Consider the following 57,671-nt stretch of genomic DNA (forward strand, 5'->3'; position numbering starts at 1 on the left):
CGCCATGTAGATCAGCGGCTCGCCGGAACGCCAGGAATGCGGGTAGGAGTGCTCGATCGTCTCGTGACGCAGTACCCTACCCTTCTCCTTGAGGTCACGGATGATGTTCTTATTAGCATCAAACACCAACTGCCCCTCATAGTCAGGCACCAGTGAAGTAAACTTTCCGTCCATGTCCACCGGGATCACCACATCAATGCCGTACTTCTGGCAGGTGATCATATCGTCCTCACCAAAGGCCGGGGCTTGGTGGACAATACCGGTGCCATCTTCGGTGGTCACGTAGTCCGCGTTCAAAATTTTAAAGGCGCCTGGTTGGTCGCTGAAATAATCAAAGATCGGCTTGTAGGTCAGGCCCTCCAGCTCCGAACCGGAGTGTGTGGACAGCACCTCGTAGTCATCGAAATAGCCACTGACCAGGTTCTCCGCCAGAAGGTAGCGCTCATCGCCCACTTTGATGTGTGCATAAATGGTGTCTGGATGCACAGCCAGAGCCAAGTTGGATGGAAGCGTCCACGGCGTCGTCGTCCACGCGAGAGCATTCGCGCCTTCAAGTTCGCCGGAGGTGATCGGCATGGTCACCGTCAACGCCGGATCCTGGCGCATCTTGTAGGAGTCATCCAACCGGGTTTCCTGGTTTGATAGCGGCGTGTGCTCCGCCCATGAGTACGGAAGCACGCGGAAACCCTGGTAGATCAGGCCCTTGTCGTACAGGGTTTTAAACGCCCACATGACGGACTCCATGAAGCCCAAGTCCATCGTCTTGTAGCCATTATCAAAATCAACCCAGCGTGCCTGGCGAGTCACATAGTCTTTCCACTCCTCCGTGTATTGCAACACTGAGGTGGCACAGTACTCGTTGAACTTTTCCAGGCCCATGGCCTCAATCTCGCCCTTGTCTTTGATGCCAAGCTGCTTCTCGGCTTCAAGTTCGGCGGGCAGGCCGTGGCAGTCCCACCCAAACACGCGGGCAACCTTCTTGCCCTGCATTGTCTGATAGCGCGGGATAATGTCTTTGACGTACCCCGTTAACAAGTGTCCGTAGTGCGGCAGGCCGTTGGCAAAGGGAGGACCGTCATAGAAGACGTATTCTGGGTCGCCGTTGAGGGATGCCTGGAAAGTCTGGTCCTGCTTCCAATAGCCAAGAACCTGCTGTTCCATGTCGGGAAAACGGGTGGATCCACCAGTGAGATCGACACGTGGGTATACAGCCATAACGCTCCTTCAGTAGTCACTGCAGGGACGCAATGGCTGCGCGGTACCACCCTGCTTGAGCGTTATAGCCCCACTTCATTTGTGATCGGTTCTACTGAGCACGTGGCTGTTCTTCCGAAACGCTCCCCGGTGATTGCCGGATCGTAGCGCGAGTGCTGTTATTTTAGTCTGCGCTTACGCGCATAGTCAATCCCCCATAACGCAAGACCCGCGATCGCATCGAGCACCAGTAAATACGACCAGATGTCAGAGTGTGACTGCACGGTCAATACCAGTAGCACGAAGCCAATTAAGGCCAATGCGATCGCGGCAACAAGCATAAGGGTTAGCTGTTAGCCTCAACACCACCGTGTGGTGCTGCGGATCCGCGGGTGGACAGATCTTCCAGCTGGCTCTCAAGGTAGGTCTTCAGGCGAGTGCGGTACTCACGTTCGAAGGTACGGAGCTCAGCAATGCGACCTTCCAGGGCGGTCTGCTGCTTCTTCACGGTAGCCATGATTTCGGTGTGCTTACGCTCAGCGTCAGCCTGCAGGGCGTTGGCCTTGTCGTTAGCCTGGCGCAACTGGGCGTCGGAACGCGCGCTGGCGTCAGCGATCATGGCGTTGGACTTCTGCTCAGCCTGAGCGATCATAGTGGAGGAACGCTGAGTAGCCTCAGACACCAGCTGGTCAGCGGTGGAGCGGGCGTCAGCCAAGGTTGCCTCAGACTCACGCTTTGCAGCAGCAAGGGTGGCCTGAGCGCTGGAGTTCGCCTCGGTGATGGTCTTCTCAGCGGCGGCACGAGCCTCATCCAGCATGGTCTGTGACTCGGTGCGAGCATCGTTGGTCAGACGGTCAGCCATCTCCTGCGCCAAACCGAGCACACGGGCGGCCTGCATGTGGGTTTCAGCAGTGGCAATCCCGTCCACATCAGCGACGGAGGAGCTGCTGTGGCGCTGAACTGCGGCAGCCTCCTCGCGGGCGGCCTGAGCCTGAGCCTGAGCTAGCTGCAGCTCATCTTGAGCCTTAGCGGTCTCTGCTCTGGCCTGAGCAAGCTTCTTTTCGTATTCGGCACGGAGCTCTTCCTCCACCTCACGGCGGATAGCGGCAGTATCAACGCTTGCAGCACTCGACCGACCGGATGTAGCACCGGAACCAGCCTGCGCCAGCTCATTATTGAGCTCCTCCACCTGCTGGCGGAGATCCTCGTTCTCGTCGAGCAACTGGCCAAGAGTGTCTTCAACAAGGTCGAGGAATTGATCGACCTCGTCCTCGTTATAGCCACGCTTACCAATCGGCGGCTTAGCAAAAGCGACATTATGCACGTCAGCTGGAGTCAGCGGCATGGACGGTTCCCTTCACGTGTTGTTAGCCCCATGTTGGGACTGGCCGTAGGACTTCCCCACGACCTTGTCTTGCTCAATTCTAATGCTTGATACCCCAATAGTGTAACGAGGATGTAAAGATTTTGCTTTCCACCCTGCTTACGACGGTGTTCTTGGGGAAAATTTGACTGCCTTCGGTCAGATCAAATAACGCAGAATCATCTGTACTATCATGATCGCGAAGAACAAGACGAGCACCGATAAATCTAGCGCCACTCCGCCCATCCGGATGGGCGGGATCAACCTCCGCAAGGCTTTAATTGGGGGATCAGTGACCACGAACAGGGGTTCTGCGATAACAGCAAACCACCGCGGTGGTCGGAAATTCCTGGAGAATGATTGAATCATTTCGATGACGATCCTCACCAAAAGGATCCATTTGAAAATCTCCAATAGGAGATCAAGGACGTTCAGAGCGATACTCACCGAACCGACCCTAGCCGAAAGTTCCCCCCTCATATTGGTGGAGCACCACCCCACCCCCAATCAGGGGGAAGGTAGGGTCTAGCGTAGGTTGGCTGCGCGCTCCAGCTCCATCTGAGAAACGTGGGCGTTCTCCGGGATGACAGCAAACACACGCGGGGCAACCTTCTCCATTTTGCCGCGCAGACCGAAGCACACACCAGCAGCAAAGTCCACGATTCGCTTCGCGTCAGCACTCTGCACTTCTGTGATATCAAACACAACTACGTCGCCATCACGGAATGGTTCACCGATACGGGACGCTTCGGTGTATGAGCGAAGGGAGACGCGAACCACGGCCGCCTCATAAACCCGCGGCGGCGCCTGGTATTCCGGCTGGTAGTCGTACGGCATCGTGTGGCGGTCAGCGTAGCTGGGTGCCGGAGCGGCCGAGTATGCGGCCTCGTCGGCGTAGTAGGCGTCATGGTCATCCTCCTCGTAGGAGACGAGACCGAAGAACTCTTTGACCTTTTGGACACTAGACATGGTGCATTCCTCTTTACGTGTTGCTGACCTGGAAACGTGCTTTTTACCGTAGTGGGAAAAGTGACACTTGTTCGGTTACGACACGCGCAATATTTGATTGTTAATTAAACCCTCACGACATATTAGTTAATTACACAGAAACAAATCATTGGTCTTTGCCAAGTAAATGTGATAACCAAATCACGCCAGCCTGACGCCCAGTTTTACCTTCTCTTCTATAAGAAAAATAGTGCTCATTTTTAATGGTGCAATGAGGATTCACATCAATATTTTTTACCCCCCGAGAAAGCAATTGTCGTACAAGTCCAGCACGGATGTCAATTCCCCAGGTACCCTGCTCCGTACGCGTCCGCGACCCCGGAACCGCCGCCTCGAAGTCATCGGCCATTTCCTTGGGAACTTCATACCTTTTCCCCGATGCCGCGGCGCCCAGCAACACGTGCGTGGTCTCGGGTTTCGAGCCCAGACTTTCCATTGTGTCAAGGGTGCGGAGAAGGATGTCATTGCGCGCGCCAAGACGGCCCGCATGAACAGCCGCAATGACTCCTGCGCGGTCGTCAGAGAGCAGTAGAGGCACGCAGTCGGCTGTGAGTACAGCCAAGGCTAAACCGCGCTGTGTGGTCACCACAGCGTCCGTTGCGGGCGCAATCTGTGGGGCGTCCACCACAGTCACTGTGTTGGTGTGAAGTTGCTCCATCCACACAAAATCCGACACGCCGATTATCGACGCCAAGCGCGCACGGTTCGCTGCCACCGCCTGCGGATCATCGCCCACATGATCTCCCAGGTTGAAGGAATCGAAGGGCGCAGCAGAAACCCCGCCTGTTCGAGTGGTAAAAACCTTGTGAACTGGGCGGGGTTTAAGTGTCATGCCATGTAATTTTACATAAAGTCTGGCACGTCTAATTCATCGTCATCGTCGAAGCGTGGCTTCGCTGGAGGTTCCGTAAACATACCTGGGGTGCGACGCTGTGGCGGCTCATAACGCGGCTCGTAGCTTGGCGGACGCTGCTGCTGTTCAAACAGACCGCTGCTACTCGCAGGCTCGGGAACCGGAGTCGGCGTGGGTGCTGGCTCCGGCTCCGGTGAGGGAACAGAGGACAGCGAGGGACGGCGGACGTCGTTAGTGTCCTGCTTGATGTTGTCAAAGCCGGCGGCGATCACGGTCACCCGGACTTCATCACCGAGGTTGTCATCGATGATGGCACCAAAGATGAGGTTAACGTCTTCATCGGCGCGCTGCTCCACCATGTCTGCGGCAGCATTGACCTCGTGCAGACCCAGGTCCGAGCCACCGGCGAAGGAGAGCAGAACCCCCTTGGCGCCTTCCATCGTGGATTCCAGCAACGGGGAGTTAATAGCCTGTTCAGCGGCAATGAGAGCACGATTTTCGCCCCGTGCTTTGCCAATGCCCATCAAAGCGGAACCGGCATCAAACATGACGGAGCGCACGTCGGCAAAGTCCACGTTGATCATGCCGGGAATGGTGATGATGTCCGTAATGCCCTGCACACCGTTGAGCAGCACTTCATCGGCAGAGCGGAACGCTTCCATCATGGAGAGGTTTTCGTCCCCAATCTGGAGCAGGCGATCGTTCGGGATCACGATCAGCGTGTCGCACACCTCGGACAGTGCCTGAATACCCTCTTCCGCCTGCTTGGTACGGCGTCGACCCTCGAATTTGAAGGGTTTGGTCACCACACCCACCGTCAAGGCGCCCATTTTCTTGGCTATGCTGGCCACCACAGGTGCCGCGCCGGTGCCAGTGCCGCCGCCCTCACCAGCGGTGACAAACACCATGTCCGCGCCTTTGAGGGTTTCTTCGATTTCGGCCTTGTGGTCCTCAGCGGATGCGCGACCGACTTCTGGGTTAGCTCCGGCCCCTAGACCGCGGGTCGCTTCGCGTCCGATGTCAAGCTTCACGTCCGCGTCGGAGAACATCAGAGCCTGCGAGTCTGTGTTCACGGCGATGAACTCGACGCCCTTCAGTCCTTCTTCGATCATGCGATTAACGGCGTTAACGCCACCGCCGCCAACACCAACAACCTTGATGACGGCGAGGTAGTTATTAGGAGAAGTCATAGGGGTCAGGCTCGCCTTTCATGTAAATCTGTGCGGTTACTGTTTCCATATTCCGTTATTTTTGGTTGATTGTTCGTATTTTTCCGGCGGCGTGTCGGTCCCTCAACCACTACTTTAGGGTTGTTGACGTGCGAAATTACCGTGTGGTGACAAGCCCCGGCGCGCTCACGTTCCAGTACGCTCCTTCACGCTGCAGGACGGTTTTTGTGGCCACTGCTTTGTCGTGATTATTTTCGGGAGCGCCCCAATATATTTCGCGATCATCATGTGTTATGAGTGAAAATTCATATTGGGACGGAGCTTTGATCCGCGCCACGGCTGCCCGACTCGTGTCATCGAGAGATTTCAGCACGGAGATTGCGTCAGCGAAGAGCTTCTGGTCGTCCTCGTTGGTCTCGGTGATCTCCACGGTGCCTTCCGGCGGCGCGTCGATGATAAACGGTTTGCCTTTTTCGTCAATGAGATGTTCGCCATCGTCGCGCTTCACGTAGAGCGCGGCGGTGCGTTCCTGAACTTCCACATCAACGGTGTTGGGAAATTCCCTGTTCACCGTCGCCTTATCCACCCACGGGAGTTGTGCGACGCTGTGTGCGGCAGACGGGGCGTCGATACGCATAAGGTTGGCACCGATGGAAATGTGGGTGGCGGACTGGATGTCCTCCGCGCTGGTGTTGTGCTGCCCGCGGATGCTGAAGTTCTGCACCTTGAAGATGGGCATGAAGTACGCCACCGCCCCGACGAGGGCGGCGATGCCCACGACGACGGTGGCGATGATCGCGATGCGTCTAGCTGACATGGTTGAGGATCTCATCGGCCAACATGGTCACATTTCCGGCACCCATGGTGAGCACAATATCACCGGGTTGCACAATGTCCGCGACGGCAGCGGGCGCGGCGGAAAAATCAACAACGTAGGTGGTCGGGATGGTCATGGCGTTGGTGATTAGTCGGGAAGTCACACCGTCGACGGGTTGCTCGCGCGCGCCGAAAATATCCAACACAATGGCCTCGTCGGCAAGGGACAGCGCTGCCGCAAATTCTTCGGCGAATTCGGCGGTGCGGGAGTACAGGTGCGGCTGGAACACCACCACGACCCGGCCGCGCCCCTCAGCTTCGATCTTCTGCCGGGCGGCGCGCAGGACCGCCTCGACTTCCGTGGGGTGGTGCGCATAGTCATCGAACACGCGAATGTCGTTCACAGTGCCTCGATGCTCAAAACGACGCCGCACACCAGTAAACCCACTTAAACCTTCGGCAAGCTTCTCGACGTCCCCTCCGGCCAGGTGTCCGGCTAGCAGCGCCGCTGCACCGTTGAGCACCATGTGTTCCCCTGGCACGAGCACATCTGCTTGGACGATGGTGCCGTCCACGTTGAATGTTGCGCGACTGCCAAAGCGCTCAGCGGCAATGTCGATGACCTTTGCCCTATTGGGAATGGTCGCGTGGTCCCTGGTGCCGTAACCGACCACACGGATGTTTCGTTGCGCCGCACGTTCACCGAGAGCTGTGGCGTGCTCATCGTCGAGGCAGACGATGAGGGTGTCGCCAACTAGGTCGGCGAAATCATCGAACACCTTGAAGTATGCGTCGGCGTTTTTGAAGAAGTCCAGGTGGTCCGGCTCGATGTTGGTGACCACGGCAATGTCGGGGCTGTAGCGCAGCAGGGAGGCATCCGATTCATCGGCTTCCGCCACAAAGCACTGTCCTGTGCCGTGGTGCGCGTTGGTTCCGGCCTTGTTGAGTTGACCGCCGATGGCAAAGCTGGGGTCCATACCCGCCGCCTGCATGGCCACAACGGTCATGGAGGTGGTGGAGGTTTTTCCGTGGGTACCGGCAAGAAGGACTTGTGTGCGGTCCGCCATGAGGTCGGCAAGCAGGTCGGAGCGCCGCACGATGGGAATCCCATGTGCTTTCGCGGCGATCAGTTCCGGGTTATCCTGCGGGATTGCGGCGAAGGAAATAACCACCACGTCGGGCAGTTCGCCAGATAGTTCCAGGTTCTCAGCTGCGTGTCCGATGGCAATGTGCGCGCCCATGGAGCGTAGCGCCAGGACAGCCCTGGAGTCTTTCATGTCTGAGCCGCTGACTATATCACCACGAGACAACAAAATCCGGGCCACGCCGGACATACCGGACCCACCGATACCAACCAAATGGACTCTCACTTGGAACCTTCCTTCACAATTCGGGCGGCGATGTCTTCCGCAGCCCGCCCCAGGCTGCTGCGCTTTGTGGCGTCAACCATGGAAGAATAAATCTCTTGATCATCAATGATGGCACGAATCTGAGTGGCAAGCGCCTCCCCCGTGAGTTCCTTGTCATTAATGAGGGTGGCACCACCTGCGGAAATAACCGGCTTTGCGTTGAGCGCCTGCTCCCCGTTTCCGTGCGGCAGGGGAATGTAGATGGCGGGTTTTCCGGCGGCTGTCACCTCGGCCACTGTCATGGCCCCGGCGCGGCACACCACCACGTCAGCCACGGCGTAGGCCAGGTCCATGCGATCTATGTAGGGCACAGCCACGTAGCCGTCGAAGATTTCCGGCGAGATGTTTTTCTTGCCAAAAGCGTGCAGGACTTGGATACCGGCCTTGGTGAGTTCGGGGACGGCGATGGCCACGGCGTCGTTAATGGACATGGCACCTTGGGAACCGCCCGTGACCAGCACCGTGGGCTTGTTGGGGTCCAGCCCCCACAAGTCGCAGGCTTCGGCCTTGCGCTTTTCTTGCGGTGCGTCGGGGGCAAGGCTGGCACGAATGGGCACGCCCACCACGTCGCCTTTCATGCCGGAATTGCTCACGGCGTTCAGACCAATTCCGCCAAGGAATACACCCAACTTGTTGGCCATGCCTGCGCGCGCGTTGGCTTCGTGCACAAAAAATGGGATGCCCAGTGAGCGCGCGGCCAGGTAGGCCGGTGCGGACACATATCCGCCGAAACCGATCACAGCATCTGCGTGCACGCGCTTCAAGATTTTTCGGGTGTTCATCACGGCTTTGATCACGCGGAATGGCAGCAGCGCCAAGTCTGCGTTGGGTTTCCTGGGTACCGGTACCGGGTTGATCAGGGCGAGTTCGTAGCCGCGTTCGGGGATCAAGTCTTTTTCCAGCCCCTTGGTGGTGCCCAGTGCCACCACCTGGGCACCATGCCCGTCGCGGAGGGCATCGGCCACAGCCAATGCTGGTTCGATGTGGCCGGCTGTTCCGCCACCCGCCACCACAATGGAAAGTTCGGTCACGTATTAGCTCCTTCGGCGGTAGTAACGGTCTTCGGCTGGGCCCACTCGCCGCGGCGGTTCTTGTCGTTGCGGGCGCGGCGGACGCGCGGGACGACGCTGCGTCACTGGCTGTCGTTGCTGGCGGCCACGTCGCGGCGGGCGGGCGGTCAGGGGTTCCGGCAAGCGCAGAAGGCGGTCAATGCTCAAGCGACCGTAGGACTGCATCGCGGAAATGGCCTCCGGCTCATGGCGCGCGCAGTTGGCCAACAGCCCCATCGAGGCCAAGGTAATTACCGCAGAGGTACCGCCAGAGGAAATCATGGGCAGCTGGATACCAGTCACAGGTGCCAAGCCGATCACGTAGGCGACGTTGATGAACGCCTGCACCACCACACCAGTAGTCAGCGTCGCCGCCATGAGGGAAATGAACTGGTCAGAATTTCGGCGTGCCGCACGCAGCCCAAAGTAGCCGAGCATGCCAAACAGCAGGATCAGCATGGCCCCGCCCCACAGACCAAGCTCCTCCCCCACGACGGCGAAAATGAAGTCGTTGGTCGCTTCAGGCAGATAGAACCATTTTGCCCTGGACTGGCCCACGCCCACGCCGGTTGCGCCACCGTCGGCGAGGGAAAGGAAGCCCTGATAGGACTGGAACGCGGTGTCGCGCGTGTCGTCGAAATGCCCAAGCAGCGCATCTATGTACACAGTGATACGGCTGGAACGGAAGCCGCCCGAGAACGCCACACCAACCAAACCAAGCACACCCACCACGGCGCTCACCACAAGGTAACCGATAGGAATACCACTAAAGAACAACACCAGGGCAATCACCGACGCAATGGTGAGTCCCATGCCCAGGTCCCCCTGGAGGATAATCAACCCAAACATGGCGATACCCACCCCAGTAAAGCGCACAAACTTGTTTTCCCGCCATGGCGCGGTGGTCTTTTGGTCAGCTAGGTAGGCGGCTCCCCACACCGCGATGGCCACTTTGGCCAACTCCGAAGGCTGAATGCTGATCGGCCCCACACCAATCCAGGACTGCGCACCCCATTGCTCCTTACCGGTACCAATCCCTGGGATGAGCACGAGAATCAGCAAGGCAAACGCCGCCACCAGCAGCCACGACGACCAGCGGCGGATCGACTGCGGCCGAACCCGAAGGCCCATCCACATGGCGATAAAGCCCACCACCACCATCACACCCTGGCGCACCACACGTGACCAGGGCGAATCATCCTGCAGTGCCGACACCGCCATGGAACTGGAAAACACCATGACAATGCCCAGGCCGCTGAGGATGAACACCACGCCAAGAATCACCACGTAGTCCAGCAGCGGGCGCGAACGCAGGTCCAGCGCCCAGGGTTTCACACGATTGGCAAGAGTCGTCATAGCTGTTCCTTCGCATAATGGGCGAAAAGATTGCCGCGCTGGCTCATTCCGCTATACATGTCCAGCGATGCCGCCGCTGGGGCCAGCACCACCGTGTCACCAGGTTCGGCTATCGACGCCGCGTAACCCATCAGCTCCTGCATAGCCACCTCTGGGTCGGTGGAATCGGTCACCATGGTGGGCACAGAGTACTTCTCAAGCTCACGCTGAAGAATGTGCCTATCTACTCCCAGCAGCAGCGCCGCTTTCATCCGAGACGCGTGATTCGCCACCAACTGCGTAATGTCCGCACCTTTGAGCTGGCCACCCGCCACCCAAATGATCGAGTCACACCCAGACAACGCGGCCTCTGCGGCATGGGGGTTGGTGGCTTTGGAATTATCTACAAAGGACACTCCCCCGGCGCGGTGCACCACCTGGCCGCGATGCCCCGACACCTCGAAGGTGGCAAGGGCTTTCGCGATCGTATGTGGCTCAATGCCCTGCGACCTCGCCATGGCAGTTGCGGCCAAGGCGTCCAGCTGACCCGCCGGTCCTGCGGGGGAAATACCCTCTGCGGACGCGATGACCACATTGTCGCCAAAAGCATTGTCCACGATCATGCCATCCACGATGCCAACCTGCCCGCGCGCCGGGGCGCTCAGCGTAAAGCCAATGGCATCGTAGCCGGCGAGGTTCGGGTCGTCGATACCCACCACCGCGACATCGCCAAGCAGCACTTTGGCCTTGTCAGCACGGTAGTTGTCAAAACTCCCGTGCCAGTCAATGTGGTCGTCGGCCAGGTTGAGAAGGCAGCCAGCGGCCGGGCGGATGGTGCTGGACCAGTGGAGTTGGAAGCTGGAAAGCTCCACCACCAGAATGTCATTGCCGCTGGTCAGTGCATCGCTCACGGCGACGCCAATGTTGCCCACAGGGACAGTGTTCATCATGGCGGCGAGCATGGCAGTGGTGGTGGTTTTTCCGTTGGTTCCAGTCACCGCCAGCCAGGTGCGAGGTGGACCGAACACGCCGCTGCGATCGAGCCGCCAGCACAGTTCCACGTCGCCGATGACGGGGATGCCTTGGTTCGCGGCGTCGACAAGCAGAGGGGTGGTGGGCCGCCAGCCGGGTGAGGTAACAACACAGCTGTAGCGGCTAAGGTCCACGTCGGTGACGCTGGTGTTGTCCGCGCCGGTGATTTCGCTGACGCGAAGCCGGGCGGTTTCATCGTCGTCGGCAACGGTGACGCTAGCACCGAGGTCTACGAGCATACGGGCGCTTCCGGCACCGGAGATTCCGGCACCGGCGACGAGGACGTTGCCGTGAAGTTCGGTGGGCAGCTGTGGAGAAGTCATTTACACCCCTGTGGTCAGTAGCCATTCGCTGTAGAACAAGGCCATGCCGGTGATGCAGGCCATGGCGGAGATGAGCCAGAAACGCACCACCACGGTGGTTTCAGCCCAGCCGCCGTTTTCAAAGTGGTGATGGAAGGGGGCCATGCGGAAAAAGCGGGTGCCGCGCGTGCGGAACACAAACACCTGGATCACCACAGAGGCCGCCTCGATAACAAACAGCGCGGCGATGATGATCATGAGCAGTTCGGTCCGGGAAGCCACGGAAATGCCAGCCACTAGGCCGCCGAGTGCAAGAGAGCCGGTGTCTCCCATGAAGATTTTCGCGGGTGCCGCGTTCCACCACAGGAACCCGAGACATCCACCCAGGCCGGCCGCAGCCAGGATGGCCAGGTCGAGGGGGTCGCGTACTGAGTAGCAGCCCGGCTCAACGTTGACCTCACAGGAATTGCGGAACTGCCAGAACGTGATGGTGGTGTACGCACCCATAACCATGGCGGTACTGCCAGCGGCGAGTCCGTCGAGGCCGTCGGTGAGGTTCACGGCGTTGGACCAGGCGCTGATCAAAATGTAGATGAACAGCATGAACAGGATAAACCCAAACACACCAGCCCCCAGCGAAATGTCCACGGTGGGGATGTCGCGAATGTACGACAGGTGCGTGGACCCTGGGGTGAGTTTGTACTCGTCTTTAAACTGCAGCACAAGGAAGCCGAACACCAAGGCGACGGCAGCCTGGCCGATGAGCTTGGCTTTCTTGTTCAGGCCAAGGTTCCGGGATTGGGCGAGTTTGATGTAATCGTCGGCGAATCCCAGCCCGCCCAGCGCGAGGGTGAGTCCCAGAACCAGAATGCCGGAGACAGTGAACCCCCCTTTGCCGTTGATGGTGCCCACGATGTTGGTGGCCACGTAGGCGACAATAATACCCGCGAGGATGGCAATGCCGCCCATGGTCGGGGTTCCGCGTTTACGCAGATGGGAGCGGGGCCCGTCTTCCCGAATTTCCTGTCCGAGCCCTTCGGCGCTGAATCGCCGGATGAGAAGCGGTGTCAAAAAGATCGCGACAAGGAAGCTGATCGCGCCGCTAATGATGATCTGGGTCATTCGCTTCTCCTAAGTTGCATGAGGCCCTCAGCTACTCGCCATAAAGAATCAGAATACGATGCCTTCACCAACACTGCATCGCCAGGTGCAAGCTCCGCCTGAACCAAGTCCACTGCCTGTTGCACATCTGATGCCACTAGGGTGTGTACACCGTGTTCTCTAGCGCTGTTGGCCAGCGCCTCAACCTGCGCCGAGGTTCCCACCGCAACCAGCGTATCGACGCCCCGTTCCGCCAGGTACTCTCCCAGCTTGCGGTGTTCTGCGTCTGCGTCCTCGCCCAGTTCGTTCATCTGGCCGAGCACTGCCCACGTCTTCTTACTTGTGGCGTCGATCAGCGCGGACACGCCTGCACGCATGGAGTCGGGGTTGGCGTTGTAGGCATCGTCAATGATCACCACGTCGCCGCAGCGTTGCACGTCCATGCGATGCGCCGACGCTGCCGTGTACTCGCTGAGCGCCTGTGCCACGTCGGCGACGCTCAAGCCGCATTCCACACCCACCGCTGCGGCGGCGAGGGCGTTGGCAACCTGATGCTCGCCGAACACCTGAAGGTTCACGGGTGCCTGGCCGTGTGGAGTGTGCAGCACAAAGCTTGCCTGCGACAATTCGCCAAGCTGAATGTCCGTGGCGTAGTAGTCGGCTTCCATGGTGGTGGAAAAGCGCACCACTTTCGCGCTGGTTGGCATGTTGGTGACCAGCCGATCGTCGGCGTTGAGCACGGCAACACCTGTGCTGGGCAGCGCTGCGACTAACTCACCTTTAGCCTGAGCGATCACCTCCCGACTACCGAACTCCCCGAGGTGCGCCGTGCCAACGTTGAGCACCACCCCGATGGTGGGTGGGGCGATCTGCGCCAGGTGGGCCACATGCCCAAGGCCGCGTGCAGAAAGCTCCGCCACCAAGTAGTCGGTTGTCTTGTCGCAACGCAGCGCGGTGTAGGGGTGCCCCAGTTCATTATTGAAGGATCCCGGGGGCGCCACCGTACTCCCTAGGCGTTGCACCACGCTGGCGATGAGATCCTTCGTGGAGGTTTTACCAGCGGACCCCGTCACACCAATGACCGTGACATCCGCGTGGTCGATGTTGTAGCGAGCCAACTTTGAGAGCGCTTCCAGTACCGATGCGTTATCGCCACTAGGGTCGTGAGCGTAGGCATCGGCGTTGGACTGTGGATTATCGATGTGCGGCACCACCACCGACGGCGCATCCACGGGGCGCGCCGCCAGCACCGGCCCGTCAACACTAGTGGCAAAGTCATGCCCATCCACCCGCGCCCCGCGCAACGCCACGAACAAGGTGTGCGGCGTGACCTTGCGGGAATCAAACTCCACCGAGTCCACACGAATGTGCGGATCACCATTCAGTTGACCGCCAACAATCTCCGCGACCTCCGCCAGAGTGAGCGTGATCATGAGTGCTCCCCTTTCAGCGCGGTGAGAAGTTCCTCCCGGTCATCAAAATGGTGTGTCACACCATTGACCAGCTGCCCTGTTTCATGCCCCTTACCGGCAATAACAATAGCATCACCCGGCCCAGCCCACGACACAGCAGCGCGAATCGCTTCGGCGCGATCACCAATCACACGCACCTCGGCAGGAAGGTCTACTGTGCCTGCGACGATTGCATTTCGGATCAGTTCAGGGTCCTCGGAACGGGGGTTGTCGTCGGTAATAATTACCAGGTCCGCGCGCTCGGCGGCAGCGGTACCCATGAGCGGGCGCTTCTCGGCATCGCGGTCTCCGCCCGCGCCCAACACCACGCCGATACGGCCGGTGGCCTGCTGTCGCAGGGTGTCCAGCACCGCAGCCACCGCAGCAGGCTTGTGCGCATAGTCCACGACCGCCAGGAAATCCTGCCCGGCATCGATTTTTTCCATACGACCCGGTACCTGAATGGTGGACATGCCTTGAGCGACAACCTGCGGATCGCTCCCAGCTGCAGACGCCGCAGCCAGCGCCAGCGCCGCATTCGCCACGTTGAACGCACCCGGAACAGGCAGGTGAACGGGAATGGGAGCGCCGTCGATAAGCACCTCAAAGCGCTGGCTGCCGTCCGGTTCCACCACAATATTGTGTGTAGTCACCGCAGCCGGCTCCGAACCGGTGGACACCGTCAGCGTATCGACGCCCGCCACCTCAGCCATCCTGCGGCCCCACGCATCGTCCACACACACCACGGAATGCTCCGGTCCCGGACGGAAAAACGCGGCCTTAGCCTCGAAATACTCCTCCATAGAGTGGTGAAAATCCAGGTGATCCTGGGACAAATTAGTAAAAGCCCCCACTGTGAAATGTGTGCCCGCCACTCGGCCCAGCGCAATTGCGTGGCTGGAGACCTCCATCACCACATGCGTGACCCCCTCGTCCCGCATCTGGGCAAACAGTTCCTGAAGCTTCGGGGCCTCCGGCGTAGTCAGTTTCGTGGGAACAGCCACACCATCAATGCGAGTACCCGTAGTACCGATCAGCCCCACCTTATGCCCTTCGGCCATCAGACCAGCCTCCAGAAGGTAACTGGTGGTCGTCTTACCGGAGGTTCCCGTAATACCGATCATGGTCAACTGCTGCGACGGATCCCCAAACACCCGGGCAGATACTTTCCCCAACACCGAACGCACATGCGGAACTACCAGGATTGGGCGAGTCTCCCCCGCCTTCTGCAGGATCTCCACACCTGCCTCGTCCGTGAGAATCGCGGCGGCCTCCGTATCTGCGGCAAAGGTCGCACCATGAACGCGCGTCCCTGGTACCGCCGCGAACAACGCCCCCGGGGCGAGTTCCTGGGCCACCAACCCAATAGCCTCCACTGTAACGTCCTGACCTTGGTAAATAGTCCCTCCTGACAGAGAGGCTAACTCTCCCAACGACGGCGCACTCACCACAAGGTCTCCTTCTTAAAAGTTCTGATTGAAAACATTCTATAACCGCCACCACACTCAGTTAGCCTGCAGTACCAGCTGCCCAGGCAACTCGGGTGAAAGCGGCACGTTATCGCGATTAAGCAACCATGCAGCAATATCGTGGAACAACGGGGCGGCCGACTGTCCACCCTCACCATGCACGCCACGCTCCGGAGCGTCCAACATCAGGCCCACCACAAAACGCGGATTATCCACCGGGGCAAGCCCCGCAAACGTGATCCAATATTTGGAATTGGAATAGCAGTTACACGCCGGGTCCACCTGCTGGGCGGTACCCGTCTTACCGGCAACCTGGTAACCATCCACCGCAGCGGCAGCACCCGTACCCTGCTGAACCCCGGCAGAATCGCTCTGCACCACAGACTGGAACATGCCGGCCACTGTTTGCGCGGTCTGAGGACTGACCACCCGGGTCCGTTTCGCCTCCGGCACTTCCTGCTCCACACCATTCGCATCAGTAATCTTTTTGACGATGCGCGGCTCAATGCGCTCACCATCATTCGCAATAGCCTGGTAAATCCCCGCCATTTGCAACAATGTCACAGACATACCCTGCCCAATAGGCAGGTTAGCAAAGGTGCCACCGGACCACTGGGATCGGGCGGGCAGCAGACCTTCCGATTCGCTGGGCAACTCAATACCGGTCGCCTGACCCACACCGAACTTCTCCAGCATATCGGCGAAACGATCTTCACCCACGCGCTGCGCCAGCATCAGCGTCCCCACGTTGGAGGACTTACCAAACACACCCGTTGTGGTGTATCCGACGGTGCCGTGCTCCCACGCATCCTTGACCGTCACCCCGGACATGTTGATGCTGCCCGGAACCTGCAGTACTTCATCCGGCTTGGTCACGCCGTCTTCAATAGCCGCCGCAGCGGTAATCACCTTGGCTACCGAGCCGGGCTCAAACGGCGAGGTCACGGACGGGTTATCAAAGTTTTTTCCCTTATCCAGCTGGCTTGTGATGTCACCGTTGGGATCGATGGTGCCGGTGTTGGCCATCGCCAACACCTCGCCCGTCTTCGCATCCAGCACCACCGCCGACGCCCCCTTAGCCTTCGACTGTGTCTTCGCCTGCTCCAGTTGCTGCTGGACGTAGGTCTGCAGATCCAGATCCAGGGTCAACTCCACATTCGCGCCGTTGATCACGGCAACCTCGTCACGCTGGGTTCCAGGAATGGCCTGGCCACGGGCGGACACATCTAATGTTCGCTTGCCATCCACCCCGGCGAGCATCGCGTCCGAGGATGCTTCAAGGCCGAACTGCCCCTCCCCATCCATGCTGATCTTGCCAATCACATTCTCCCCGATGGCACCGTTGGGATACTGACGAATATCCTGATGGTCCGCAGCCACCCCCTCAAACTTCTTGGTAACATCTGCGGCCACGTCGGGGTCGACATTGCGCACCAACACCTCATAGTTTGTGTCGGCGCGCAGTTTCTCCATAATCTCCTTGGAGTTCACTTTGCTGGGTTGATTTCCTGAGTTTTTCACCATTTTCGGAATTTCCTCAGAAATTTCCTTCAGCACCTCATCCACCGTGCCGTACTCGTCTGGCTTCATCTCGTGGCGGGCCTGAATCTCGTCCCGCAATACCTTCGGGGACACAGTCAACGACCTCGCCTGCATCGTGAACGCTAACTGATTACCAGACTTATCGGTGATCTCACCACGACGAGCCGGATCCGTAAACACACGCGTCCTCTGCTGTTGGGCAGCGACCGACAAATCAGGCCCCCAGACCAGCTGCACCCACGCCAACCGGGCGATCAACACCACCAACACAAGCAAGGCGATATTGCTGGCGATCTTCAAACGATGCGCCACCACCTGGGCTTGGGTACGTCTTTTTGGTTGTGGCTGTGTGCGATACGACGAAGCGCGGGACAAAGTATCTTGTCCCGCTCTTCTACGATCACGCTGGGGGCGTGAACTCACTGTGTGTCACCTACCTGCCTGTGGGTTCCGAACCGTCGGCGCGTACGGAGTCACCGCCGGAAGCTGGGCCGGAACCTGCACGTCGTTATTAGGAATAGCTTCCAAGTTGCCCGACACTTCACGCGTCTCTGACGGGTTGCTGGATGCCGGGTTCGACGACCGTGTTGAACGACCATTCACATCAACAATAGGCCGTGTTGCCCCCGGGTCCGCTACTCGCTGTTCTTCTATCGCGCCATTCGGCTGCACAACAAGCACACCAGGCTGCTCAGCCACCACAAAACCATTCTCGGAAGCCTGGCGAGCAACCTCGGCTGCCGACTTCGCATCCTCCACATCACGACGCAGCGTCTCTAGCTGGTTCGCCAATTGCGTGTCCTGCGACCGCAACTGCTGCAAACGGAATGTCTGCTCGGTGGACGTGCCTGATAGCACCATCATTCCCACCACGCCGCACACCAACAGCGCAACAATCAGCGACGCAAAACGAATGACACCCGGACGTGCCTTTGGCGCTACAACACGACGACCGCGTACAGACACAACCTGCTTTGACCCAGGTGTGTGCTGGAACCGACGCCGCTGCGGAATGCTTCTCGACGGCGTGAGCGTCGTCGTCCTCTTCCGCACCGGACGGTCGAGCAATGCAGTATTGCCACGGGTACCACTCGTTATTGTCATTGCATTACCTTCCTATTCGTTCCATTGCCCGAACCCGTACCGGGGCTGCCCGGGGGTTATCTTCCACTTCCTGCGCAGTTGCCTTCTCAGCACCGCGCGTTACCAGCCGGAACTTAGGGGCCGTGCCCGGCAGCTCCATCGGCAACCCGGGCGGAGATTGCGACTTTGTCATCTCCGCCAACTGTCGCTTCACAATCTTGTCCTCCAGCGACTGATAGCTCATGAACACCACTCGCCCACCAACAGTGAGTTCGTCAGCAATCATGGGAATCACCCGCTCTAGGGAATCCAGTTCGGCGTTCACCTCAACCCGCAGCGCCTGAAACGTGCGTTTAGCAGGATGACCACCGTGGCGTCGAGTAGCGGCCGGAATGGTCGCATACAGCAACTCCACAAGGCGAGCAGACGTTGTGAACGGTTCTTTCTCCCGCTCGCGCAGCACAGCTGACGCAATCTTGCCCGCGAAACGCTCATCTCCGTAGGTTTTCAGTACCCGCGCAAGGTCACCGTGCGAGTAGGTGTTCAACACCTCCGCAGCAGTGATTCCCTGTGAAGGATCCATACGCATATCCAGCGGAGCATCAGTTTTATACGCAAAACCTCGTTCCGTCTGATCCAATTGCATCGACGACACACCCAAATCAAACAACGCTCCTGATACCCCGTAGGTCCGAGCCCGCTCAAACGGCTCCCCCTCACCAGTTTCAATTGCCGTGCCTAGGCCATCAAAACGAGTGTGGTAAAAACCAAAACGCTCGCCGTAAGTGGCGAGTCGTTCCTGAGCTCCTTCAGCGGCTAATCGGTCCCTATCCAGGCCAATTACGCACGCCTTTGGAAAAGATCTCAAGAAAAACTCAGCATGCCCTCCGGCACCTAATGTGCCGTCAACAATGACTGCCTTGTCGCCCATTTCGCGAACAGGGTCTGCAATCAACTCAGTAACACGATCACGCAAAACTGGAACATGCCCGTGCATCTAGGTTGATCACCTCCTCATTCACAAAACAAACTGCCGGGGTGTGCGTAGGGCCCTGCCCGGGGTCATTGATCTGATGTTGGGGAAGTACACCAGAGCAACTCCGCCAAGCAGAGTCCGTACACACACTCCAACCTGCTACAGCAGACCACCCAAAACGTCGTCTTCAGCAGCAGAGAAGGCGGCTTCAGTTTCAGCCTGGTACGTTGCCCAAGCTTCGGCGTCCCAGATTTCCAGAAAATCCACTGAACCGATTACTACACATTCTTTGGTAAGACCCGCGTACTGGCGATGCGCCGCCGACAACGTAATTCGCCCATGTCCGTCTGGACGCTGCTCATCAGCACTGGCCGCCAAGTTACGAATAAACGCTCGCGCCTCGGGGTTCGTGCGAGAAACAGCGGCTGCTTTACGTGCCCGTGCCGCAAACTCCTCACGCGGATAAACCGCAAGACTGTGATCCTGCCCCTTGGTGATCATCAACCCGCCAGCCAGTTCCTCGCGGAATTTCGCCGGGAGAGTCAACCGCCCTTTGTCATCAAGCTTTGGAGTGTAGGTACCAAGAAACATGCTCGGCCCTACCTTTCCTCACTAACTCACTAGGGGCGCTCACCTTGAGGCTTGAAGCCACATAGTTGCGGGCCGATTGAAGCTCAACCGCCCCACCACTGCACCCCACCCTACCCCACTTTGCCCCACCAGCAACACTCAGCACACCATTTAGCAGATTTGACACACCTTTTGACGCTGGTCATACACTATTTTCCCGAGTGGGAGAAATTTTGAAAACAGCCAAAAATTTACCCCCAGCCGCCACTCTAAGTAACAATTTCCCCATCAATATGATTTGCCCTCAAATCCCCCAAAGCACAACATCTACACCCGCGAGCTGGGGATTTGCTGACCAAAATTGGCTGAGCGCCGCCTTAGGTGGGGCAAAGTGGGAGATGTGGGTGGGGAGAAGTGGGAACACAATGAATGCTCAGAAACAGCACAACCCCGACACGAAAAAAGCGGCCCCCGTGGGGGCCGCAGACGGTAGTATGGAATGTTCTAATGTTCGTCGAAGCGACGGCGGAAATTATCCTCCATCCGACTAGCAACACTGCTATTGCTGTCAGCAGGAGTCTGCCTTAGAAAGCGCTGTCGCCTCTCTATGGATTGACGACGTGCCCCACCCTGCAACATCCACATCGCCGCACCAAACATCAACAGGAATCCGACCACACTAATAGTGACAAACCATAAGTTTTGTTGACTTAAGGCAACTCCACCGACCAACAACACCAACCCAAGCATAAAAAGGGCAATGCCGCGGATAGTCAGTCCACCAGTCCGCGATTCTCCAGCAAACGCGCCAGCGTTTTTGACAGCGGCACTAAATTTTGGATCATCAGCCAAAAGGGACTGCTCAATCTCGCGAAGCATCCGCTGTTCCTGCTCTGAAAGAGCCACTGTTCCTCCCATTAATGCTCAGGCAATAGCTTTCTTATGGTGGCAACGTCTAGCGTAGCGCCAAAGTTCCCACCTAATCTACCTAGTGATTACGCCTCGCGCCGAGATCAACCATTTGCTGCCCCCGCTCCATTGCTTTCATACAACTATGCAACCTCAGAAACCCAGCCAGCCTCCGCATCTACTGAATCAAGAAAACCCCGCACACGCTGGACAAACTCACGCACTATAACCGGATCAACCTCGACTTCCATACCGCTAGACACCCGCGAGCGAAGCTTAGAAAAAGCCTTAAAATCAGCCGCCTGTTCCACCCCCGTTTCATCAACCAAAGCTAATTGATCCCACGCCCCGTGCGGTTTGCGCTTACGCTGAGCCACTGCACTGACCGCAATACGCGCACCCGCCGTCCGCAGCGCAGCCTGATATGCAAGTTCCAGCGCGGAGGCTTCGTCGCCCGCACGAAGCGCAACCTGGGACTGCGTGAGCAACACGTGCGCCTTCCCCAAAAACTCCGCACGCTTAGCTTCCCCGCGTCCGCCAAACCGTGTTGTTGCGGAAATAACCGTGGCCATCATCATCTCCTTTCTCCATCTTCCGATCGTGGCCTCACTATAAAATCCCCACCAGACACCACCTCTTCAATTTTCGATCATATGTTCGATAATTATGGCTATGCGCTGCGCTGAGCACCCCTTCCCCTCTCTCTTCTTCAGCGGCAAGACACAATTCATGATGAGATGGAGTAGTGCCTGTAACTATTCACACGCTGTCCCCCACCGAGTTCCTTGATCACTGCCCTCAACTCGTTGATGTGTACATCACTGCCATGGACTACCACCCCAAAGTAAGGGCTGTACGGAACACCGCGTGGCGCAACGCAGTGATGTTCCCGGAGTTTCGCGCGGTCTACGCACTGGATGGATCCAGGATCGTTGGGGTGGCGTATGGGCACTTAGGCCGGGCACAACAGTGGTGGCACAGCCAGATTCGACAGGCAGTCCGCAACAGCGATCCCCGCTCAGTGGCGCTCAACGATTATTTTGAGGTCGCCGAAGTCCACGTTCTCCCCGATTATCAGGGACGCGGTGTCGGCCGAGCCCTACTCACAGAGTTGCTGGCAGGCGTGAATTCCCCCTACGCCATCCTCTCTACCCCAGAAGTCGCCGGGGAAAATAACCGCGCGTTCGGCCTGTACCGTTCCTTTGGGTTTATGGATATTCTGCGCAATTTTCTCTTCCGCGGGGATGAACGCCCCTTCGCGGTTCTCTACCTCCGGCTGGAAAAATCCACAACAGAAAAGTCCCCAGAGTATTAACGAATTGCATCCTGCCCAGCATCGGTTCCCCATGCTGGTGCCATACCCAAATTATGAAGGACTTCTTGGGTAGCGCGAGCAAAGTTAAGGGTCATAAAATGCAGGTCCGGAGCCCCTTCCTCGATGAGGCGTTCGGCCATGGCTGTGGTGACCTCGATACCCACTTTGCGGATCTCATCGCGGTTTTTCTCTTCGTCCCCAGCCGCAGCTCGTTCCAGGCGTTCCTCCAATGCCGACGGCAGCGCCGCGCCAGAAAGTTCGACTTGGCGGCGCACAGACCTCAGACTCGTGATCGGCATCAGACCGGGGATCACAGGTTTGGTGCCGTGTTCGGGATCCGCCGCAGCGAGCCGGTCCCGCAACCGCAGGTAATGGTCCACATCAAAGAACATTTGCGTGATGGAGTACTGCGCCCCGGCGCGCAATTTCGCCAGGGTATAGTACGTGTCGTCTTCAAGGGTGCGGGCGCGGTGGTGCCCTTCGGGAAAAGATGCAATGCCAATGTCAAAGTGCTGGCATTCAGGCATGGCATGCACAAGGTCGATGAGTTCGTTGGCGTAGGAGTACCCGCCATTGGTGGTGCACCACTCGCCGAGGGGGTCCCCTGGCGGGTCGCCCCGCAAAGCGAGAAGGTTGGTCAACCCGAGTTCGGAGTATTCCCGCAGGATGGCGCGAAGTTCGTCTTCAGTATGGTCCACAAGGGTAAGGTGGACGAGCGTGGTAAGGGGCTGTTTGGCCAGTCGCCGGGCGACACGGCTGGTGCGTTCGCGAGTGGATCCTCCGGCGCCGTAGGTGACGGAGACGAAACAGGCACCGAGGTCATGGAATGTTGTAGCGGCGGCCCAGAGGCGTGCTTCCGCGGCGTCGTCACGCGGTGGCATGAATTCGACGGAGAAAGGCACCTGACCGGGACTGCGCAGGGAAATGGCGCGGGAGATAGGGACTTGAAGGTTTGCGGGAATGTTATGGGGGTGCATGCCTGGGTATCTTATTCTTTGAGTAGGCGTAGTGAGTAGAAGGGGTTGTTGGGTTGAGTGCACGCATGGTGACGTTGGATGAGGTCCCAGAAGCGGTTCAGGCCGTATTAGTGGAGTTTTTTGCCCGACAGCGCAACCACCTGGCCGGTATACAACCGGAAGCTGTGGACGTGTTGGAACAGTTTGTGTTGGGTGGTGGGAAGCGGCTGCGACCGTTGTTTGCCTGGGCAGGTTATACGGGCGTGGGTGGTTCGGAGGATCCGCAGGCGGTGTTGCGTGCGGTGAGTTCCTTGGAGTTGATCCAGGCGTGTGCCCTTCTTCACGACGACATTATTGACTCCTCGGATACGCGGCGCGGACGTCCGACGGCACATCGCACGGTGGAGACACGCCACAGGGAACGTGGCTGGTCCGGGGATTCGGCGCATTTTGGCAGGTCTGTTGCTATTTTGTTGGGTGATTTTGCCCTGGCATGGGCGGACGATCTGGTGCATTCATCGGGTTTGTCGGCGGCGGCCTTGCAGCGGGTTCAGGAGCCGTGGCGGGCGATGCGCTCGGAGGTTATTGCTGGTCAACTGCTGGATGTGTCTCTGGAGGCGTCAGGTAGCGAGCGTCTGGAGGATGCGGAGCGGGTGAACCGTTTTAAAACCGCCGCTTACACCATTGAACGCCCGCTGCATATTGGGGCCGCGCTTGCCGACGCCCCGCAGCCCGTGGTGGATGCCTATCGCAAGTTCGGCGCGGATATTGGCGTGGCCTTCCAGCTGCGTGATGATGTTTTAGGAGTATTCGGCGATCCTGCGGTGACGGGGAAACCCGCTGGTGATGATCTGCGCGAAGGCAAGCGCACGGTGCTTGTCGCCTCAGCATTGGCGCTTGCCGACGCCCATAATCCGACCGCTGCTGAAGCCTTACGGCGTGGCATAGGTACAGTAAAAACACCCGAGGAAATTGCGGCCCTCACCGACATTATTTCTGCTACTGGTGCGCGGCAAGTAGTGGAGGACCGCATTGCGGAGCTCACCGCATCTGGTTTGGCTCATTTGGAGGAGGCACAGATCAACCCCGATGTTGCCGAAGCATTGCGAGGGCTTGCGATCAAGGCGACTACCCGCACCATGTGACACGACAGGCAAGATGATGATGAAGGTTTTCCGCACACCACTGTGGCTCGGCGTGATAGGCGCAACGGTGCTCGCCATTGGCTCTTATGGTGGTGGCGCGGTGCGGTATCGCGGCGGTGTGTTGGATGCACTGGGCTGGTCTTTTTTGGCATTTGGCCACGGCGCAGGTATGTTCAACGCGCTGTTTGGTGTGGGGATTGTGCTGATCGTGGTCACGTGGGCACAGCTGGGTAGAAGTCTGTTCTCCACACCTGACGCAGTCACGGCTGATTCCATTCAGCGTTGCGTGTGGGCGTGGATCATTCCGCTGATTTTCGCGGCACCGATGCTCTCACGCGACGTGTACTCGTACCTAATGCAGGGCGCGATGCAACGCGACGGTTTTGACCCCTATTCAGAGGGCGTGTCAGTCAACCCGGGGCCGATGATGCTGGAGGTCAGCCACGATTGGCGCAATACCACCACCCCATACGGCCCGCTGCACTTGGGCATTGGCAACGTGATCACCACCATTGTGGGCGATAACGTGACATTGGGCGTGGTGCTGTACAAGCTGGTATCCATTGCCGGTTTCGCATTGATCATGTGGTCGGTTCCAGCGATTGCGCGGCTCCTCGGTGGCAATCCCGCCTTGGCGATGTGGCTGGGTGTGGCCAACCCGGTGATGTATCTGCACCTGATCGGTGGCATGCACAACGAGTCACTGATGGTGGGGTTAGTGTGCGCTGGCCTGCTATTGGCGCTGCGCCGCAGGTACGTGGTGGGCGTGGCGCTGATTGGTGTGGCTGTGGCATTGAAGGCAACAGCGATTATTGCCATGCCCTTTGTGGTGTGGATGCTGATGCGTTTCATCGCGGCTAAGTGGGACGGGCGTCGATACCCACTGGCGTTTGTGCTGGCCGGGCTGTGGGTGGCTGTGGAGACGATGGTGGCCATCACAGTGGTGACGATTCTCTCGGGGTCTTCCTGGGGCTGGGTGTCGCAGCTCAGTGGCAATTCCAAGGTGATTAACCCCCTCGCGTTCCCATCATTGCTGGCCAGCGTAGCCACGCCGTTTGCCATCTACATCAACGACGACATCACCTTCAACCAGGTGCTGGGCTGGTGCCGCGTGATCTGTCAGGTGCTCATGCTGGCGGGGCTGGTCGTGGTGTGGTGGCGGTATCGCCGCACCGATCAGGACGCTATCAAAGGCACCACGGCGGCCTATGGCGTGGCGGTGGTGTTCAACACGGTGACCTTGCCGTGGTACTACACCAGCCTGTTGTCGCTGATCGGCACATTCCAGCCGTCGAGAAGGCTGGTGGTGTGGACCACGGGGCTATCGATCCTGGTGGCACTCATGTTCACCGGAAGCGGAAACCACAAGTTTTACGATATTCCCTGGGTAGCAGCGGCGGTTTTGGCCTCGTACCTGCTCACCCGGTACATTTTCGGCCGCCACAACATCCCCACTCAAGGGAGTGCTGCTAAAACCCCAGAGCCTGCGCCCGCCGCATAACCTCGCGGGCAAGGTGCCCGTGGAGCGCGTCGATGGGACGGCCCGGCAGGGACTCATCTTCGGTAAACAGGTAGCGCAGAATTTCCGTGTCGTCATAGCCGCCATCGGACAGGACGGCAATCACTCCGGGCACGAACTTGATGATCTCCCCCTCGCTATTAAAGTACGCCTCCGGGAGATAAGAAATGCCATCACGCTCAACCGCAATGAGCTGATGGTCGCCGAGAAGATCGAACAATCGGGTGACCACTACCCCCATGCGTTCCGCGGCGTCGGGAATAGTAATCAGCACTTCATCTACTGGTAGGACATCATGTGCTGCTGGAAAAGAACTCACAATGCTTAATTTACCTCACATTTATGGCTTATTCAGAGTTATCTGGGTTTGATGGACTAGCATATGTGTGACTTTTTCGGCCATACTTGTGGTCATGTCGAAGTTAAATGTTGGTGATCTGCTCGATGGGCGTTATCGCATCGAAACACCCATCGCGCGGGGTGGCATGTCCACTGTCTACCGATGTATTGATACCCGCCTCGGGCGACCGGTTGCAGCTAAGGTCATGGACGATCGCTACATTGATGACCCCATCTTCCGCGACCGCTTCCGCCGGGAAGCGCGATCCATGGCGCAACTGTCGCACCCCTGCCTGGTCAACGTCTATGACACGGGTGAAGACGGCGACCACCTGTTCCTCATCATGGAACTCATCAACGGTGGTACCCTCCGCGAACTCTTAGCTGAGCGCGGCCCCATGCCCCCGCACGCCGTCGCAGCTGTGATGCGCAGCATGCTCACCGGACTCTCTGTGGCGCACTCTGCTGGGATGGTGCACCGCGACATCAAACCAGACAACATCCTGATCAACGGCGATCACCAGGTCAAACTCGCCGACTTCGGACTGGTGCGTGAAACCTCCCAAAACACCGCCACCTCAGACCAGATCATCGGCACCGTCTCCTACCTTTCGCCCGAACAGGTCGAAGGCGGCGACATCGGCCCGGAAAGCGACGTCTACTCCGCCGGCATCGTCCTCTACGAACTGCTCACTGGGGAAATCCCCTTCACCGGCGACACCCAGGTAGCACAGGCATTTAAACGCCTCAACAACGACGTCCCCGCCCCCAGCACCCGCATCGACGGCGTACCACCGCTTTTCGACGCCCTGGTTGCCCAAGCCACCTCCCGCAACCCCGAGGAACGCTTCACCGACGCCGGGGAATTCCTTTCCGCCGTAGACAGTGCAGCAGCCGAACTGTCTCTCCCCGCATTCAAGGTACCCATCCCCCGAAACGCGGCGGCACATCGCGCCACCGAAATTGAGGATGATGCCGCGACGGAAGAATTTGGTACGCGGGAATTTGACGCGGACGAGATGGGTACCGAAGTGTTCAACTCGGGGCCAACCGAAACCTCCATTCTGGAACCAGTTGTTCCCACACCAGCCCCCGCGCAAGCCTCGGCACCCGAAACCCGCGTGGCAGCAGCGACACCCGCACATCAAGCACCTTCTCCCGCTCCGCCTACACCTGTCAGCCCGCCAGGCCCCAAACCCGTGAGCAACCGCTCCGGCATCCGACTCGGTGTGTGGTTGACCGTCATATTCATTCTCACCTGTGCCGTCGCTGTCGGCGGTTGGTGGTTTGGTTCTGGGCGCTACGGCGAGATTCCAGAAGTCATTGGCATGGACCGTGTGCAGGCTACTGCGGCAATCCAGAACGGTGGCTTCGAACCCACCATCCAGCAGGTGTACAACGACGACACCGCCGTCGACCAGATTGTGGGTACCAATCCCCCTTTTGGTTCTAGGGCGGTCCGAGGCAGCAATGTGGCCATTCTCATTTCCCTCGGACGCCCCACCATCCCCACCATCCCCACCGATCACAGCGTAGACCGCTACCGGGCACTCCTCAGCGAACGCACCCTCACCTGGCAGGACGGCGACCAGGTGTACTCCGACGACGTCCCCGCCGGGGGCGTCGCAGAAACAAGCCCCGCAGTAGGCCAAGAAGTGCGCACCGGAACCGCTGTCAGTGTCTCGCTGAGCAAAGGACCAGCACCCGTCGCCGTACCCGACGTCAAAGGACTTTCACGTTCAGCCGCCGAGTCGGCGCTCAAGAGTGCAGGACTGAAAGTCGCGCGTGTCGATGAAGGCTTCATCTCCACCACCCCGAAAGACCACGTGTTTGGTATCCTCCCCGCGCCGGGTACCGAAGTGACGCGCGGTACCGAAGTGGTGATCCAGGTCTCCACCGCCCTCGAAGTCCCCGACATTGTGGGCATGTCGCAGGAAGAAGCCACCAAGAAGCTGCAGGAAGCCGGCATCAAAGTCGACCAGATCAAGCAGGACAACACCACCGGCACCAAAGCTCATCAGGTTGTGGGAACAGCCCCAGGTCCTGGAACCCTCATAGATCCCAGCTCGTCCAGCGTCGATATCGTCGTGGCCAAAAAGGTCAAAGTTCCCAACGTGGTGGGCAGCAAACTGGCCGATGCCAAAGAAAAACTAGAAGAAGCCGGACTCTCCGCCTCAAGCAGCGGGTCCGACTCCTCACGGGTGATCACTCAAAGCCCCCGCGCTGGAAGTGAAGTTGACAACGGCAAATCAGTCACGCTGAAAACCATCGGCTAGGGGCCGGAGATGCTAATTGCGCAGCATCTCCGCAACAAGGAACGCTAGTTCCAGGGACTGCTGGGTATTCAGCCGCGGATCGCAGGCTGACTCGTAACGGCCCGGCAGATCCACATCAGTAATATCCCAGGCACCACCCAGGCACTCAGTCACGTCCTCACCGGTCAGTTCAATGTGAATACCACCCGGGTGAGTGCCCAGCGCGCGGTGTACCTCAAAAAAGCCCTGCACCTCGTCAATCACCTTGTCAAAGTGTCGGGTCTTGTAGCCATTGGACGAAGTGGTGGTATTCCCGTGCATCGGGTCACTCTGCCAAATCACCTTATGGCCCGAAGCCTCCACGGCCTGCACAATCGCAGGAAGCGCAGTGCGCACCTTATCGTGCCCCATGCGGGCAACTATGGCTAGTCGCCCAGGCTCGTAGTTCGGGTCCAAGCGATCCGCGTAGGCCACCGCTTCTTCCGGGGTGATCGACGGGCCGATCTTAATGCCCACTGGGTTGGAAATCATCGCGGCGAAATTCACGTGGAAATCGTCAATGCCGCGTGTACGTTCACCGATCCACAACTGGTGTGCAGACAAGTCATACAGCTCTAAGTCGCCATCCTTGTTCTTTGCCAAGCGCAACATTGCGCGCTCATAATCCACCAGCAACGCCTCATGCGAGCAGTAAATATCCGCAGTGCGCAGATTATCGTCCGCAACACCGCATGCTTCCATGAACTTCAGGCCGCTCTCAATCTCCCCCGCCAATGCTTGATAGCGGGCACCAGCAGGAGAATTAGCCACAAACTCCCGGTTCCACTCATGCAGTCGGTGTAAATCAGCAGTGCCGGACGTGGTGAGGGCGCGCACCAAGTTCATCGCTGCGGATGAGTTCGCGTACGCACGGATCATGCGTGCCGGATCATGACGCCGCGCAGCCTCATCGGCCTCTACGCCATTGACAATGTCGCCACGGTAATTCGGCAGCCCATTCTCATCCAGGTCAGACGACCGCGGTTTAGCGTACTGACCAGCAATGCGCCCCATCTTCACCACAGGGGTAGACGCACCATAGGTAAGCACCACAGCCATCTGCAGAAGGGTCTTCACATTGGCGCGGATGTGGGGTTCTGTGTTCGACTCAAACGTCTCCGCGCAGTCCCCGCCTTGAAGGAGGAACGCGCGGCCCAACGCAACATCGGCCAGCTGTTTTTTCAGTTCCCGAATCTCCGGGGCTACTACAATCGGCGGGACCGACTCGAGAATCTTGCGGACAGTGTCCGCCTGCTTCTGGTCCCAGGTGGGCTGCTGCAGGGCTGTGCGCGCGAGCACATCGTCAAATTTTTCCTGGATACCACTCGGAAGCGGCGGCAAATCGGGAAGCTCTGCTACTGGAATATCAACTGTCCAACTCACGCACTCATTCATACCATGCGCCTGGTAGTTTCATTTAGTTCGGTGGCAGAACGTGGCCCTTCGCACCAATCGGCAACGCAGCCATACATGCCTGGAATTTGCGTACATTGTGGCGCGCATCCTCCAGCGCATTGTGCTTCCCCGATTCAAGATCAGGAAGCTGGGGCTTCCCCGCAAACTCCCAGTACTGCTTCAGCTCACGGGTAAAACGCGGAATGTGTCGAGGCAGCGCAGGCATATCTCCCCACAACTGTGCCAGCACAACATGGTCGTAGCAGCCCACCCACGCCCACAATTCCGCACCACCAGGGACATGCAAGAACTTCTCCAGATCGGTACGGATGGTATCCAGGCTCTTCCACTCGGAGGAATTCGGGTTGGGCAGCTGGTTCAACACGTTGTTGCGCACCCACTCCCCTGCGCGCGCCGGATCAAAGTCTGTTGAGACGGCGTAGTACTCGCGTCCGTCGTCCCCCACGATGCCGATAGAGATGAGTTCGATGGTCTCCCCGTCTTCAATAAACTCTGTGTCATAAAAAAAGCGCACCGTTCGTCCTTTCCAGGTGCTGGTTAAATCCATCTGAACTACACGATACACTGCTTGAGTGCAGATTCTTGAGAAACGGAGTACCGCAGTAGCTGCTGTACTTCTTACACTTGTTGTTGTTGTGACATGGAGCTTGAATTTGGAAAGTTTCAGTCGATCCAGCATTTTGATGTATCACATTGATGTGGCGGTGTACCTGGAGGGTGGTTTGGCGTTCCTTCGGGGGGAGAACCTGTACACGCAGGATTTTGATTTTGGTTCGATTTCCTTGCCTTTTACCTATCCACCGATCTCTGCGATCGTTTTTTCTGCTTTGGCACCGTTTCCGCTGTGGGTGAGCAGTTTGGTGTTCATCGTGGCAACGGTGGTACTGCTGTGGTGGTGCTGTGTGATTGTGCTGCGACATGCAGTCTCTGGTTGGGGCGTGGGGCGCACGCGCATCGTGGCATTGGCGATCCTGCCGTTTGTTGTGGCTTTGGAGCCGGTGCGAGAGACCTTGGGTTTTGCCCAGGTCAATGTATTTTTGATGGCCATGGTGATGGTGGATGTGTTAACAAAGAAGCCATGGCTGCCGCGTGGTTTTTGGATTGGCTTGGCGGCGGCTATTAAGTTAACACCCGCTGTTTTTGGTTTATATTTTTTGGTGAAACGGGATTTCCGGGCCGCTGCGGTCACGATAATGTCGGGGCTTGGTTTCACAGCGTTGGCGTGGGCAATAAGCCCGGAAAATTCGGCGCAGTATTGGCTTCATACGGTTCGGGATCCCAGTCGTATTGGCGGCTTGAGTTATGGGGGAAATCAGTCGTTTAAGGGTTTTTTGGCACGCGTAATGGCGGAGCCTGGTCAGGACGCGGTGTGGCGTGTGCTGGTTGTGGCGACCATCGTGGCTGCAGCGTTGGCAATGTATCGCACAACGTCGCCAGCGATGGCCATCAGCCTGAACTCTCTAGTGGCGTTGTTGTGTTCGCCGGTGTCGTGGACGCATCACTGGGTGTGGTTGATTCCGTTGACACTGTTGACGATTGTTCAGGCAGTGCGCGCGTTCCAGCGGCAGGACTGGGTGACGGTGAGCTGGGCGGCGTCGTTAAGCCTGGCATCGTTGGCGGCGATGCTGGTGGAACCACATTGGGTGCTGCCGCATAAGAACGATACTGAGGCGCTGATGCCGCTGTCGGGGTTGATTATCGGCAGTTCGTACGTATGGATTGCGGTGGCGTTTCTGGTGGTGGCGTTGAGGCGGTCATCGCGGCTGTCGCTGCGATGGACATCCGCCACGATTATCGTCGCCACGGTCCTTGTATTCGCCTACACCTTCAGCGAGACGCTGCGTATCCGGCATTTCCTAGTGTTTGAGGCGCTGCGGAGCACCTCCCTCGACGGCGTGTTCACACACCCGCTGAACGCCACCCCGCTGGTGATATTCCTGGGTAGGCCGCTGGCGTCGCTTCGACTGGATTTCGCCAGCACCATGCTTGTGATGGCAAACATGGTGGCTTTGTATGTTGTGGTGGTGGCGTTACTGCGACACCTCCGCCTGCCTATCGACGGCCCACTCCCCCTCGCCGCCACCGCCGTTGCGGTGATCAGCCATCCTGTGCGCGATACTTTGATGGGTGGGCACTGGACCCTGATGTTCCTGGCACTCATCGTTGCCGACGTATTCCTGCCAACAGTCCGATGGCCGCGCGGCCTACTCAGCGGCATCGCCGTCGCGCTGGGCGGCGGATGGCCGTTGCTCTCGGCGGTGGCCGCGTTTTCTGCACTGAAGAACTACCGCGCAATCGGCATCGTATTGGGCAGCTGTGCCGCCTCCTTCGGACTGGGTTTTGTGGTGGCCAGAGAGACCACGCTGAGCTACCTCCACACTCTGTGGCACTGGCCGGAGACCATCCTCGCCGCGTTGACGGGCAGCATCAACAACACCGCCTACGCCATGGTTGCTCGAGCGCTGGGTGGATCATCCACACTGAGCTGGCTGATCATGGTTGTTGTGGTACTGGCGGTGGCACACTTCGCTGCTCAACGTGCCGGGGATCGGTATGTGGCTGCGGCGTTTGGCTTATGTCTGCCCGCCCTGGTACTGCCATATTCCACAGCTACGGTGTGGGTGCTGTTACTTCCACTGGTGGTGTTACTTGCGCGGTGGAACCCCATCGCCACCGCGTTCGGGGCCTATCTTCTGTGGTTCGAGTGGTTCCCCGGGCGACTGGACTACATCTATGGCGGCATCCGGGGTGAATGGTGGTTACCACCGTTTGAGGTTTTTGCCAGTGCCCCGGCGCTTTACTTGCTGGTGCTGATGCTTTTGAGCTTGGGCGGGAAAATCGCCCAGCCAAGTACTGGCACTTTGGCCAAGAAATGAAAACCTAGTGAGCTTACTGCGCTGCATGCCACACAGAGCAGTACTCCGAAGGTGGACGACGCAAGGAAGGTAGGCGCGTCGGGCTGGAAGGGCTTCACGCCGTCAAAAAGCAGAATTTCAAACAACAAGGACACGCCGAATGCATGGCCGATGTAGATGACCAGGGTGTGTTTCCCCAGGAAGGAGAACACAGCCTTGGTGGCGGGGATTTTTGAGAGGACCACGGCCAACAAGACCGCAGCCGGGAGCATTCCGATGCGGACAATGAGCTGCACAATGGTAGTTATGTCCACAACATCCAACAACCAACCGGTGTACGGGACGATAATGTCCTGGCCGCCATTGGTGTAGTGGTAGATCAGCCACATATGCCCCACCACGAACAACCCAAGCACCGGAAGTGCATAGCGGTAGTCAGTGCACACTGCGGCGTATCGGGTGATGGCGGGACGCAGCGTAGCGCCAATCATAAACATGGGCAGATAGGCCACAATGTGGTAGCCCATTACCGGGGTGTAGGGAAACAGCAGGATGATCAGCGGGGTGAAGGACAAAGCCAAGGCTATCCACCGCGGTAGTTTCGCAGTGGCCCACAAGTAGATGGAAAACAGGATAAGGCAGTTGAGGAACCAGTACATGGTGGTGCCGTCAAGCGTGGCTGTGATGTAGGCGCTTGGGGGATGGATGGGATCGCCCAGGTACCGCTCCCAGATAGTGAACCGCGCTTTGAGTTCCAGCGGGGTCCAGATGAGTAATGGAACAAGGAAGAACCACAGCCGGAACATGAACAATTCCCTGAAGCTGTAACGCATTATTTTCACAGAAAAATATCCGCTTACAAGGAAAAATAGAGGCATGCGTAACGGGGCAAAAAATTCATTCACTGCTGCTATTGGGGTATCCATACCACCAGGCACCACTAAACACGCGTGCAATACAACAACACCGATAATGGATAAACCTTTGGCCACATCAGGCCAGTCGAGTCGTGTTTTTACTGTTGCTGCGGGGCGTTGGGTTAATGATGCCACGCTAGTCATAGCTCTCCTCACAAAAGCGCTTTTGAGGCATAGAATATGCGCCCCAAAAGCATGTGCTGCTTATCCTAGGCAAAAGTAGTGCCGAGATAAAATCGATAGCACTACCGCTCACGCGATATGCCCCCAAAATAGGGTGGCTCGATCTAGGGGTTATGCGGGGAGCTATCTCCACCCTCAGCGAGGGCTTTCTTCACCTCAGCCGCGTACACATCCGCGTACTCCTGCCCGGACAGCTGCTGCAACTGGTGCATAATGTGGTCAGTTAACGCTCGTATAGCCTCATAGCTATCCCGCTCCAACCCACGATTATTAACAAACTCGATGGGATAGATAGGATCGCCTACCTTCACCCGCACCTTACCCGGACGCGGAAACCATGTGCCAATCGGGTTGACGTCTCCCGTGCCGATCATCGCCACAGGAATAACCTGAGCGCCAGACGCCAACGCAATGCGCGCCACGCCAGTTTTCCCTTTATACAAGCGACCATCGGGCGAACGTGTCCCCTCAGGGTAAATCCCGAAAAGATCGCCATCGTTCAGCACCTCAACCGCCGTATTCATAGCGTCTTGCCCAGCACTGGCGGATGTGCGATTAACCGGGCGCGACCCGCTACTAGTAAAAAACCATTTCTGCAGCCTACCCACCAGCGTTGTGCCATTAAAATACTCTGCTTTAGCCAAAAACGTAATTTGTCGTGGGCACAGCAGCGGCAAAAAGAAGGAATCCATCACCGACTGGTGATTAGAGGCAATAATAGCTGGACCGGCGGACGGAATATTATCTACGCCAACAATCTCCGGGCGGTTGTACACCCGCAGGAAAGGACCAAAGATAATGTTTCTAAATATCCAATACCATTTATTTTGCATTACTTTTCTTCCTGCTAGACGGTGAGTTGACGCGCCAAGTCGGCCACTCCGATCATGCCCGCGTCGGCCCCCAACTCCACGGTGCTCAGTCGCGCCATCGGACGGTGCCCACTTCCCACAATACGTTGAGCAAACTCTTTTCGGGCCATATCCAGATACAGCGCGGCATCCGTGGAGACTCCTCCACCAATCACGATCAGCTCCGGGTCCAACACATCCGCAACGATGGACAAACCCTCACCCAACCACGTTGCAAACTGCTCCACCGCAGCCAGCGCCATTGGATCGCCTTTTTTAGCTTCGGCCATCACCATGCGGCCCGTCATCCGCCCCGGCGGATACTCACCAAACGCGCCGGAGTCCATCAGCTCCTTCGCTGTATGCTCCAGCGCTGTGCCCGAACAGTAACGCTCCAGGCATCCCCGCTTCCCGCAGGCACATTCCCGCCCCTCGGGTACGACGGTCAGGTGACCAAACTCGGGAGCGGTGCCAAATGCGCCGCGGTAAATCTCACCATTGATCATCAACGCCCCGCCAATGCCGGTGCCAATGGCAAAAAGCGCCCAGACGGAAGCATCCTTCGCAGCGCCAAAACGGTACTCCCCCCAGGCTGCGGCGTTAGCGTCATGTTCTAGGCGCACAGGAAGCGCCAGGCGATCCTCCAGGATCTCCTTCACAGGGGCATCGCGCCACGCCAGGTGAGGCGCAAACCGTACCATCGTGCATTCGGGATCCAAAAACCCGGCGATAGCCAAGCCCACGGCATCCACGTCGTAGTTTGCGCGGAGCTGCTTGACCACAAACGAGATGCCTTCTTCCAATCCCTTGGGGCTATCAGGTGTCGGAACATGTGCCGAATCAATGATCTGACCACGCCCGTTGACCACAGCCCCTCGAAGGTTGGTTCCGCCAATGTCAAAACCGATGGTCAACGGACCCGGCTGCTGTGACATCCTGACACTCTACTTCCCACGCGCGACAATAACCTAGCCAGTATAAAGCACCTCACGCAAACGGGCACCCATGATCCTCCATGTCCAGCAGGTTTCCACGTGTTGACGCCCAGCGGACCCGAGCCGGTGACGCAGCGCGGCGTCGTCAAGCAATGTCACCAGCACCGACTCCAGCTCAGCCTGGTCGCGACCATTCACTACAATGCCCGTTTCAGAAGTCACCGTCTCTGGCGCACCGCCTGAATTCCCCGCGATCACGGGGATACCGCACGCCTGCGCCTCCAAATACACAATGCCTAGGCCCTCCACATCCAAGCCCCACCCACGGGTGCGCGCAGGCATGGCAAACACATCAGCCTCCCGAAGCACCTGCAGCATCTGCTCGAACGGTAACCGCCCCAAAAACTGCACGGAATGCCCCAGGTCGGCGGCGCGGCGTCGTAACGCTTTCTCGTAGGAACCCCCACCGACCAGCACCAACTGGGCATCTGGGTGCTGGCGCAACACCGCCGGCATCGCAGCAATCAGACTATCCTGCCCCTTCCGCGGCACCAGACGCGACATACATACCACCGTTTCCCCCTCCGCTTTCGGCGACAACGGGGTAAACAACTGCGTATCGACGCCCGACGGCAACCGCACGTACCGAGGGTGCGGCCCGAACGCGCTACGGAAACGCCGGAGTGTGTACTCAGAAATGTAGGTCACCACATCGCAGGTGTTACCAATGCGACGCAGACATTGCCTGGCACCAGGAAGCATCGACCAGCCAACTTCATGTCCATGCGTCGAGGCCACCACGCGATGCGCACCCGCTTTCCGCGCAGCAGACGCCATCAACGCGAGTGGCGCAGCAGCCCCGAACCACACCACCTCAATCCCGTACTTTTTGATAAGCTGCGCCATCTTCCGGGCTGTCGGCGGCGTTGGCAGCATCATCTTTCGAGGCCAGCGCACCACCGTATAAGGCACACTCGCGTCATACTCCCTGGCCGCCTCCTCATCTTGTGTGGAGGCAAAAACAACCACATCGCTCGGATCAAGCTGATCCACGAAATCACGCAGATACGACTGAATCCCACCCACCGTGGGCGGGAAATCATTGGTGACCAGCAAAACCTTCGCCATGGGCGACCATTCTAGTCGCCGCTAATAGCGCCGCGCACCGTAAAATGGCATGGAATCCACACCCACGACCTGCACCGGAATCCCATAGTCCGAGGCATGAACGAGCTTGCCATCACCCACATAGATGCCGACGTGTGTGGCACCCGGATAGTATCCCACCACGTCCCCAGGCTGCAGCTCCGCGCGACTCACCGGAGTGCCTCCACCCATCTGAGCTTGCGACGTCCGCGGCACCGTCTTGCCCTGCTGCTGAAACGCCCAGTACACAAGACCAGAACAGTCAAACTCGGATGGCCCAGTGGCACCCCACCCGTATGGTGCCCCTAGCTTGGTCATCGCGGCCTGCACCGCAGCCATACCCGCCGGATTAATGCCCGTAATGCGAGCCATATCTACCTCAAGCGGACCGTTCTTTTGAATCCACCGCTGGCGGTCCGCGTCACTCAAGCCGTCAACTTGCTTACGGATACCCTCCGTTTGCTTCTTCAAATCCTCCTGTTGCCTATCCAAATCCTTCTTATGGCTTTGCATCTCCCCCAATTCAAAATCCGCCTGAGCTGCGGCACGCGAGGCTCGGTTGTGCTCCGCAGCTGCCTCTTCAGTCGCATGCAGCAACCCCTCCACCGTCGATTCGGTCCGCTTTGTCCTAGAAGCCAAATAGGCGGAACGATCAATCGCGCTCTGCGGGTTCTTTGCTGAAATGACCGTAGTAATCGGATCCACAGCGGCACCCCGATACTTTGATGCAGCCAAGCGATTGACCTCTGTCTGCGTCGAATCCACCAAAGACCTAGCTCGTTCGGCACACTCTCCTGATGCCTTGACCTCCTGCCTCAAGGAATCAATGGATTTTTCCTTGCCGGTGAGCTCTTCCTCCAGATGCTTGACTTCCTCATTCTTGGCCTCCACCTCGCGGGAAACCTTCTCCATCTGTGCAATAAGGCTATCCACCTGGTCCGGGTCAGCGGCGGCCGTGAACTGGCTGCCCACCGTAGACCCTAGCGTTGCCGCAGCGACAATCACCGCGCACGACGATCGACGTAACCACAGATTGCATACCACGAGCACACCGCCTTTGATGAAAAGACAACAACTTCAAACAGAGATGATCATAACAAATGGCCATCAACACAAATGAACGCCCCGACCACATTAGTCGAGGCGTTGCACAGTAATGCGCTTGTTTTAGTAACGCACTGCAGAGTGGAACGGCATGTAGTCCATGGAGGTTTCAGCCAGCGGCTTGCCCTCAGTAGTAGCGTGGATAACGGTGCCGTGACCGGTGTAAATACCCACATGCGATGCACCAGAGTAGAAGGCGACGATGTCACCAGCCTGCAGGTCGTTGCGGGAAATCTTGGTGCCTGATGCTGCCTGAGCCTGGGAGGTACGCGGAATGTCCTTGCCAACCTGCTTGTAGGCCCAGCTGGTCAGACCAGAGCAGTCGAAAGAGTTCGGGCCGGTAGCGCCCCATACGTAGGGGGAACCAATCTTGGATGCAGCAGCGTCCACGATGGCCTGCCCCTGGCCCGCTGCCGGGGCAGCCGGACCGGAGGTTGCCGGCGAAGCCTCAGCAACAGCGGTGTAGTTCACCTGCTGACCCTGTCCAGCCAGGGAAGGCACCCACTGATTGACGCCAGGAACGGCGTTGATGTTGGGGACGTTTTCCAGGCCATCAACCTGGAAAGTCATGCCTGTGTTCGGAACGACAACCTCGGCGGCCTGCGCCGGGTTGGATAGAACGGCAGTTGCGCCAATGGTTGCCGCAGAAGCAAATGCGGTCTTCTTTACAAGTCCTACCTCGCGGCGGCTGTGCTTACCCACGAATGAATCTCCAAATCTTCCTGTTGTTCGCCTACCGGGTTAGCTGTCGGATTCGGAAGCGGAAGCCACCTACCTCACGTCCACACCGTCTCTGGTGCTCTCCGAAAGGATTCACCCCAGATGGGAATCTGGTTCCCCGGTTCTCCCCAGCCACTACACTGGGTTGATTAGGCATATATTTTTCGTTTTCATCAGCGATCGCTCCCCTCTCACCCTGCTGTAGCAGTATGAGTGAAGTTGCCGCCTGCAAGACATAGGTTACGAAACTATAACGAGACTGTCCAGCGAATCGCCGAAAACAATCCCGTTATCAAACCGTTATCAATAATGGAGCTTAAGCAAAAGCCAAAAGTCTCAATTAAAACTTTAGGCTTGCGCTGGTGGGGCATGGTAGAGCCCACTCCACCCCATATGCAGGAGATTTGCTGATATTTGCACCCCAAAATCCTATAGCTCACGGCAACATAACACCCACAACAAGCACTAAGAAAGCTCCAGGAAAAGATTTTTGTGTTCCTAATCACACACTGCCACCGCTACCCCCTTTCAGATGTGCTACGCAGGTAATACCATGGGTGTAGCAAGCACACACTACCGAATGCCTCGTCCATCTGCCCTATACATCGCTGCACTTCCTACAAAAGTTACCCAGCAGACACCCATACTTTGCCCCTCAACACGTTCCCGCAGGCTCCACAGCACACAAAACGAGGCACCTTAAGCCCTTTCCAAGCCCTGCGGCGTTACAGCGCCTCTAACAACGCGACGACACAGCAAAAGCCCACCCCACACAACATGTGAGGCGGGCTTTAGGTTACGCAGCGCACGTCGCGCTTGAACCATAAAACGTTATGCCTTTGCCTTCCCGCGTTTGAACACCATCGCATCCAAGCCAAACCGTCCACTTCCGGCAGCAGCAAAGAACAGCAGCACGAGTAGCAGTACGAGCGGGTACTCATAGCCCCCGCCATCGACAGACAGGAATCCATCTTTGAGGTGCACAAAGTAGATCGCGCCTGCCATCACCACGGAAAGAAGCAGGGAAACAATATTAGTACCCAACCCAACAATGAGCAGGATGCCGCCAATCAACTCAACATATCCCCCAAAGTACGCAGAAGCTGTAGGGGAAGGGATGCCCATGCTGGCGAAGAAACCAGCAACCTTGTCAATGCCATTGGTCACGACCTTATCCCAACCGTGCCCAACAAAAACGACGCCAATACCGATGCGCAAAATAAGCATCGCACATTCTTTTAAGTTTTGCATAAGGTGAGACTATACCAACGGTCGATGATGCGTCAACTTCTGCCATTCTCATTTCATTAACAAAGCAAATAGAAAATCCCCCTTTCCAAAGAAAAGGGGGATTTTAGGGAGCGCAGTATAGTGAGCTATTTCTTACTATCTTCCTCGCGGTTGGCACGCTGTAGCTCTTCAAACATAGCGACTTCTTCCTCATGGTTGCGGTGCTCAATCTCCGCAGCCTTAGCGGCGACGTCATCGTTGTCAGGAGTGAAGAAACTGCCACGACCAGGATGTCCGGAGAAGCCAAGCTGATTCATCTGCTTTGGCACAGGGGCACCAGCGTACTCCAGCGGAACAGGATGCCCATGCTCATCCACCTCGCCCAGCGGCTGGTGCACCTCAATGAAGGCACCGTTGGGCAGCTGGTTAATCACACCAGTTTCAATACCGTGCTCCAGAACCTCACGGTCGGAGCGCTGCAAGCCGATACAGATGCGGTAGGTGATGAAGTAGGACAGCGGCGGCAGCACGATCAACCCGATACGGCCGATCCAGGTCATGGCGTTCAGGGATACCTGGAAGTGGTAGGCCACTAGGTCGTTACCACCGGAGATGGTAAGCAGCGCGTAGAACACCAGGGCCATCACACCAATGGATGTGCGGACCGGAACGTCGCGCGGACGCTGCAACAGGTTGTGGTGCGCGTCGTCACCCGTGATCTTTGCCTCGATGAACGGATAGGCGAACAGCAAGCCAACCAGAATACCCAGCATGATGGCCACCCAGAACACCGCAGGAATGGTGTAGTTACCCAGGTAGAGCTCCCAGGCGGGCATAATGCGAGCAGCACCGTCCGTCCACAGCATGTAAATATCGGGCTGAGAACCTGCGGACACTTGTGCCGGGTTGTAAGGACCCAGGTTCCAGATAGCGTTGATCTGGAATGCACCAGCCATAAAGGCCAGAGCGCCGAAGGTGACCAAACCAAAGGCCACAGACTTGACTGCGAAGACTGGGAGAATGCGCACGCCCACAACGTTGGTTTCGGTGCGACCAGGTCCAGGGAACTGGGTGTGCTTCTGGTACCACACCAGCGCGAGGTGGGCAGCAATCAACGCAAGCAGGATGCCCGGGATGAGCAGCACGTGTGCGATGTAGAAGCGGTCCAACATAATTTCGGAGGGGAAGTCTCCGCCGAAGATGAGCCAGTGCAGCCAGGTACCAATGATGGGCAAGGACAGCACGATGGCGGACATGATGCGCAAACCAACACCAGAGAGTAGGTCATCCGGCAGAGAGTATCCCATGAAGCCTTCAGCAACCGAGAGTAGCAACAGGATGCAGCCAATGATCCAGTTGGCTTCACGCGGACGTCGGAAAGCACCGGTGAAGAAAATGCGCAACATGTGAACCATGATGGACACGGCGAACATCAGTGCAGCCCAGTGATGCAGCTGGCGGATGAACAAGCCACCGCGAACCTCGAAGGAAAGGTTCAGTGCGGTTTCGTAAGCGCGCGACATTTCTACGCCGTTCAACGGGGCGTATGCGCCGTCGTAGACGACTTTGGCGATAGAAGGATCGAAGAACAAGGTCAGGTAGATACCGGACAGCAACAGCACAATGAAGCTGTACAGTGCGATCTCGCCAAGCAGGAAGGACCAGTGCGTAGGAAAGACCTTGTTGATCTGTGTGCGGATGCCCGCCGAGAGTGTGTAGCGGGAATCAACGTTGTTGCCCATCTGGGCTAATTTATTGTTACTCATGAACGACGCTCCCAGAAGGCCGGGCCGACGGGTTCAACGAAATCGCCGGCTGCGATGAGGTAGCCCTCTTCGTCAACAGTGATGGGCAGCTGAGGAAGCGCACGCGCGGCGGGTCCGAAAACCGGCTTTGCGTAGTGCAACGCATCGAACTGCGACTGGTGGCAGGGGCACAGGATACGGTTGGTCTGCGCCTCATACAGTGAGGTCGGACAACCGATGTGTGTACAAATCTTCGAGTAGGCGTAGTAGTCGCCGTAGTGGAAGTCCTCTTGGCCCTGACGCTGAACAGCACGCGAAGCATCAGCGGAACGCAGGCGGATCAGCATCACAGAGTTACGGGGACCGTGAATGGAGTGCATGTGAGCTTCATAAACTTCACGAGTGGACTCGTAGAGGTCGCCATCGTTGACATCTTCCTCCGGCAGTGGGAACACGGTTTCCATACCACCAGCAGCAAGATCCTCAGGGCGCATACGCACCAGGCGTGAAATACCCTGGGTGGTGTAATGCCCGTGGTGCTTCTCGGCAAGAGCGCCGGTATCGCGACCAAGATAGACCTTGGTGCCTTCTTTGGTTAACGTCCATCCGGTAGTCCACAAGGTGCCGTCGCCCTGTACATCCAGCCCGCCTGCCTTCGGTTTCCACGGGTTTTTCACCATGCCACCGAGAGGAGCAATGATGGTCAGGCCAGCAAGCACAGCACCTGTTCCCATCAGGCCCATGAGCACTTTACGACGCCCAAGGGTTGAGGTCTGCCACGAATCATTCAGCAATGCGACCAACGTGCGTCGATCAACCTCTTCAGACGGCCCATCGTGGCGGCGTTGCACCGAAATCTCTTCCGGAATGAACTTCTTCACGTACTGAACGGCACCAAAGCCCATGCTCAGAATAGACAGACCCATGGTTACACCCAGCAGCGGCGTGTACAGAGAGTACAGCCACACGCCCGACTCGCCGAGTCCCTTGTAGTGCCAGGGCCAGAACAAATACACGCCGAGGAAAGCAACAGCGAAGATAATGCCAAGCAGGAACCACACGCCAACGATGTTGACGGCGCGTTTTTCTGCTGGGTCGTTGGCAATCGGGAACCGCTCTTTGCGGTAGGCAACGGTGACTTCGTCAAGTTCCGTACCCAAGCGGGCAAGCTCGTCATTGCTCATGGCATTGAGCTCTTGAGAAGTGTACTTCTTATTCACGTTATTGCTCATGAGCGAGATCCAATCCACAGAGCTGCGGCGATCAGGACCACGATACCGACAAGCCACATAAGCATGCCCTCAGTAACAGGGCCAATGCCGCCGAGGCCATAGCCGCCGGGATTCGGTGTTTCCTTAGCTGCCTTGATGAAAGCAATGATGTCTTTCTTCTCATCAGCAGACAGCTGACGATCAGAGAACTTGGGCATATTTTGAGGTCCGGTCAGCATGGCCTGGTAAATCTCCTGCTCGTTAGCGGGGTCCAGGTACGGTGCATACTTACCGGACGACAACGCACCGCCACGACCAGTGAAGTTGTGGCAGGACGCACAGTTCAAGCGGAACAGATCAGAGCCGCGAGCAATGTCAGCAGGATCAACCTCGCCATCGTAGTTCTTGCCGCGCAAGGACTCCATCGCAATGGTGCCGTCCTCATTGCGAACAATTTCAGGGCCGCCACCATTGGCATTCACATATGCTGCCAGTGCCAGGACTTGCTGCTCTGAGTAGCGAGGGGTCTTTCGCTGCGCCTGCGCTTCATTGCGAAGCATGGGCATACGACCAGAATGAACCTGGAAGTACACGGCACCTTCACCGACACCAATCAGAGAAGGACCGCGATCTTTAACACCCTGCAGGTTCTTGCCGTGGCATGTCACGCACGCGGCCTCGTACAGGTCTTTGCCTTCGGTGATCAGAGCTTGATCGTCCTGATTGGCGGTTGCGACCTGAGCATCAGGGGTAAGGGCGTTGGCCAACAAGCCAGCGCCGGTCAATGCCAGGACAAGGGTCAGCGCACCAGCGAGGATGCGCCGCATCTTGCGGCGGGCTTTGACCTTCTTCGCCGAGGGCACTGTCGAAGCAGTGTGCTCGGTGGTCTGTGGGTTGGTTTCCATCATTTCCCTTTTATCTTTGGTGAGTCCGACCAGAAAGGCTTATTGAATGAAGTAGATGGTGGCAAACAGGCCGATCCAGACAACGTCAACAAAGTGCCAGTAGTATGACACCACCATGGCTGCAGTTGCCTGAGCCGGGGTGAACTTGCCCTTTGCCACACGAAGCAGGACGACGACGAAGGCCAAAACGCCAGCCAAGACGTGTGCCGCGTGGAACCCGGTCGTGATGTAGAAGACAGAGCCATACACACTGCTCTGAATGGTCAGGCCATGTTCTACAAGGTGGTAATACTCATAGCCCTGGCCAACGAGGAACACCGTACCCATGAGGGCCGAAATCGCGTACCAGCGGCGGAGAGCGAAAACGTCACCGCGCTCTGCAGCGAAAACGCCCGCCTGTGCCGTAAACGATGAGGCCACCAGGATGATGGTAATCGTTAGTGCGTAAGGGACATTGAGGTGCGATGCACCGTAGTCCCACGTCTCGCCCTGCCCGTTTGCGCGCGACACGAAGTACATCGCGAACAGGCCAGCGAAGAACATCAATTCTTGAGACAGGAACACAATCGTGCCGACACTGACCATATTGGGTCGGTTCAGTGCCGCAACACGCTGTGGTGCTGTCATACCTGTGTTTCCAACTGCGCTCGTCACGTCTATCAGTATGACGGGTTCAGCGGGGGAAGTCATCTAGTGCCCCCGCCCCTGTGTCGGTTTATGGCTCTGCCAGCGGAAGGATTTCAGCTTCTACATATTTCAAAAAAATTTCGAGAACCCGTGGAACTTTTTTGCTGTTTCATCCGACGCACCGTTTTTGCAGGTCACCCACCCCGCTATCATTACCCCGTTTTACCCCCATACGGCGCGGCTCAATATTACCCGAGACGCAAGAACAATGCAGCATTTTTCACCCCCACAAACAAAGAGACACATATCACATTATATTGGCCATGTTTTGCGTCCGCTACAACTTTCGGTTGACCCCCGCTGAACTGGGCGTTTTCGGCACCCATCTTGCACTTCATTGAGTTCCCGCGTTTTATTGCGTCGCCCCTGGTTGCGTGCTTAATCACCTATATTCCACGTGGGATAATGTCAGTTTGCGCATCAGACCGCAGGCACTGGCAATACCCCCGAAGCTCGCTACGACGAAAGAAACGGTCCAGAGCAAACAACCCTGGACCGCCTCACATTGTGCACGTTACGGTTTAGTGCTTTTCCTTCGGCATGATGTACTGCAGGTTCAGCATAATGCCCGACCAGATCAAGATGACAGCGCCAAGCAGCAGCAACCAGTACGCCATGAAGGCGATGGCGTAACCCATGATGCCAATGCCAACACACATCACAAACGGCCAGATAGAGCCTGGGCTAAAAAAGCCGAGCATCCCAGCACCGTCTTCAATCTCTGCTTCCTCCCAGTCCTGGGGAAGAATATCAATGCGACGCTCCGTGAAGTGGAAGTAGGCACCCAGCATAAGTGTGAGTCCTGCAGCCAGAGCCAGACCAGTCGCACCTGCCCACTCAAGTCCCTGAACACTTCCGGTGTCAGAAACATTGCGGGTGGCCACGATGTAGATCACGGCCATTATGCCCATGAACACCGTCAGCCCATAGAAGATTTTGGCGGAAGACTTCATGTGTTATTCCCTTCTACTGAGCAGACTTGTTGAGGTCAACAGTGTTGGTGGAGTTGCGGGTATCCTCGCGACCAGACAAGAACGGACTGGTTGAGGTTGCGTAAGGAGCCTCACCGATCGATTTCAGTGCCTCGGCGTTCGATGCCTTGGGGTTGCTGTTACGGAACTCCATGTACTGCTTAAACTTTTCGGGCGAAACCACCCGGAGTTCAAAGTTCATCATGGCGTGGTAGGTACCGCACATCTCAGCACAACGTCCCACAAAGGCACCTTCCTTTTCAATCTTTTCAACCTGGAAGGTGCGCTGAGACTTGTTGGCCTCAGGGTGCGGGAATGCGTCGCGCTTGAACAGGAACTCAGGAACCCAGAAGGAGTGAACCACGTCGGCTCCTGCGAGATCGAACTCAATGGGGGTCTGGGATGGAAGCACCAGAACCGGAACTTCATCAGTGGTGCCCAATGTCTCGATCTTGTCAAAGTGCAGGTAGGACATGTCCGACTTGGATTTACCGTGGATCGGACCAGCGGCATGCTCACCGTGCGATGCCTCGCCATGGGATTCGCGAGTACTGTCAGCAAATTCGGCGCTGTGATCCGCAGCCTTCTGGCGCTCTTCATCACGGCCGTTGTACAGCGAACCGGTTGGCGACAGATCCTCAGCAACCTCGCCATATCCAAACTTCCAGTTCCACTGGAAGGCGGTGACATCAACCTTCACCTTCGGGTCTTTATCCAAGGCGGTCACGCGGTCCTGCGTTTGGACGGTGAAGAAGAACAAGGTCATCACGATCAGGATCGGGACGATGGTCAGCACCAGCTCCAGCGGAACGTTGTACCCGGTTTGTCGGGGGAATTCACCTTTACCGTTCTTCTCGGCGCGCTTTGCGGAGTACCTAAAAAGAGACCACAGCATGAGGCCCCACATGATTGCGCCAATAATCCAGGCAGCAACCCAGACCCACACCCAGAAATTGCCCATCGCGGTAGCCTCTGGGGTGATGCCTTCCGGCCAGCCCATGCGCAAAAAGTGACCAACTGGGCCGCCGGGTGCCGCGACATCACAGCCAGTAAGCGCGAGGCTGCCAGCGCCGAGTACGCCTGCGAGGGTCGCGTTGCGCATGAAACCACGCTTGTTTCGCTGTTTCACGTGTGTCTGCCTTCCTGTCCACACAAACTTTTTCTAACTTCGCAGCGTATCGCATTCTGATGTGCTTTCCACCTCGTTTGATGCCACGCAGCTGATACAGCGAGGATTTTACTGCATGTGACAAGGTCAGCCCCAACACCACCCCTTACCTAATGTTGTCTAACTCACAATACATCATCCTTAGGGTTACCCTCAAAAGTGTAGTATTTACAGCACTGCTGTTTGGTGCGTCACGCGACAATGCTCAAGCACCAGCGCTGTATCTTTGTTCAACGGGGGTATCAACACTCCCCCACGCTGCTTATCGACGTCGCGCCTCCCGCGTCCGTATAACGTATGGTTCTGCAGTTTTGGGGTCAGCACCACTACACTGCTTAGAGTATTGGCAACTGAGATCGAAGGATTACGCTCTATGTGTGGCCTTTTAGGCATGCTTACGGCACATCACAACGCCGTGGACTTTGTTCCCGCAATTGAACGCGCGCTGCCCTGCATGCGCCACCGCGGCCCAGACGAGGCCGGATCATGGCATGACACAGACGCGGTGTTTGGCTTCAATCGCCTCTCCATTATCGATATTGCACATTCCCACCAGCCACTTCAGTGGGGTCCAGAAGGCGAGCCGGATCGCTACGCCATGACCTTCAACGGCGAAATCTACAACTACGTTGAGCTGCGTAAAGAGCTGCAGGATTTGGGCTACACCTTCAACACCTCGGGCGACGGCGAACCAATTCTTGTGGGATACCACCATTGGGGCAAAGATGTGGTGAAACACCTGCGAGGTATGTTCGGTATCGCCATTTGGGATACCAAGGAAAAGCAGCTTTTTCTCGCCCGCGACCCATTTGGCATCAAACCGCTGTACTACGCCACCACAGATAAAGGTACCGTTTTCGCCAGCGAGAAAAAATGCATCCTTGAGATGGCACCAGAGCTGGGTCTAGATCTCAGCGTTGACTACCGAGCCGTTGAGCACTACGTGGATCTGCAGTATGTGCCAGAACCAGAATCTTTGCATACCCATATCCGCAGGCTTGAGTCAGGATGTATCGGGACGGTGACCCAGGAGGGCGTCGTTAAGCAGGAGCGGTACTTCAAACCGCAGTTCAATGTGCGGGGCGTCGTTAAGGGCGAAGAGCAGGTGCTGTTCGACCGCATCGCACGGGCGCTGGAAGACTCCGTGGAAAAGCACATGCGTGCCGACGTGACTGTTGGATCGTTCCTGTCCGGCGGCATCGATTCAACGGCTATTGCGGCGTTGGCGAAGCGTCACAACCCGAATCTTCTCACCTTCACCACCGGTTTTGAGCGCGAGGGCTACTCCGAAGTTGATGTAGCGGCGGAATCCGCAGCAGCCATCGGAGTGGAACACATCGTCAAGATTGTCTCCCCGGAGGAATACGCCGATGCTATCCCCAAGATTATGTGGTACCTGGATGATCCAGTGGCGGACCCCTCGCTGGTTCCGCTCTACTTTGTGGCTGCGGAAGCCCGGAAGCACGTCAAAGTAGTGCTGTCCGGTGAAGGTGCCGACGAACTCTTCGGCGGCTACACCATATATAAGGAACCACTGTCACTCGCGCCCTTCGAGAAGATCCCCTCTCCCCTGCTCAAAGGACTCCGCAAGCTCAGTACCGTGCTGCCCGACGGTGTGAAAGGCAAATCCCTACTCCAACGCGGCACCACCCCCATGGAAGAGCGCTACTACGGCAACGCGCGCTCCTTCAGCTGGGAGCAGCTCAAGCGCGTCATGCCCGGTGCGAAACCGGAGTGGGATCACCGTGATGTCACCGCTTCCATCTACGCGCATTCCCGCGATATGGACCCGGTCGCCAGGATGCAGCACTTGGACCTGTTCACGTGGATGCGGGGCGACATTCTGGTTAAGGCCGATAAGATGACCATGGCGAACTCCCTGGAACTGCGTGTTCCGTTCCTGGATCGGGAAGTGTTTGCCGTGGCGGAGACAATCCCCCACGGGTTAAAGATCACCGAGGGGACCACCAAATACGCGCTGCGCCGCGCCATGGAACAGATTGTTCCCGCCCATGTGCTTAATCGCCGGAAACTGGGCTTCCCGGTTCCCATGCGGCATTGGTTGGCGGGCGACGAGTTGTATGGCTGGGCGCAGGACACCATTAACGCCTCACAGACCGAGGACTATTTTGACAAACAGGCTCTTCTGCAGATGCTGAAGGAGCACCGCGACGGCGTATCGGACCATTCTCGCCGCTTGTGGACAGTCCTGGCATTCATGGTGTGGCACGGGATTTTCGTGGAAAAGCGCATTGTGCCCAATATTGAGGAACGCGAGTACCCCGTGGAGCTGTAGTCTCACTGCGCTGTTGCATCGATTCATTGCACAACCTAAAACAATCAAGAAAGATTTGCCCTGTTTTGATGCCTAACGCGTCATTACAATCGCCCACATGTCACAAGTATTGATTGTTCATGCACACCCGGAGCCTGAGTCGTTCTGCACCGCTCAGGCTCACACTATTGAGCGGGCGCTGAAGGACGCCGGTCATACCGTGGATTTCATCGACCTGTACGCCGAGGACTGGGATCCGGTTGTCAATGTCAACGACGTTGAAAATCCGACCCGCCCATTCAAGCCGCAGGAAGCGACCTTGCAGGCGATCAAAGACGGCACCCTGAACCCGGAAATTGCCCGGCATTTGGAGCTCGTTCTTGGGGCTGACATGCTGATCTTGTCGTTCCCCTTCTGGTGGTTCTCCATGCCTGCCATCACAAAGGGCTGGATTGATCGCGTGTGGGTCATGGGCGGAGTGTTCGGTGGGGACTATGGAATGCTCGACGAGGCTGCGCTGTACGGCAAGAAAGCACTGGTAGCAACGACCACTGGCGGACCCGAAGAGTTCTACAAACCAGACGAAATGACCGACGACATGCATTCATTCTTGTCCCATATTCACCATGGGATATTTCGGTTTGTGGGCTATTCCACACAGGAACCCATCATCACCTATGCCCCGGCACACCTCCCCCAGGAAGAACGCGAAAAAGCCTTAGAGCATGTCTATGACACTGCTCTAAGGCTTAATCCTGAACCTTCGTCTTAGTTGAAGGAATCCCCGCAGGCGCAGGAGCCGGCTGCGTTGGGATTGTCGATAGTGAAGCCCTGGGACTCAATGGTGTCCTGGAAGTCAATCCGGGCACCTGCGAGGTAGGGCACACTCATCTTGTCCACGACAAGGCGCACACCACCGACGACATCAACCTTGTCGCCATCGATCTCGCGGTCGTCGAAAAACAGCTGGTAACGCAGTCCTGCGCAGCCACCAGGCTGCACAGCGATGCGCAGTGCTAGATCCTCACGGCCTTCCTGCTCCAACAATGCCTTAGCTTTGGCCGCGGCAGCATCAGTGAGGATCACACCAGTATTGGTTGAGGGAGCGGTCATTAGTGAACTCCTTTTTTGTAAAAGATTGCGTCGTGCACCACGGTACTCCGCAATAAGCGATGATGCACAGATTATTGTATTCAACAGCGTTCTTATGAGGGTTATTCCCCTGCCCCCAGCATCAACCCCTGTTTGGGTGTTTCTGCCTTAACACCCGTCGTGCCTACCATATCTTGTAGCCTTGAATACGTGAAACTTCCTTGGCAGAAAACTGATTCTTCGTCAGCAGCTGAGCCTGTTGAATTAGCTGCAGATGCGCCCGCAGAAACGCAGCCCACTCGCAAGGGATATACCCCAAAGAAGGGCCGCCCCACGACCAAACGGGCAGATGCTGAGCGTGAGCGGGGGGTTCGCCGCTCCCCCGCGAAACCCCCAGAGACGCCGAAGGAGGCGCGCGAGCGTCGTAAAGCGTTGAAAGAATCCATGTCAAAGGAGGAGTACCGGGAGTTCAAACGTAAGGAACGCGAGCAGCAAACGGCGCAGCGCCGCAAGGTTCAGGAAGCAATGGATCGCGGCGAAGAGAAGTACCTGCTGGCGCGTGACCGCGGCGATGAGCGTCGTTTTGTGCGCGATTGGGTGGATTCCCGACGCCACATGAACAACATGATCATGCCGGTGGCTTTGGGTCTTTTGGTTGTGATGTTTATCGCCCAGAATTACCCACAAACCTCGGCGGTCATGTCCACCTTCGTCATGGTGGTGATGCTGTCATTCGCCGTGGAGGGGCTGATCATTGGTCGCGGTGCCAACAAAGCCGTGCGGAACAAGTTCCCCACCTCTACCGAACCGGGCATCTCACTGGGCTTTTATGCGTATTCACGTGCCACTCAGCTGCGTCGACTCCGCAGCCCGAAGCCGCGAGTCAACATCGGCGACAAGGTGTAGCACGTGCGCACATTGGTGCTGGGCGGGGCGCGCTCGGGGAAGTCGGTGTTTGCTGAAGAACTCTGCGCAGATGAGGATGTCTGCTACGTCGCCACTGCGCGCCCCTGGCCTGGCGACACGGATTTTTCCCAGCGCATCGCTGAGCATGTGAAACGCCGTCCCACACACTGGACAACGGAGGACCGGATCGATGCCGCAACGGTCCTCGCCAACCCACCATGCCGCACCGTCCTTGTGGATGATCTGGGAACATGGCTCACCCACACGCTTGACGACGCCCAGGCGTGGGACGCCCCACGCGGCACCATCACCCCGCAAGTTCAGCGCCTCATTGCGGCAGTTGACAGCTTCCCTATTAGTAACAACCTCATTCTGGTCAGCCCCGAAGTAGGAATGGGCGTGATCCCAGAGCACCGGTCCGGCCGCCTTTTCCGCGACGAAATCGGTGCACTCAACGGCACACTGGCAGCACTCTGCGAGCGTGTGACGCTGGTCGTGGCTGGCATACCTCTCACATTGAAACCCTAAAGGAGACACTCCATGGTTCCCGCCGAACTATTCGCCAAAGTTGAAGCCCCCAACGCGGAGGTGGAGCAGCAGGCACGCGACCGCCAACTCACGCTGACAAAGCCAGCGGGTTCCCTTGGGCGGCTCGAGGACTTAGGCGTGTGGATCTCCGCATGCCAAGGACAATGCCCACCGCATTCCATTGACAACCCCCGCATCGTCGTGTTCGCGGGTGACCATGGAGTGGCGCAGCACGGGGTGTCTGCCTACCCCTCCGAAGTCTCTCTGCAAATGGCTGCCAACATTCAGGCAGGCGGGGCGGCCATCAACGTACTCGGCCGGGCGGCCGGGGCCTCCGTGCGGGTCGTTGACGTCTCCCTTGACCACGATGTGTGGGGTGATGAGCGAGTCTCCCGCAGCTGCGGTTCCATCGACCGTGAAGACGCCATGGACGACGACCAGGTCATCCGCTCACTGCAGATCGGACAGCGCGTCGCCGACCAGGAAGTTGACTCGGGCGTGGACCTCCTCATCGCTGGCGACCTAGGAATCGGCAATACAACGCCCGCCGCCGCCCTCATCGGAGCCATGACCAGCACCGAGCCCGTCGTTGTGGTTGGCCGCGGGACCGGCATCGATGACGAAGGCTGGAAACGCAAGGTCACCGCCGTCCGCGATGCCATGTACCGCGTGCGTGCCATCAAACACGACCCCATCGCCGTCCTCAAAGCCATCTCCTCCCCCGACCTCGCGGCTATGGCGGGTTTCCTGGCACAAGCCGCCGTGCGCCGCACCCCCGTACTTCTCGACGGCGTGGTGGTCACCTCCGCCGCCCTCATGGCCAATAAACTCGCCCCCGGCGCGCGCAAATGGTGGGTTGCGGGACACAAAGGCGCAGAACCAGCTCACATCCTGGCGCTGAATTCACTCCACCTGGACCCCCTCCTCGACTTTGGTATGAGGCTCGGCGAAGGCTCTGGGGCGGCCGCAGCACTTCCCCTAGTGAAAGCCGCGACTGACATCATGACCGACATGGCCACCTTTGAATCCGCCGGAGTTTCCGAGAAGGACTAGCGTTATTGTGTCCGGCAAAGCAGGGTTCTCTGACAACGAGCCAGGTAACGCCCATGGATTCGCTCCCTGGGAAGGCATCAACACCGCCTTCAGCTGGCTGACCATCCTGCCGTTCCCGGGGGCCGCCACCTTTGACCGCACCACCGGGGCGCGGGCAATGGCTGCATTGCCCCTAGTTGGCGTGTTCTTAGGGGTGTGCACCTACGCACTCGCTATGGTTGCCGATGCCCTGAGCATCAGCCCTCTCCTCACCGCTGTGCTCATCGTCGTTCTGTGGGAAACCCTGACACGCATGATGCACCTCGACGGACTTGCTGATGTCGGCGATGCTCTGGGCTCTTTCCAATCCGGCGAACAAGCACAAAAAATTCTTGCTGACCGCTACACCGGCGCGCTTGGCATGGGAACGGTCCTGCTGACACTACTCACCCAAGTAGCCGCCATACATGCTCTGCTTACCACCTCGGCGCTCCTTACTGTCGCCGCGCTGCCCGCCATTGGACGCTGCGCCGCTATGATCACGTGCGCACGAGGGTTCACAGCCTTCTCCCCCACCGGTTTTGGCGCCTTGGTCATCGGCACGATCCGCTGGTGGTGGATTGGCGTGTGGGCGTTGATGCTGGCAGCTGCGCTGTACTACGAGGTGTGGATACTCGGCATTACCGCCCTAGTGGGAGCGCTTCTGTTCAACCTGCTCGTCGCGGCGCATTTTCGGCGGCGTTTCGGCGGACTTAATGGTGACTGCATCGGTGCCAGCATTGAACTTTGCACCGCCTTCTCTGCGGCATTAGTTGCCGTGTTGCTGTGAAGAACACGGCTTATCCTAGGTCAGCAACCATCTACACCAGCGTGTGCATCCACCCATGAGTGTCATCAATGGTGCCGCGCTGGATTCCGGTAAGGGTTTCGCGAAGCTGCATGGTGATCTCGCCGGACACGCCGCCACCAATAGTGAAGTCGCCGTGGTTGGATTTCACCTTGCCAACGGGAGTGATCACGGCGGCGGTGCCGCAGGCGAAGGTTTCGCTCATGGCACCGGAAAGGGCGTCGTCACGCCAGGATTCGGTGCTCACAAGCTCCTCGGAAACGGAATACCCCAGGTCTTGGGCGACTTGAAGGAGGGATGCGCGGGTGACCCCAGGAAGCAGTGAACCAGACAGGCGTGGGGTGACCACCCGGGCGTCGTTACCCGTGCCGTAGACGAAGAAAAGGTTCATGCCGCCCATCTCTTCCACGTAGGTTCGTTCGATGGCATCGAGCCAGACCACCTGGTCGCAGCCTTTTTCGGTGGCTTGTGCCTGTGCGACAAGGGAGGCGGCGTAGTTGCCCGCGAATTTGGCGGCACCAGTGCCACCGGGGCAGGCACGGACGTAGTCTTCGGAAAGCCACACGGAGACGGGGTTGATGCCGCCTTTGAAGTAGGCACCTGCGGGCGAAGCGACGAGCATGAAGGTGTAGGAGTTGGCGGGCCGGACGCCGAGGCTGGGTTCGGTGGCGATCATGAAGGGGCGTAGGTAGAGGGATTCTTCTCCACCTGCGGCGGGCACCCAGTCTTGGTCGATGTCCACAAGCATGCGGAGTGATTCGATGAACAGTTCCGTGGGGAGTTTCGGCATGGCCATGCGCTCAGCGGAACGCTGCATGCGTTCGGCGTTGGCTTCTGGACGGAAGGTTTTTATGCTCCCGTCGGGCTGCCGGTAGGCTTTCAGTCCCTCGAAGATTGCTTGCCCGTAGTGCAGGACGGAGGCGACGGGGTCAAGGGAGATGGGGGCGTAAGGGACGACAGCGGCGTTGTGCCAGCCTTTGTCCTCAGTCCAGTCGATAGTGACCATGTGGTCGGTGCGGTAGTGCCCGAATCCAGGGTTTGCCAGAATCTCGGCGAGGCGTTCCGGCGAGGTGGGGTTGCTGGTGCGTTCTACGTTAAAAACCAAATCTGTCATGTACATCAAGGTACACCCAGCGGTGTTGTGTGGTCGGGTGGGTCGCTACTGTTGAGGTGACTATTCCTTGATTGTTTGTGTGGAGGTTAGCCCTACATGTCTTCTGAATTCTCGTTGCCTCACCGCGGTGTTGTACCTGAGTTGTCCTTGTCTGCGGAGATGCCGCAGGATGCGGAGGCGCTGGTTGTCCCCGTGTTTCAGGGCGAGGACGGTCTTGATCTTCCTGAGTCGGAGTTTTTTGATGGTGCGACAGTGCGGGCTGCCCTGGACATGCTTGGTGCTACTGGTGCCGCCGAGGAGGTAACCAAGGTTCCCGCTAGTACCGGCCCAATTGTCGCTGTGGGTGTAGGCAAACGTGACGATGTGGACGCGGAGAAGCTTCGCCGCGCCGCCGGTGTTGCCGCACGCTCACTCACGGGTTTAAAGGTTGTGGCTACAACGCTGGGGGAACTCGGCTTGGCCGCTGCCTTGGAGGGCATCGCTCTCGGCGCATACACCTACCGTGGGCTGAAAACCGCCGATGTTCCTGAGGATCAGCAACCGGTGAAGAAGGTGGTGTTCCTCGGCAAGGACCAGGCGCTTTTCGACGCCGCCGTCATCACCGCTGAGGCCGTCGCCTTTGCCCGCGACCTGGTGAACGCGCCGTCGTCACACCTGTTCCCCGAGTCCTACGCCGCCATCGCCACATCAGCCGCCGAGGACAATGGCCTCACCGTGGAGGTGCTTGACGACGCCGCGCTTGCCGAGCAGGGCTTCGGCGGCATTGTGGCCGTGGGTCAGGGTTCCACACGCGGCCCGCGCCTCGTACGCATCAGCTACACCCCCGAGCAACTGGACGATGCACCCACCGTTGCACTCGTAGGCAAGGGCGTCACCTTTGACACGGGTGGCGTGTCCATCAAACCGGCGGCCAACATGGACCAGATGATTTCCGATATGGGTGGCTCCGCAGCTGTCCTTGCCACCATCATCGCCGCAGCTCGGTTGAAGCTCAATGTCAAGGTGACCGCCACCATCCCCATGGCAGAGAACATGCCCGGCGGCAATTCTTACCGCCCGGGCGATGTGATCACGCATTACGGGGGCACAACCTCCGAAATCCTGAACACTGATGCAGAAGGCCGCCTCATCCTTGCCGATGCCATCGCACGCGCAAGTGAGGATAACCCCGACTACCTGATCGAAACCGCCACCCTCACTGGTGCACAAATGGTGGCGTTAGGGCTGCGCACGGCCGGTGTAATGGGTTCCGATGCCTTCCGTGACCGTGTTGCAGAAACCGGCCGGAGCGTCGGTGAACAGGCGTGGGCCATGCCTATTCCCGAGGAAATGTCCACCGCCATGTCCTCTCCCGTCGCCGACCTGCGCAACGCGGATCCATCCCGTTGGGGTGGCATGCTGTCGGCTGGGTACTACCTGGGAAACTTCGTTGGTGAGGGCATCGAGTGGGTGCACATCGACATCGCCGGGCCGTCCTTTAACACGGGTGGTGCCCACGGCTACACACCCGCGCGAGCCACCGGCGCACCCGTGCGTACACTGATCGCCGTGCTGGAAGGTATCGCAGGAGAGTAGACTCCGTGTTTATGGTTGTTCGCCGCGCTCGAATCGGGCGCGGCGTTCTGCTTGTTCTTGGCGTTTACGGATGATGCGGTCTCGTTCCAATTTTTCGCGCATGCGCTGTGGGTATCCGGTCTCTTCAACGTCGTAGACGGGTACCCCCACTTCACGGGTAACAGCATCGATCCCCTTGGGGCCACCGATCGGGCGTCGAATAAAGTCCCCATGTTCATCAACTAGGACGACACTCATCTCGTTGATCAACGTCTCAGGTTCCACGAAAGCCTCAACAAAAGCACGTCCGCGAACCCAGTTCTGCAGGTCAGCACAGTCTGCCTGGCGGATGGTGTCTCCAGGTGCGCGCGGCGGACGAATGCCCGGTTTCGACTTCCTACGACCAAATAAGTTGAACACAATCCACTATTGTAGGGGGAGTCCTGTTCGCCAAAAGCACCTCAAGGTCACATAAGCCGAAGCGAACCGGTAGTCTCAGAGTATTAACACTGTTATACCTACACGACTTGATCAAGGAGTCTGAACACAATGGCGTTCTCTGTAGAGATGCCCGAACTGGGCGAATCCGTCACCGAGGGCACAATCACCCGTTGGCTAAAGCAAGTCGGCGACACAGTAGAAGTTGACGAACCGCTACTTGAGGTCTCCACAGATAAAGTCGATACGGAAATTCCCTCTCCAGCGGCGGGCGTCCTGCTCAAAGTCCTGCATGATGAAGACGACACCGTCGACGTCGGAGCCGTCATCGCAGAAATTGGTGACGCAAACGAAGCCTCAACCCCTGCAGCACCGGCGGCCGAACAAAAAGTTGAGGTTGCGGCCAAGGTAGAGGCTTCTGCATCTGTTGCTGCAAGTGCCTCCAGCACAAGCTCATCCAGCGCCGGCGCGGCTACTGATGTGGTCATGCCCGAACTCGGCGAATCCGTCACCGAAGGCACCATCACCCGCTGGCTCAAACAGGTCGGAGACACCGTCGAGGTGGACGAAGCCCTCCTAGAAGTCTCCACCGACAAAGTCGACACCGAGGTCCCCTCCCCCGTAGCAGGCACCATCGTCGAAATCCTGCACAACGAAGACGACACCGTTGACGTCGGAGCCGTCATCGTCCGCATCGGCGACCCCAACGCAGCACCCGCAGCAGCACCAACAACACCAGAACCAACACCCGTTGCGGAAGAGAAGGTTGACGTGGCAGCACAAACATCCAGCGCCGGCGCGGCTACTGATGTGGTCATGCCCGAACTCGGCGAATCCGTCACCGAAGGCACCATCACCCGCTGGCTCAAACAGGTCGGAGACACCGTCGAGGTGGACGAAGCCCTCCTAGAAGTCTCCACCGACAAAGTCGACACCGAGGTCCCCTCCCCCGTAGCAGGCACCATCGTCGAAATCCTGCACAACGAAGACGACACCGTTGACGTCGGAGCCGTCATCGTCCGCATCGGCGACCCCAACGCAGCACCCGCAGCGCCGACACCCGCACCAGCGGCTCCGGTAGCCGAGGAAAAGGTTGAGGTTGCTCCCAAGGTAGAAGCACCGAAGTCCGTTGCTACTCCTCCAGCAGCGCAAGCCAAGGTAAACAGCAATGACGATGTCCCGTACGTGACGCCGCTGGTCCGCAAGCTCGCCGACAAGCACGGTGTCGATTTGCGTACCGTCACCGGCACAGGTGTTGGCGGGCGTATCCGCAAGCAGGATGTTCTGGCAGCCGCAGGCCAAGGTGCCGCTGAATCGGCACCAGCCGCAGCCGAGGCACCTGCAGCAGCTCCCGCAACCGCTGCTTCTGCCGTGTCCACCAAGCGCGTTGACCCGGCCAAGGCAGCCCTGCGCGGCACCACGCAGCGCGTGAACCGCATCCGCGAGATCACCGCAAAGAAGACGCTGGAATCCCTGCACACCGCAGCCCAGCTGACTCAGCTGCATGAAGTGGACATGACTAATGTTGCTGAGCTGCGCAAGGCCAACAAGGCAGCCTTCCAGGCCAAGTATGGCGTGAACCTCACCTACCTGCCGTTCTTCGCCAAGGCCGCCATTGAGGCGCTGGTGTCTCACCCGAACG

At 58.0% G+C, this 57,671-nt stretch carries 53 protein-coding genes and 1 riboswitch (2 of these 54 running past the window's edge); of the genes, 13 read left to right on the plus strand and 40 right to left on the minus strand.

Annotated elements, in window-relative coordinates; all coding sequences use genetic code 11:
* The 20 genes from ileS to CDUR_RS08940 all read right to left on the minus strand — a co-directional run.
* Positions 1 to 1,215, minus strand: the 5' portion of a protein-coding gene (gene ileS / locus CDUR_RS08845) for an isoleucine--tRNA ligase (protein WP_179417931.1). The gene continues 1,851 nt to the left of window position 1, outside the view; the window shows 1,215 of its 3,066 coding nt (coding positions 1-1,215); it begins with the start codon at positions 1,213 to 1,215; the stop codon falls past the left edge of the window.
* Positions 1,216 to 1,540: 325 nt separating this feature from the next.
* Entirely contained in the window at positions 1,541 to 2,539 is a 999-nt protein-coding gene (locus tag CDUR_RS08850; protein ID WP_006063890.1) for a DivIVA domain-containing protein, read from the minus strand.
* Between the two features lie 177 nt (positions 2,540 to 2,716).
* The gene (locus tag CDUR_RS08855; protein WP_006063891.1) at positions 2,717 to 3,037 is read right to left on the minus strand and encodes a YggT family protein; all 321 of its coding nucleotides are present in this window, start codon (positions 3,035 to 3,037) and stop codon (positions 2,717 to 2,719) included.
* Between the two features lie 45 nt (positions 3,038 to 3,082).
* Entirely contained in the window at positions 3,083 to 3,526 is a 444-nt protein-coding gene (locus CDUR_RS08860; RefSeq protein ID WP_006063892.1) for a cell division protein SepF, read from the minus strand.
* A gap of 145 nt (positions 3,527 to 3,671) precedes the next feature.
* Positions 3,672 to 4,397, minus strand: coding sequence for a peptidoglycan editing factor PgeF (gene pgeF / locus CDUR_RS08865; RefSeq protein WP_006063893.1), 726 nt, complete (start codon positions 4,395 to 4,397; stop codon positions 3,672 to 3,674).
* Between the two features lie 11 nt (positions 4,398 to 4,408).
* Positions 4,409 to 5,608: a cell division protein FtsZ gene (gene ftsZ / locus CDUR_RS08870; RefSeq protein WP_006063894.1), complete on the minus strand. Its 1,200-nt coding sequence runs from the start codon at positions 5,606 to 5,608 to the stop codon at positions 4,409 to 4,411.
* 136 nt (positions 5,609 to 5,744) lie between these two features.
* Entirely contained in the window at positions 5,745 to 6,404 is a 660-nt protein-coding gene (locus CDUR_RS08875) for a cell division protein FtsQ/DivIB (RefSeq protein ID WP_179417932.1), read from the minus strand.
* Positions 6,394 to 7,737, minus strand: coding sequence for a UDP-N-acetylmuramate--L-alanine ligase (murC, locus tag CDUR_RS08880; protein WP_179419090.1), 1,344 nt, complete (start codon positions 7,735 to 7,737; stop codon positions 6,394 to 6,396). Before murC ends, CDUR_RS08875 begins: the two co-directional genes overlap by 11 nt.
* A gap of 32 nt (positions 7,738 to 7,769) precedes the next feature.
* Positions 7,770 to 8,843, minus strand: coding sequence for an undecaprenyldiphospho-muramoylpentapeptide beta-N-acetylglucosaminyltransferase (gene murG, locus CDUR_RS08885; protein ID WP_006063897.1), 1,074 nt, complete (start codon positions 8,841 to 8,843; stop codon positions 7,770 to 7,772).
* Positions 8,844 to 8,846: 3 nt separating this feature from the next.
* On the minus strand, positions 8,847 to 10,217 hold the full coding sequence (locus CDUR_RS08890; protein ID WP_179417933.1) for a peptidoglycan glycosyltransferase FtsW: 1,371 nt from the start codon (positions 10,215 to 10,217) through the stop codon (positions 8,847 to 8,849).
* On the minus strand, positions 10,214 to 11,551 hold the full coding sequence (murD, locus tag CDUR_RS08895) for a UDP-N-acetylmuramoyl-L-alanine--D-glutamate ligase (RefSeq protein WP_179417934.1): 1,338 nt from the start codon (positions 11,549 to 11,551) through the stop codon (positions 10,214 to 10,216). Before murD ends, CDUR_RS08890 begins: the two co-directional genes overlap by 4 nt.
* A complete protein-coding gene (gene mraY, locus CDUR_RS08900) occupies positions 11,552 to 12,652 on the minus strand; it encodes a phospho-N-acetylmuramoyl-pentapeptide-transferase (protein ID WP_006063900.1) in 1,101 nt (366 codons plus the stop codon).
* Positions 12,649 to 14,064, minus strand: coding sequence for a UDP-N-acetylmuramoyl-tripeptide--D-alanyl-D-alanine ligase (locus tag CDUR_RS08905; RefSeq protein WP_179417935.1), 1,416 nt, complete (start codon positions 14,062 to 14,064; stop codon positions 12,649 to 12,651). The genes mraY and CDUR_RS08905 overlap by 4 nt, the downstream gene beginning before the upstream one ends.
* On the minus strand, positions 14,061 to 15,533 hold the full coding sequence (locus CDUR_RS08910) for a UDP-N-acetylmuramoyl-L-alanyl-D-glutamate--2,6-diaminopimelate ligase (protein WP_179417936.1): 1,473 nt from the start codon (positions 15,531 to 15,533) through the stop codon (positions 14,061 to 14,063). The genes CDUR_RS08905 and CDUR_RS08910 overlap by 4 nt, the downstream gene beginning before the upstream one ends.
* A gap of 54 nt (positions 15,534 to 15,587) precedes the next feature.
* A complete protein-coding gene (locus tag CDUR_RS08915) occupies positions 15,588 to 17,408 on the minus strand; it encodes a peptidoglycan D,D-transpeptidase FtsI family protein (RefSeq protein WP_179417937.1) in 1,821 nt (606 codons plus the stop codon).
* 114 nt (positions 17,409 to 17,522) lie between these two features.
* Entirely contained in the window at positions 17,523 to 18,197 is a 675-nt protein-coding gene (gene ftsL / locus CDUR_RS08920; RefSeq protein WP_155862220.1) for a cell division protein FtsL, read from the minus strand.
* A 4-nt stretch (positions 18,198 to 18,201) separates the two neighbouring features.
* On the minus strand, positions 18,202 to 19,173 hold the full coding sequence (rsmH, locus tag CDUR_RS08925; RefSeq protein ID WP_179417938.1) for a 16S rRNA (cytosine(1402)-N(4))-methyltransferase RsmH: 972 nt from the start codon (positions 19,171 to 19,173) through the stop codon (positions 18,202 to 18,204).
* Positions 19,174 to 19,311: 138 nt separating this feature from the next.
* On the minus strand, positions 19,312 to 19,743 hold the full coding sequence (gene mraZ, locus CDUR_RS08930) for a division/cell wall cluster transcriptional repressor MraZ (RefSeq protein WP_006063906.1): 432 nt from the start codon (positions 19,741 to 19,743) through the stop codon (positions 19,312 to 19,314).
* A gap of 483 nt (positions 19,744 to 20,226) precedes the next feature.
* On the minus strand, positions 20,227 to 20,628 hold the full coding sequence (locus CDUR_RS08935; RefSeq protein ID WP_040360134.1) for a DUF3040 domain-containing protein: 402 nt from the start codon (positions 20,626 to 20,628) through the stop codon (positions 20,227 to 20,229).
* Between the two features lie 146 nt (positions 20,629 to 20,774).
* Positions 20,775 to 21,209, minus strand: coding sequence for an SAV_6107 family HEPN domain-containing protein (locus CDUR_RS08940; protein ID WP_006063909.1), 435 nt, complete (start codon positions 21,207 to 21,209; stop codon positions 20,775 to 20,777).
* Between the two features lie 167 nt (positions 21,210 to 21,376).
* Between CDUR_RS08940 and CDUR_RS08945 the strand changes: the two genes are divergently transcribed.
* Positions 21,377 to 21,946 (plus strand): GNAT family N-acetyltransferase, encoded by a 570-nt coding sequence (locus CDUR_RS08945; RefSeq protein ID WP_179417939.1) that lies wholly within the window; start codon positions 21,377 to 21,379, stop codon positions 21,944 to 21,946.
* Here CDUR_RS08945 and metF read toward each other — a convergent pair.
* Positions 21,943 to 22,923 carry a methylenetetrahydrofolate reductase [NAD(P)H] gene (gene metF / locus CDUR_RS08950; RefSeq protein ID WP_179417940.1) on the minus strand — a complete coding sequence of 327 codons (981 nt, stop codon included), beginning with the start codon at positions 22,921 to 22,923 and terminating at the stop codon, positions 21,943 to 21,945. The two genes, CDUR_RS08945 and metF, sit on opposite strands and share 4 nt — an antisense overlap.
* Before the next feature lie 65 nt (positions 22,924 to 22,988).
* On the opposite strand from metF, the gene CDUR_RS08955 reads away from it, so the two are divergent.
* Entirely contained in the window at positions 22,989 to 24,047 is a 1,059-nt protein-coding gene (locus CDUR_RS08955; RefSeq protein WP_179419091.1) for a polyprenyl synthetase family protein, read from the plus strand.
* 13 nt (positions 24,048 to 24,060) lie between these two features.
* Complete coding sequence (locus CDUR_RS08960) at positions 24,061 to 25,548, plus strand: alpha-(1->6)-mannopyranosyltransferase A (RefSeq protein WP_006063914.1); 1,488 nt, start codon at positions 24,061 to 24,063, stop codon at positions 25,546 to 25,548.
* Here CDUR_RS08960 and CDUR_RS08965 read toward each other — a convergent pair.
* A complete protein-coding gene (locus tag CDUR_RS08965) occupies positions 25,517 to 25,885 on the minus strand; it encodes an Rv2175c family DNA-binding protein (RefSeq protein WP_040360140.1) in 369 nt (122 codons plus the stop codon). The genes CDUR_RS08960 and CDUR_RS08965 overlap by 32 nt on opposite strands.
* A gap of 94 nt (positions 25,886 to 25,979) precedes the next feature.
* Between CDUR_RS08965 and pknB the strand changes: the two genes are divergently transcribed.
* Entirely contained in the window at positions 25,980 to 28,181 is a 2,202-nt protein-coding gene (gene pknB / locus CDUR_RS08970; RefSeq protein ID WP_179417941.1) for a Stk1 family PASTA domain-containing Ser/Thr kinase, read from the plus strand.
* Between the two features lie 12 nt (positions 28,182 to 28,193).
* On the opposite strand, the gene CDUR_RS08975 is transcribed toward pknB, so the two are convergent.
* Together CDUR_RS08975 and CDUR_RS08980 are read right to left on the minus strand one after the other, a co-directional pair.
* Positions 28,194 to 29,582, minus strand: coding sequence for a class II 3-deoxy-7-phosphoheptulonate synthase (locus tag CDUR_RS08975; protein WP_179417942.1), 1,389 nt, complete (start codon positions 29,580 to 29,582; stop codon positions 28,194 to 28,196).
* A gap of 34 nt (positions 29,583 to 29,616) precedes the next feature.
* Entirely contained in the window at positions 29,617 to 30,129 is a 513-nt protein-coding gene (locus tag CDUR_RS08980) for a polyadenylate-specific 3'-exoribonuclease AS (protein ID WP_179419093.1), read from the minus strand.
* A gap of 58 nt (positions 30,130 to 30,187) precedes the next feature.
* On the opposite strand from CDUR_RS08980, the gene CDUR_RS08985 reads away from it, so the two are divergent.
* On the plus strand, positions 30,188 to 32,491 hold the full coding sequence (locus tag CDUR_RS08985; RefSeq protein ID WP_179417943.1) for a glycosyltransferase 87 family protein: 2,304 nt from the start codon (positions 30,188 to 30,190) through the stop codon (positions 32,489 to 32,491).
* On the opposite strand, the gene CDUR_RS08990 is transcribed toward CDUR_RS08985, so the two are convergent.
* The 13 genes from CDUR_RS08990 to ctaC form a co-directional block, all read right to left on the minus strand.
* Entirely contained in the window at positions 32,413 to 33,531 is a 1,119-nt protein-coding gene (locus CDUR_RS08990) for an acyltransferase family protein (RefSeq protein WP_179417944.1), read from the minus strand. The genes CDUR_RS08985 and CDUR_RS08990 overlap by 79 nt on opposite strands.
* 143 nt (positions 33,532 to 33,674) lie before the next feature.
* Positions 33,675 to 34,403: a lysophospholipid acyltransferase family protein gene (locus CDUR_RS08995; protein ID WP_179417945.1), complete on the minus strand. Its 729-nt coding sequence runs from the start codon at positions 34,401 to 34,403 to the stop codon at positions 33,675 to 33,677.
* A 14-nt stretch (positions 34,404 to 34,417) separates the two neighbouring features.
* Positions 34,418 to 35,356: an ROK family protein gene (locus CDUR_RS09000; RefSeq protein WP_179417946.1), complete on the minus strand. Its 939-nt coding sequence runs from the start codon at positions 35,354 to 35,356 to the stop codon at positions 34,418 to 34,420.
* Positions 35,357 to 35,389: 33 nt separating this feature from the next.
* Positions 35,390 to 36,484 carry a glycosyltransferase family 4 protein gene (locus tag CDUR_RS09005; protein ID WP_179417947.1) on the minus strand — a complete coding sequence of 365 codons (1,095 nt, stop codon included), beginning with the start codon at positions 36,482 to 36,484 and terminating at the stop codon, positions 35,390 to 35,392.
* Positions 36,485 to 36,505: 21 nt separating this feature from the next.
* Positions 36,506 to 37,552, minus strand: coding sequence for an NlpC/P60 family protein (locus CDUR_RS09010; protein WP_290207301.1), 1,047 nt, complete (start codon positions 37,550 to 37,552; stop codon positions 36,506 to 36,508).
* 117 nt (positions 37,553 to 37,669) lie between these two features.
* A complete protein-coding gene (locus CDUR_RS09015) occupies positions 37,670 to 38,308 on the minus strand; it encodes a C40 family peptidase (RefSeq protein ID WP_179417948.1) in 639 nt (212 codons plus the stop codon).
* Between the two features lie 12 nt (positions 38,309 to 38,320).
* A riboswitch (cyclic di-AMP (ydaO/yuaA leader) is annotated at positions 38,321 to 38,492 on the minus strand.
* 665 nt (positions 38,493 to 39,157) lie between these two features.
* On the minus strand, positions 39,158 to 39,577 hold the full coding sequence (locus tag CDUR_RS09020) for a DoxX family protein (protein ID WP_006063927.1): 420 nt from the start codon (positions 39,575 to 39,577) through the stop codon (positions 39,158 to 39,160).
* A gap of 125 nt (positions 39,578 to 39,702) precedes the next feature.
* Complete coding sequence (gene qcrB / locus CDUR_RS09025) at positions 39,703 to 41,322, minus strand: cytochrome bc1 complex cytochrome b subunit (RefSeq protein WP_179417949.1); 1,620 nt, start codon at positions 41,320 to 41,322, stop codon at positions 39,703 to 39,705.
* Positions 41,319 to 42,533 carry a cytochrome bc1 complex Rieske iron-sulfur subunit gene (gene qcrA, locus CDUR_RS09030; protein WP_179417950.1) on the minus strand — a complete coding sequence of 405 codons (1,215 nt, stop codon included), beginning with the start codon at positions 42,531 to 42,533 and terminating at the stop codon, positions 41,319 to 41,321. The genes qcrB and qcrA overlap by 4 nt, the downstream gene beginning before the upstream one ends.
* On the minus strand, positions 42,530 to 43,420 hold the full coding sequence (gene qcrC / locus CDUR_RS09035) for a cytochrome bc1 complex diheme cytochrome c subunit (RefSeq protein WP_179417951.1): 891 nt from the start codon (positions 43,418 to 43,420) through the stop codon (positions 42,530 to 42,532). The genes qcrA and qcrC overlap by 4 nt, the downstream gene beginning before the upstream one ends.
* Positions 43,421 to 43,456: 36 nt before the next feature.
* On the minus strand, positions 43,457 to 44,071 hold the full coding sequence (gene ctaE, locus CDUR_RS09040) for an aa3-type cytochrome oxidase subunit III (protein ID WP_155862223.1): 615 nt from the start codon (positions 44,069 to 44,071) through the stop codon (positions 43,457 to 43,459).
* Positions 44,072 to 44,625: 554 nt separating this feature from the next.
* Positions 44,626 to 45,057 carry an aa3-type cytochrome oxidase subunit IV gene (gene ctaF, locus CDUR_RS09045; protein WP_179417952.1) on the minus strand — a complete coding sequence of 144 codons (432 nt, stop codon included), beginning with the start codon at positions 45,055 to 45,057 and terminating at the stop codon, positions 44,626 to 44,628.
* A 13-nt stretch (positions 45,058 to 45,070) separates the two neighbouring features.
* Positions 45,071 to 46,204 carry an aa3-type cytochrome oxidase subunit II gene (ctaC, locus tag CDUR_RS09050; protein ID WP_040360149.1) on the minus strand — a complete coding sequence of 378 codons (1,134 nt, stop codon included), beginning with the start codon at positions 46,202 to 46,204 and terminating at the stop codon, positions 45,071 to 45,073.
* 412 nt (positions 46,205 to 46,616) lie between these two features.
* On the opposite strand from ctaC, the gene asnB reads away from it, so the two are divergent.
* Entirely contained in the window at positions 46,617 to 48,539 is a 1,923-nt protein-coding gene (asnB, locus tag CDUR_RS09055) for an asparagine synthase (glutamine-hydrolyzing) (protein WP_179417953.1), read from the plus strand.
* Positions 48,540 to 48,636: 97 nt separating this feature from the next.
* Positions 48,637 to 49,290 (plus strand): NAD(P)H-dependent oxidoreductase, encoded by a 654-nt coding sequence (locus CDUR_RS09060; RefSeq protein ID WP_179417954.1) that lies wholly within the window; start codon positions 48,637 to 48,639, stop codon positions 49,288 to 49,290.
* Here CDUR_RS09060 and CDUR_RS09065 read toward each other — a convergent pair.
* Positions 49,287 to 49,631 (minus strand): HesB/IscA family protein, encoded by a 345-nt coding sequence (locus CDUR_RS09065; RefSeq protein ID WP_006063938.1) that lies wholly within the window; start codon positions 49,629 to 49,631, stop codon positions 49,287 to 49,289. The two genes, CDUR_RS09060 and CDUR_RS09065, sit on opposite strands and share 4 nt — an antisense overlap.
* A gap of 189 nt (positions 49,632 to 49,820) precedes the next feature.
* Here CDUR_RS09065 and CDUR_RS09070 point away from each other — a divergent pair, with 189 nt between their 5' ends.
* Genes CDUR_RS09070 through cobS form a run of 4 tightly spaced genes read left to right on the plus strand, consistent with a single transcriptional unit; the run spans position 49,821 to position 52,905 of the window.
* Positions 49,821 to 50,516, plus strand: a complete 696-nt coding sequence (locus CDUR_RS09070; protein WP_179417955.1) for a DUF3043 domain-containing protein — start codon at positions 49,821 to 49,823, stop codon at positions 50,514 to 50,516.
* 3 nt (positions 50,517 to 50,519) lie between these two features.
* The gene (gene cobU / locus CDUR_RS09075; RefSeq protein WP_179417956.1) at positions 50,520 to 51,044 is read left to right on the plus strand and encodes a bifunctional adenosylcobinamide kinase/adenosylcobinamide-phosphate guanylyltransferase; all 525 of its coding nucleotides are present in this window, start codon (positions 50,520 to 50,522) and stop codon (positions 51,042 to 51,044) included.
* A gap of 12 nt (positions 51,045 to 51,056) precedes the next feature.
* Positions 51,057 to 52,097 (plus strand): nicotinate-nucleotide--dimethylbenzimidazole phosphoribosyltransferase, encoded by a 1,041-nt coding sequence (cobT, locus tag CDUR_RS09080; protein WP_179417957.1) that lies wholly within the window; start codon positions 51,057 to 51,059, stop codon positions 52,095 to 52,097.
* A gap of 7 nt (positions 52,098 to 52,104) precedes the next feature.
* Positions 52,105 to 52,905 carry an adenosylcobinamide-GDP ribazoletransferase gene (gene cobS, locus CDUR_RS09085; protein ID WP_179417958.1) on the plus strand — a complete coding sequence of 267 codons (801 nt, stop codon included), beginning with the start codon at positions 52,105 to 52,107 and terminating at the stop codon, positions 52,903 to 52,905.
* Between the two features lie 31 nt (positions 52,906 to 52,936).
* Here cobS and CDUR_RS09090 read toward each other — a convergent pair whose 3' ends face one another.
* On the minus strand, positions 52,937 to 54,037 hold the full coding sequence (locus tag CDUR_RS09090) for a branched-chain amino acid aminotransferase (protein WP_179417959.1): 1,101 nt from the start codon (positions 54,035 to 54,037) through the stop codon (positions 52,937 to 52,939).
* 96 nt (positions 54,038 to 54,133) lie between these two features.
* On the opposite strand from CDUR_RS09090, the gene CDUR_RS09095 reads away from it, so the two are divergent.
* Positions 54,134 to 55,612, plus strand: coding sequence for a leucyl aminopeptidase (locus tag CDUR_RS09095; protein WP_179417960.1), 1,479 nt, complete (start codon positions 54,134 to 54,136; stop codon positions 55,610 to 55,612).
* A 9-nt stretch (positions 55,613 to 55,621) separates the two neighbouring features.
* Here the strand turns inward: CDUR_RS09095 and CDUR_RS09100 are convergent, their stop codons facing one another.
* A complete protein-coding gene (locus CDUR_RS09100; protein WP_006063946.1) occupies positions 55,622 to 56,011 on the minus strand; it encodes a hypothetical protein in 390 nt (129 codons plus the stop codon).
* A gap of 129 nt (positions 56,012 to 56,140) precedes the next feature.
* Here CDUR_RS09100 and sucB point away from each other — a divergent pair, with 129 nt between their 5' ends.
* A protein-coding gene (sucB, locus tag CDUR_RS09105) for a 2-oxoglutarate dehydrogenase, E2 component, dihydrolipoamide succinyltransferase (protein ID WP_290207314.1) crosses the window boundary here: on the plus strand, positions 56,141 to 57,671 show its 5' portion. 485 nt of this gene lie beyond the right edge of the window; the window shows 1,531 of its 2,016 coding nt (coding positions 1-1,531); the start codon lies at positions 56,141 to 56,143; its stop codon lies off the right edge, out of view.

Source organism: Corynebacterium durum, assembly GCF_030408675.1.
Lineage (GTDB): Bacteria > Actinomycetota > Actinomycetes > Mycobacteriales > Mycobacteriaceae > Corynebacterium > Corynebacterium durum.

Bases quoted from the DNA above. Each gene is read 5' to 3' on its own strand.
- CDUR_RS08940 (WP_006063909.1), bottom strand. From the start codon at position 21,209: ATGATGATGGCCACGGTTATTTCCGCAACAACACGGTTTGGCGGACGC.
- qcrB (WP_179417949.1), bottom strand. From the start codon at position 41,322: ATGAGTAACAATAAATTAGCCCAGATGGGCAACAACGTTGATTCCCGC.
- CDUR_RS09020 (WP_006063927.1), bottom strand. From the start codon at position 39,577: ATGCAAAACTTAAAAGAATGTGCGATGCTTATTTTGCGCATCGGTATT.
- ftsZ (WP_006063894.1), bottom strand. From the start codon at position 5,608: ATGACTTCTCCTAATAACTACCTCGCCGTCATCAAGGTTGTTGGTGTT.
- CDUR_RS09090 (WP_179417959.1), bottom strand. From the start codon at position 54,037: ATGACAGATTTGGTTTTTAACGTAGAACGCACCAGCAACCCCACCTCG.
- CDUR_RS09005 (WP_179417947.1), bottom strand. From the start codon at position 36,484: ATGGCGAAGGTTTTGCTGGTCACCAATGATTTCCCGCCCACGGTGGGT.
- CDUR_RS08850 (WP_006063890.1), bottom strand. From the start codon at position 2,539: ATGCCGCTGACTCCAGCTGACGTGCATAATGTCGCTTTTGCTAAGCCG.
- murD (WP_179417934.1), bottom strand. From the start codon at position 11,551: ATGACTTCTCCACAGCTGCCCACCGAACTTCACGGCAACGTCCTCGTC.
- CDUR_RS09095 (WP_179417960.1), top strand. From the start codon at position 54,134: ATGTCTTCTGAATTCTCGTTGCCTCACCGCGGTGTTGTACCTGAGTTG.
- ftsL (WP_155862220.1), bottom strand. From the start codon at position 18,197: ATGACAATAACGAGTGGTACCCGTGGCAATACTGCATTGCTCGACCGT.
- CDUR_RS08875 (WP_179417932.1), bottom strand. From the start codon at position 6,404: ATGTCAGCTAGACGCATCGCGATCATCGCCACCGTCGTCGTGGGCATC.
- CDUR_RS08955 (WP_179419091.1), top strand. From the start codon at position 22,989: ATGGTGACGTTGGATGAGGTCCCAGAAGCGGTTCAGGCCGTATTAGTG.
- CDUR_RS08890 (WP_179417933.1), bottom strand. From the start codon at position 10,217: ATGACGACTCTTGCCAATCGTGTGAAACCCTGGGCGCTGGACCTGCGT.
- metF (WP_179417940.1), bottom strand. From the start codon at position 22,923: ATGCACCCCCATAACATTCCCGCAAACCTTCAAGTCCCTATCTCCCGC.
- CDUR_RS08990 (WP_179417944.1), bottom strand. From the start codon at position 33,531: ATGACTAGCGTGGCATCATTAACCCAACGCCCCGCAGCAACAGTAAAA.
- asnB (WP_179417953.1), top strand. From the start codon at position 46,617: ATGTGTGGCCTTTTAGGCATGCTTACGGCACATCACAACGCCGTGGAC.
- CDUR_RS08855 (WP_006063891.1), bottom strand. From the start codon at position 3,037: ATGAGGGGGGAACTTTCGGCTAGGGTCGGTTCGGTGAGTATCGCTCTG.
- murC (WP_179419090.1), bottom strand. From the start codon at position 7,737: ATGTCCGGCGTGGCCCGGATTTTGTTGTCTCGTGGTGATATAGTCAGC.
- pknB (WP_179417941.1), top strand. From the start codon at position 25,980: ATGTCGAAGTTAAATGTTGGTGATCTGCTCGATGGGCGTTATCGCATC.
- rsmH (WP_179417938.1), bottom strand. From the start codon at position 19,173: ATGCACGGGCATGTTCCAGTTTTGCGTGATCGTGTTACTGAGTTGATT.
- qcrA (WP_179417950.1), bottom strand. From the start codon at position 42,533: ATGAGCAATAACGTGAATAAGAAGTACACTTCTCAAGAGCTCAATGCC.
- CDUR_RS08995 (WP_179417945.1), bottom strand. From the start codon at position 34,403: ATGCAAAATAAATGGTATTGGATATTTAGAAACATTATCTTTGGTCCT.
- pgeF (WP_006063893.1), bottom strand. From the start codon at position 4,397: ATGACACTTAAACCCCGCCCAGTTCACAAGGTTTTTACCACTCGAACA.
- CDUR_RS09065 (WP_006063938.1), bottom strand. From the start codon at position 49,631: ATGACCGCTCCCTCAACCAATACTGGTGTGATCCTCACTGATGCTGCC.
- mraY (WP_006063900.1), bottom strand. From the start codon at position 12,652: ATGACCCAGATCATCATTAGCGGCGCGATCAGCTTCCTTGTCGCGATC.
- CDUR_RS08860 (WP_006063892.1), bottom strand. From the start codon at position 3,526: ATGTCTAGTGTCCAAAAGGTCAAAGAGTTCTTCGGTCTCGTCTCCTAC.
- CDUR_RS09000 (WP_179417946.1), bottom strand. From the start codon at position 35,356: ATGTCACAGCAGCCGGGTCCGTTGACCATCGGTTTTGACATTGGCGGA.
- mraZ (WP_006063906.1), bottom strand. From the start codon at position 19,743: ATGTTTCTTGGTACCTACACTCCAAAGCTTGATGACAAAGGGCGGTTG.
- qcrC (WP_179417951.1), bottom strand. From the start codon at position 43,420: ATGATGGAAACCAACCCACAGACCACCGAGCACACTGCTTCGACAGTG.
- CDUR_RS09060 (WP_179417954.1), top strand. From the start codon at position 48,637: ATGTCACAAGTATTGATTGTTCATGCACACCCGGAGCCTGAGTCGTTC.
- CDUR_RS08960 (WP_006063914.1), top strand. From the start codon at position 24,061: ATGATGATGAAGGTTTTCCGCACACCACTGTGGCTCGGCGTGATAGGC.
- cobT (WP_179417957.1), top strand. From the start codon at position 51,057: ATGGTTCCCGCCGAACTATTCGCCAAAGTTGAAGCCCCCAACGCGGAG.
- ctaF (WP_179417952.1), bottom strand. From the start codon at position 45,057: ATGAAGTCTTCCGCCAAAATCTTCTATGGGCTGACGGTGTTCATGGGC.
- CDUR_RS08905 (WP_179417935.1), bottom strand. From the start codon at position 14,064: ATGATCACGCTCACTCTGGCGGAGGTCGCGGAGATTGTTGGCGGTCAA.